At 34.0% G+C, this 57,671-nt stretch carries 52 protein-coding genes (2 of these 52 cut by a window edge); 46 read left to right on the top strand and 6 right to left on the bottom strand.

Annotated elements, in window-relative coordinates:
* From ACVBED_RS11575 to ACVBED_RS11545, 7 genes are all read left to right on the top strand, one after another.
* Window positions 1-27, top strand: the 3' portion of a protein-coding gene (locus ACVBED_RS11575; RefSeq protein WP_473095030.1) for an alpha/beta hydrolase. Its footprint begins 792 nt before the window's first position; only the last 27 of its 819 coding nucleotides appear in the window; its start codon lies off the left edge, out of view; it ends in the stop codon at window positions 25-27.
* A gap of 191 nt (window positions 28-218) precedes the next feature.
* Window positions 219-2,705, top strand: a complete 2,487-nt coding sequence (gene paaZ / locus ACVBED_RS11570) for a phenylacetic acid degradation bifunctional protein PaaZ (protein WP_473095029.1) — start codon at window positions 219-221, stop codon at window positions 2,703-2,705.
* 59 nt (window positions 2,706-2,764) lie between these two features.
* On the top strand, window positions 2,765-3,463 hold the full coding sequence (locus ACVBED_RS11565; RefSeq protein ID WP_473095028.1) for an SMUG2 DNA glycosylase family protein: 699 nt from the start codon (window positions 2,765-2,767) through the stop codon (window positions 3,461-3,463).
* A 4-nt stretch (window positions 3,464-3,467) separates the two neighbouring features.
* Window positions 3,468-4,238 (top strand): enoyl-CoA hydratase/isomerase family protein, encoded by a 771-nt coding sequence (locus ACVBED_RS11560; RefSeq protein ID WP_447120426.1) that lies wholly within the window; start codon window positions 3,468-3,470, stop codon window positions 4,236-4,238.
* Window positions 4,239-4,438: 200 nt separating this feature from the next.
* Window positions 4,439-4,960, top strand: a complete 522-nt coding sequence (locus ACVBED_RS11555; RefSeq protein ID WP_473095027.1) for a hypothetical protein — start codon at window positions 4,439-4,441, stop codon at window positions 4,958-4,960.
* A 63-nt stretch (window positions 4,961-5,023) separates the two neighbouring features.
* Window positions 5,024-5,536 (top strand): hypothetical protein, encoded by a 513-nt coding sequence (locus tag ACVBED_RS11550; RefSeq protein ID WP_447120424.1) that lies wholly within the window; start codon window positions 5,024-5,026, stop codon window positions 5,534-5,536.
* A 268-nt stretch (window positions 5,537-5,804) separates the two neighbouring features.
* Window positions 5,805-8,276 carry a hypothetical protein gene (locus ACVBED_RS11545; protein WP_473095026.1) on the top strand — a complete coding sequence of 824 codons (2,472 nt, stop codon included), beginning with the start codon at window positions 5,805-5,807 and terminating at the stop codon, window positions 8,274-8,276.
* Between the two features lie 70 nt (window positions 8,277-8,346).
* Here ACVBED_RS11545 and ACVBED_RS11540 read toward each other — a convergent pair whose 3' ends face one another.
* From ACVBED_RS11540 to ACVBED_RS11525, 4 genes are all read right to left on the bottom strand, one after another.
* A complete protein-coding gene (locus ACVBED_RS11540; RefSeq protein ID WP_447120420.1) occupies window positions 8,347-10,479 on the bottom strand; it encodes a S46 family peptidase in 2,133 nt (710 codons plus the stop codon).
* 233 nt (window positions 10,480-10,712) lie between these two features.
* Window positions 10,713-11,171, bottom strand: coding sequence for a GNAT family N-acetyltransferase (locus tag ACVBED_RS11535; protein WP_447120419.1), 459 nt, complete (start codon window positions 11,169-11,171; stop codon window positions 10,713-10,715).
* Window positions 11,168-11,788 (bottom strand): ribosome biogenesis GTP-binding protein YihA/YsxC, encoded by a 621-nt coding sequence (yihA, locus tag ACVBED_RS11530; RefSeq protein WP_447120418.1) that lies wholly within the window; start codon window positions 11,786-11,788, stop codon window positions 11,168-11,170. The genes ACVBED_RS11535 and yihA overlap by 4 nt, the downstream gene beginning before the upstream one ends.
* Window positions 11,789-11,822: 34 nt before the next feature.
* The gene (locus ACVBED_RS11525; protein ID WP_473095025.1) at window positions 11,823-12,581 is read right to left on the bottom strand and encodes an alpha/beta fold hydrolase; all 759 of its coding nucleotides are present in this window, start codon (window positions 12,579-12,581) and stop codon (window positions 11,823-11,825) included.
* 255 nt (window positions 12,582-12,836) lie between these two features.
* Between ACVBED_RS11525 and mraZ the strand changes: the two genes are divergently transcribed.
* From mraZ to ACVBED_RS11400, 25 genes are all read left to right on the top strand, one after another.
* Entirely contained in the window at window positions 12,837-13,307 is a 471-nt protein-coding gene (gene mraZ / locus ACVBED_RS11520; RefSeq protein ID WP_447120417.1) for a division/cell wall cluster transcriptional repressor MraZ, read from the top strand.
* The gene (rsmH, locus tag ACVBED_RS11515; RefSeq protein ID WP_447120416.1) at window positions 13,297-14,190 is read left to right on the top strand and encodes a 16S rRNA (cytosine(1402)-N(4))-methyltransferase RsmH; all 894 of its coding nucleotides are present in this window, start codon (window positions 13,297-13,299) and stop codon (window positions 14,188-14,190) included. Before mraZ ends, rsmH begins: the two co-directional genes overlap by 11 nt.
* A gap of 5 nt (window positions 14,191-14,195) precedes the next feature.
* Window positions 14,196-14,561: an FtsL-like putative cell division protein gene (locus tag ACVBED_RS11510; RefSeq protein WP_447120415.1), complete on the top strand. Its 366-nt coding sequence runs from the start codon at window positions 14,196-14,198 to the stop codon at window positions 14,559-14,561.
* Window positions 14,545-16,530: a penicillin-binding transpeptidase domain-containing protein gene (locus ACVBED_RS11505; protein ID WP_447120414.1), complete on the top strand. Its 1,986-nt coding sequence runs from the start codon at window positions 14,545-14,547 to the stop codon at window positions 16,528-16,530. Before ACVBED_RS11510 ends, ACVBED_RS11505 begins: the two co-directional genes overlap by 17 nt.
* A gap of 28 nt (window positions 16,531-16,558) precedes the next feature.
* Window positions 16,559-18,019 carry a UDP-N-acetylmuramoyl-L-alanyl-D-glutamate--2,6-diaminopimelate ligase gene (locus ACVBED_RS11500; RefSeq protein WP_473095024.1) on the top strand — a complete coding sequence of 487 codons (1,461 nt, stop codon included), beginning with the start codon at window positions 16,559-16,561 and terminating at the stop codon, window positions 18,017-18,019.
* 11 nt (window positions 18,020-18,030) lie between these two features.
* Complete coding sequence (mraY, locus tag ACVBED_RS11495) at window positions 18,031-19,272, top strand: phospho-N-acetylmuramoyl-pentapeptide-transferase (protein WP_447120413.1); 1,242 nt, start codon at window positions 18,031-18,033, stop codon at window positions 19,270-19,272.
* 19 nt (window positions 19,273-19,291) lie between these two features.
* Window positions 19,292-20,626 carry a UDP-N-acetylmuramoyl-L-alanine--D-glutamate ligase gene (murD, locus tag ACVBED_RS11490; protein ID WP_447120412.1) on the top strand — a complete coding sequence of 445 codons (1,335 nt, stop codon included), beginning with the start codon at window positions 19,292-19,294 and terminating at the stop codon, window positions 20,624-20,626.
* Between the two features lie 19 nt (window positions 20,627-20,645).
* Complete coding sequence (locus tag ACVBED_RS11485; RefSeq protein WP_447120411.1) at window positions 20,646-21,881, top strand: FtsW/RodA/SpoVE family cell cycle protein; 1,236 nt, start codon at window positions 20,646-20,648, stop codon at window positions 21,879-21,881.
* Between the two features lie 43 nt (window positions 21,882-21,924).
* Complete coding sequence (murG, locus tag ACVBED_RS11480) at window positions 21,925-23,034, top strand: undecaprenyldiphospho-muramoylpentapeptide beta-N-acetylglucosaminyltransferase (RefSeq protein ID WP_447120617.1); 1,110 nt, start codon at window positions 21,925-21,927, stop codon at window positions 23,032-23,034.
* Window positions 23,035-24,408: a UDP-N-acetylmuramate--L-alanine ligase gene (gene murC / locus ACVBED_RS11475; protein WP_447120410.1), complete on the top strand. Its 1,374-nt coding sequence runs from the start codon at window positions 23,035-23,037 to the stop codon at window positions 24,406-24,408. It begins immediately after the preceding gene.
* 75 nt (window positions 24,409-24,483) lie between these two features.
* Window positions 24,484-24,615, top strand: a complete 132-nt coding sequence (locus ACVBED_RS11470; protein ID WP_447120409.1) for a hypothetical protein — start codon at window positions 24,484-24,486, stop codon at window positions 24,613-24,615.
* A 113-nt stretch (window positions 24,616-24,728) separates the two neighbouring features.
* Window positions 24,729-25,727, top strand: a complete 999-nt coding sequence (locus ACVBED_RS11465) for a cell division protein FtsQ/DivIB (RefSeq protein ID WP_473095023.1) — start codon at window positions 24,729-24,731, stop codon at window positions 25,725-25,727.
* Window positions 25,728-25,746: 19 nt separating this feature from the next.
* Window positions 25,747-27,099 (top strand): cell division protein FtsA, encoded by a 1,353-nt coding sequence (ftsA, locus tag ACVBED_RS11460; protein ID WP_447120407.1) that lies wholly within the window; start codon window positions 25,747-25,749, stop codon window positions 27,097-27,099.
* Window positions 27,100-27,181: 82 nt separating this feature from the next.
* Window positions 27,182-29,029: a cell division protein FtsZ gene (gene ftsZ / locus ACVBED_RS11455; protein ID WP_447120406.1), complete on the top strand. Its 1,848-nt coding sequence runs from the start codon at window positions 27,182-27,184 to the stop codon at window positions 29,027-29,029.
* Window positions 29,030-29,034: 5 nt separating this feature from the next.
* A complete protein-coding gene (locus tag ACVBED_RS11450) occupies window positions 29,035-29,481 on the top strand; it encodes a GatB/YqeY domain-containing protein (RefSeq protein ID WP_447120405.1) in 447 nt (148 codons plus the stop codon).
* A gap of 163 nt (window positions 29,482-29,644) precedes the next feature.
* Window positions 29,645-31,810, top strand: coding sequence for a S9 family peptidase (locus ACVBED_RS11445; RefSeq protein WP_447120404.1), 2,166 nt, complete (start codon window positions 29,645-29,647; stop codon window positions 31,808-31,810).
* A gap of 229 nt (window positions 31,811-32,039) precedes the next feature.
* Window positions 32,040-32,735: a hypothetical protein gene (locus ACVBED_RS11440; RefSeq protein ID WP_447120403.1), complete on the top strand. Its 696-nt coding sequence runs from the start codon at window positions 32,040-32,042 to the stop codon at window positions 32,733-32,735.
* Between the two features lie 83 nt (window positions 32,736-32,818).
* On the top strand, window positions 32,819-34,075 hold the full coding sequence (locus tag ACVBED_RS11435) for a cation:proton antiporter (RefSeq protein ID WP_447120402.1): 1,257 nt from the start codon (window positions 32,819-32,821) through the stop codon (window positions 34,073-34,075).
* A gap of 94 nt (window positions 34,076-34,169) precedes the next feature.
* Window positions 34,170-34,580: a BrxA/BrxB family bacilliredoxin gene (locus tag ACVBED_RS11430; RefSeq protein WP_447120401.1), complete on the top strand. Its 411-nt coding sequence runs from the start codon at window positions 34,170-34,172 to the stop codon at window positions 34,578-34,580.
* Between the two features lie 85 nt (window positions 34,581-34,665).
* The gene (locus tag ACVBED_RS11425; RefSeq protein ID WP_473095022.1) at window positions 34,666-35,322 is read left to right on the top strand and encodes a DUF4271 domain-containing protein; all 657 of its coding nucleotides are present in this window, start codon (window positions 34,666-34,668) and stop codon (window positions 35,320-35,322) included.
* A gap of 19 nt (window positions 35,323-35,341) precedes the next feature.
* Window positions 35,342-36,082, top strand: coding sequence for a uroporphyrinogen-III synthase (locus ACVBED_RS11420; protein WP_447120399.1), 741 nt, complete (start codon window positions 35,342-35,344; stop codon window positions 36,080-36,082).
* Between the two features lie 117 nt (window positions 36,083-36,199).
* Window positions 36,200-38,242, top strand: coding sequence for a S9 family peptidase (locus ACVBED_RS11415; RefSeq protein ID WP_447120398.1), 2,043 nt, complete (start codon window positions 36,200-36,202; stop codon window positions 38,240-38,242).
* A gap of 20 nt (window positions 38,243-38,262) precedes the next feature.
* Window positions 38,263-38,607 (top strand): hypothetical protein, encoded by a 345-nt coding sequence (locus ACVBED_RS11410; protein ID WP_447120397.1) that lies wholly within the window; start codon window positions 38,263-38,265, stop codon window positions 38,605-38,607.
* 162 nt (window positions 38,608-38,769) lie between these two features.
* The gene (locus tag ACVBED_RS11405; RefSeq protein WP_447120396.1) at window positions 38,770-40,314 is read left to right on the top strand and encodes a sensor histidine kinase; all 1,545 of its coding nucleotides are present in this window, start codon (window positions 38,770-38,772) and stop codon (window positions 40,312-40,314) included.
* A gap of 35 nt (window positions 40,315-40,349) precedes the next feature.
* Window positions 40,350-41,039, top strand: coding sequence for a response regulator transcription factor (locus ACVBED_RS11400; protein WP_447120395.1), 690 nt, complete (start codon window positions 40,350-40,352; stop codon window positions 41,037-41,039).
* A gap of 153 nt (window positions 41,040-41,192) precedes the next feature.
* Here ACVBED_RS11400 and ACVBED_RS11395 read toward each other — a convergent pair whose 3' ends face one another.
* Window positions 41,193-41,726, bottom strand: coding sequence for an SPOR domain-containing protein (locus ACVBED_RS11395; protein ID WP_447120394.1), 534 nt, complete (start codon window positions 41,724-41,726; stop codon window positions 41,193-41,195).
* Window positions 41,727-41,909: 183 nt separating this feature from the next.
* Here ACVBED_RS11395 and ACVBED_RS11390 point away from each other — a divergent pair, with 183 nt between their 5' ends.
* From ACVBED_RS11390 to ypfJ, 14 genes are all read left to right on the top strand, one after another.
* Entirely contained in the window at window positions 41,910-43,283 is a 1,374-nt protein-coding gene (locus tag ACVBED_RS11390) for a c-type cytochrome (protein WP_447120393.1), read from the top strand.
* A 23-nt stretch (window positions 43,284-43,306) separates the two neighbouring features.
* A complete protein-coding gene (locus ACVBED_RS11385; RefSeq protein ID WP_447120392.1) occupies window positions 43,307-46,375 on the top strand; it encodes a TAT-variant-translocated molybdopterin oxidoreductase in 3,069 nt (1,022 codons plus the stop codon).
* Window positions 46,376-46,393: 18 nt separating this feature from the next.
* Window positions 46,394-47,791 (top strand): NrfD/PsrC family molybdoenzyme membrane anchor subunit, encoded by a 1,398-nt coding sequence (nrfD, locus tag ACVBED_RS11380; RefSeq protein ID WP_447120391.1) that lies wholly within the window; start codon window positions 46,394-46,396, stop codon window positions 47,789-47,791.
* Window positions 47,778-48,299, top strand: a complete 522-nt coding sequence (locus ACVBED_RS11375) for a DUF3341 domain-containing protein (protein WP_447120390.1) — start codon at window positions 47,778-47,780, stop codon at window positions 48,297-48,299. The genes nrfD and ACVBED_RS11375 overlap by 14 nt, the downstream gene beginning before the upstream one ends.
* A gap of 45 nt (window positions 48,300-48,344) precedes the next feature.
* A complete protein-coding gene (locus ACVBED_RS11370; RefSeq protein WP_447120389.1) occupies window positions 48,345-49,088 on the top strand; it encodes a c-type cytochrome in 744 nt (247 codons plus the stop codon).
* 11 nt (window positions 49,089-49,099) lie between these two features.
* The gene (locus ACVBED_RS11365) at window positions 49,100-50,431 is read left to right on the top strand and encodes a quinol:cytochrome C oxidoreductase (protein ID WP_447120388.1); all 1,332 of its coding nucleotides are present in this window, start codon (window positions 49,100-49,102) and stop codon (window positions 50,429-50,431) included.
* A gap of 108 nt (window positions 50,432-50,539) precedes the next feature.
* The gene (locus ACVBED_RS11360; protein ID WP_447120387.1) at window positions 50,540-51,718 is read left to right on the top strand and encodes a hypothetical protein; all 1,179 of its coding nucleotides are present in this window, start codon (window positions 50,540-50,542) and stop codon (window positions 51,716-51,718) included.
* Between the two features lie 5 nt (window positions 51,719-51,723).
* Window positions 51,724-52,260, top strand: coding sequence for an adenine phosphoribosyltransferase (locus tag ACVBED_RS11355; RefSeq protein WP_447120386.1), 537 nt, complete (start codon window positions 51,724-51,726; stop codon window positions 52,258-52,260).
* 245 nt (window positions 52,261-52,505) lie between these two features.
* Window positions 52,506-52,997: a peptide-methionine (S)-S-oxide reductase MsrA gene (msrA, locus tag ACVBED_RS11350; RefSeq protein ID WP_447120385.1), complete on the top strand. Its 492-nt coding sequence runs from the start codon at window positions 52,506-52,508 to the stop codon at window positions 52,995-52,997.
* A 128-nt stretch (window positions 52,998-53,125) separates the two neighbouring features.
* Window positions 53,126-53,839: a YfgM family protein gene (locus tag ACVBED_RS11345; protein WP_447120384.1), complete on the top strand. Its 714-nt coding sequence runs from the start codon at window positions 53,126-53,128 to the stop codon at window positions 53,837-53,839.
* A 2-nt stretch (window positions 53,840-53,841) separates the two neighbouring features.
* Window positions 53,842-54,357, top strand: a complete 516-nt coding sequence (ribH, locus tag ACVBED_RS11340; protein ID WP_447120383.1) for a 6,7-dimethyl-8-ribityllumazine synthase — start codon at window positions 53,842-53,844, stop codon at window positions 54,355-54,357.
* Window positions 54,358-54,442: 85 nt separating this feature from the next.
* Window positions 54,443-55,195, top strand: a complete 753-nt coding sequence (locus ACVBED_RS11335) for a glycosyltransferase (protein ID WP_447120382.1) — start codon at window positions 54,443-54,445, stop codon at window positions 55,193-55,195.
* Window positions 55,170-56,564: an ArnT family glycosyltransferase gene (locus ACVBED_RS11330; protein WP_447120381.1), complete on the top strand. Its 1,395-nt coding sequence runs from the start codon at window positions 55,170-55,172 to the stop codon at window positions 56,562-56,564. Before ACVBED_RS11335 ends, ACVBED_RS11330 begins: the two co-directional genes overlap by 26 nt.
* 103 nt (window positions 56,565-56,667) lie before the next feature.
* Window positions 56,668-57,522 (top strand): KPN_02809 family neutral zinc metallopeptidase, encoded by an 855-nt coding sequence (ypfJ, locus tag ACVBED_RS11325; protein WP_447120380.1) that lies wholly within the window; start codon window positions 56,668-56,670, stop codon window positions 57,520-57,522.
* 110 nt (window positions 57,523-57,632) lie between these two features.
* Here the strand turns inward: ypfJ and ACVBED_RS11320 are convergent, their stop codons facing one another.
* On the bottom strand, window positions 57,633-57,671 hold the end of the coding sequence (locus tag ACVBED_RS11320) for an ABC transporter ATP-binding protein (RefSeq protein WP_447120379.1). 1,800 nt of this gene lie beyond the right edge of the window; 39 of the gene's 1,839 nt are visible here — the last part of the coding sequence; its start codon lies off the right edge, out of view — the gene reads right to left on this strand; it ends in the stop codon at window positions 57,633-57,635.

Here is a 57,671-nt window from a genome sequence, read left to right as displayed (position 1 = left end):
ATTAAAGAGTTTATGGATAAAAACTAAAATCATTCTTTGGGCGCCTATTTCCGCCCTCCGTTCTCAATCTTTTTGTTCCGCTTTGCTACACAAAAAGGATTTCCACTCAGGTCGGGGCGCAAATTCTGTAAAAAATAAAAATTTCTGCCAATTTTCGTATCTTAACCACACGAAAAATCACGCGATTTTTCTCTATTTTAATGCTTATTAAATAAGATATGAAACTAAAAAACTATATCCACGGCGAGTGGATCGAAGGTAACTCTGAAGGCACAAAATTATATAATTCCGTCAGCGGCGAGCAAGTTGCAACTGCAGATACTTCTGGTTTGAATTTAGCAGATGCCTTAAATTACGGTAGAGATCTGGGTTATAAAAATTTGTCTTCAATGACATTTTATGACCGAGGACAAATGCTAAAAAATCTTGCACTTTATTTATTAGAACGGAAGAAAAAATACTACGATATTTCTTATAAAACTGGCGCAACTCACGCAGATTCTTGGGTTGACATTGAGGGCGGATTTGGGACTTTTTTCACTTATTCTGGACTTGCAAAAAAAATGTTGCCAAATACACCATTTTGGGTCGACGGCGACACACAGAAGCTTTCTGCAAACGGAACATTATTAGGAACACATATTCTTACGCCCAGTGAGGGGATTTCTGTGCAAATAAATGCCTATAATTTCCCAGTTTGGGGAATGCTTGAGAAACTATCTACTTCACTTTTAGCCGGCGTCCCAAGTTTAGTAAAACCTGCCACGCCAACAAGCTATCTCACACACACAGTTTTTGAAGATATGATTGAAAGTGGCATTTTACCGGAAGGCGCCGTTCAATTAATTTGTGGAAGTGCGGGAAATTTACTCGAAAATATGCAGGATGGAGATTCTGTTTTGTTTACAGGTTCTGCTTCTACTGGGAAAAAATTAAAGTCAATGAAATCTATTTCCGAGAACGCTGTGCGTTTTAATATGGAAGCAGATTCTTTAAACTGTTCTATTTTAGGTTTAGATGCAAAACCTGGAACGCCAGAATTTGATTTATTCATCAAAGAAGTTCGAAATGAAATGACCACGAAAGCTGGACAAAAATGTACCGCTATCCGCAGAATTATTGTCCCAGAAAATTTAATCGGTGAAGTGCAAAATGCTTTAATCAAATCTTTAGACCAGGTTAAAATTGGAAATCCGTTAAGTCGTGAAACCCGAATGGGCGCATTAGCTGGAAAAGAGCAATACAAAGAAGTTTTAGAAAAAATAGAAATATTAAAAAGTGAAACAGAACTAATTTATGATGGCAAACAAGATTTAATTGATGCTGATTATGAAAACGGTGCTTTTATGTCGCCTAAATTATTCCTTAATGATTCACCTTTCACCAAAAACATTTCACATAATGTTGAAGCTTTTGGACCGGTTTCTACTTTAATGCCTTATAAGGATGCGGATGAAGCCGCTGCTTTGGCGAAACGTGGAAAAGGAAGTTTGGTAGGCTCGATCATTTCTCACGATAATAATTTTATAGCAGAAACAGCCTGGAAAATGGCAACGATGCATGGAAGAATCTATGTGTTAAACCGTGATAATGCAAAAGAAAGTACAGGTCACGGTTCACCTTTGCCCACAATGATGCACGGTGGACCAGGAAGAGCGGGTGGCGGTGAAGAAATGGGTGGTTTAAATGGATTACACTTCTTTTTGCAAAAAACAGCGATTCAAGGTTCGCCCGATGTTTTAACGGCGATTACAAAAATTTATCAAACTGGCGCTGAAAAGAAATATTCTGACTTACATCCTTTTCAAAAATATTTTGAAGAAGTGGAAATCGGTGATGCTTTAGAAACCGCCGGAAGAACCGTTACGGAAGCTGATATTGTAAATTTTGCTAATGTTTCATGGGATCATTTTTATGCACACACTGATGCGACAAGTTTATCAGGAACTATTTTCGATAAAACCGTCGCTCACGGCTACTTCATATTATCTGCCGCGGCTGGTTTATTTGTTTCAGGTAAAAAAGGACCTGTGATTGCGAATTACGGTTTAGAAAATTGTAGTTTTTTCAAACCTGTTTATGCAGGTGACACAATAACCGTCTATTTGACGGCAAAAGAAAAAGTAAATAAGGGTGTAAAAGGCAGAAATGTTCCGAGCGGTGTTGTAAAGTGGCTGGTAGAAGTCATTAATCAGCGGGAAGAAGTAGTTTGTGTAGCGACTATTTTAACTTTGGTTGCAAAAAAATCCCCATTTGTTAAAATTAATTATAAAGATTTTGAAAAAAGGCTTAAAAACATAAATAAAGACACGCTTCCGAAATGGGGACAAATGCAGGCGCAAGAAATGCTTGAGCATTTGGAATCAACCATGAAATACAGCACCGGAGAATTGGAAACTTCGGAGTGTAAAACGGGAGAAGAACATTTAGAAATGTACCAAGATTCTCTTTATGGTTTTAGAAAGATGCCGAAAGACTTTCCTGCACCATTTTTAAAGGACGGAAAATTACCAGATTTGAAGCATAAAAATTTAGAGGAAGCCAAAACACATTTCATTGAATCGGTTAAAAATTATCAGATCTATTTTCGAGAACATCCGGAAGCAGAACATTTGCATTTTATTTTTGGAACTTTAAATAAGGAAATGATGGAGTTATTTCATCAAAAACATGTGACGCACCATTTCGAACAATTTGGCTTGTAGACCACCGATTTAAACAAATTATTTATGGAACTTTAGAAAAATCACAGGCTTATTAATTTATGACAAAAATAATCTGCGAAGAAGTAATTGCTTTTAATAAAAGTTTAAAATATTCTGGGGACTTGCCTGAAGGTTTTGCCGTACTAAATCCATTTTTTGATAATCCTGAAACTTTAGTGGTGATGGAGAAATTTTACAAAAAGTTTTACAATGATAATAATCAGCGGAAATTTATAATAGGAATTAATCCAAGTCGCCACGGGGCGGGAGTTACAGGTGTTCCTTTTACAGATACAAAGAGGCTAAAAAGTCACAGTGAAATTGAGATGGAATCTGCGCACACACATGAAATCTCTTCGGTTTATATACATTTGGTAATTGACGCATTTGGTGGGACCACAAAATTTTACAAGGAATTTTTTATTAATTCCCCATTTCCACTCGCTATTATTCACAAAAAAAAAGGAAATTGGGTGAACGCCAATTACTATGATGACAAAAAACTATTTGAAGCTGTAAAACCTTTCATGATAAAGAGTTTAAATAAATTTATTAATTTTGGTTTAGACACAAATGAGGTTTATATTTTAGGTAAAAAAAACGCTACTTTTTTAGATAAAATTAATAATGAAGAAAAAATGTTTGAAAAAATGACGGTTTTAGAACATCCGCGCTACATTCAGCAATACAAAAGCAAAGAGAAAGAAATATATATCGATAAATATCTGATCGCTTTAAATCAGATTAAAGAAAAATAAAAATATGACAGAAGAATTCGTAATTTCAGAAATAGAAAATAATATCTCGACCATCACTTTTGGGACGCCAAAAAGCAACGCTTTACCAGGAAAAATTTTAGAAAAATTGGCACAAACTATCTTAGATGAAGGTTCTAAAAAAGAAGTGAAAGCAATTTTACTTAGAAGCGCCGGTGAAAAATCATTTTGTGCGGGTGCAAGTTTCGACGAATTGTTAGCAATTGAAGATCTAGAAACTTCAAAAAAATTCTTTGGTGGATTTGCAAAAGTGTTGAATGCAATGAGAATTTGTACTAAAATTGTGATTGTGCGGGTTCAGGGAAAAACAACTGGCGGCGGCGTCGGGATAGCTTGTGCCGCCGATTATTGCTTTGGAACAAAACAATCTGCATTGGCATTAACAGAAATTAATTTAGGAATCGGACCATTCATAATTGGACCTTTTGTTGAAAGAAAAATTGGGATTGCGGCTTTTTCTGCCATGGCGTTAGATGCAGATTTCCGCAGTGCAGAATGGTGTTTAAATCAAAATATTTATAATTCTATTTCAAATTCAATCGAAGAAATGGATGAAGAAATTGATTTATTTTTAAAGAAATTAAGTGGTAGAAATTCTGAAGCATTGAGTTTAATAAAGAAAGTGTCCTGGGAAAACTATCATCATTTTGAAAAATTAATGCCTGAAAGAATTAAGATGAGTGCGACATTAATCCTGGAAGATTCAGCGAAGGAGAATATTGCGAAAATTAAAGAAAGACTCAGAAATATAAGTTAGAGATCATTTCAGTAACACTTATTAGATTTTTCTAACATTTAAAAATTTTCCTCTAATTTTTAATCTTAAATCTTGGATGAAGAGAAAAACTAATCTAATAAAAAGAAAATATAATTAATGAAATCAGCTATTCCTTTAGTGATAAATCTTGATTAAGTGCTACTTGGTTCATATTTTGTTTCAATATTAAAAATTATAACATGAAAAAACTAATATTATTAATTCCGTTATTATTAATTGGATGTAAAAAAGAGTCGACTTCTGCAAGTGTTGAATCTATAGATTCCGCTAGATCAGCATCTAAATCAATTCAAAAAAACACAACAATAAATCAAGATTCTCTTATTGCAAATTCTAAAGTTGTCGCGAAAGTTTTGGATGAGGGAGTTAATAGAAATGTTGATAAAAATGAGATTGTAAGAACAGCTGATGGAAGCATGTTGCCTTTTACAGTCGGAGATCAATTTACTACAGACAATCAAAAATTTATTCTGAAACTAAAGAATGTTTCTAGATCTAAGTTGAAAATTACCATTGAAACTGGAAAGCCAATGAACTTAAGAATTAATCAGATAAAAAAACCTGATGGTAGCTTTGACGGACCATTTGGACAAACTTTAATTCTAAACACTGCAAAAAAAGGTGAATACTGGATAATTTTAGGGAAAAATTTAATGGCGGACGGAAGTGGAAAAGGCCATTTCAGTTTAAAAATAGAGTAATTTTTTTTTGGTATAATTTATGAGTAATCGTTTCTAAATATAACATCACTAAACAAAAACATTATGAAAAATTTAATCTTAACTGGAATAATCGCCTCTACGACATTAGTAAGCTGCGGAACGGTTCAATCTCTTGTTCAAAATACCTTTCCTTACACAGCAAACGTTTTAGTTTCAACGGGCGTTCCTGCAAACCAGGAAGTTTCGTCTTCCACCACGGCCTCCAACGTACAAAGTTGGTTCGGCGGTAACAATAATGCACAAATTAAAGACGTAAGAATTTCGGAAGCGAAAGTGAACGTAATCTCTCCGTCCAATGGTTCGCTCTCAGATTTTAAATCTTTTAAAGTTTACGTCTCCTCTGACGGATCTTCAGAAAAACTTGTTGCGTCACGAGCAGATTTTAGTAATTCTGGTAACACCATGAATTTGGATGTTAATGATTCCGGTTATTTAGATAGTGTAGTAAAAAGCAATAATCTAAAAGTAAGAACGGTTTACGTATTGAAAAATTCTACCAGTTCTGACATGAATTTACGTATTTCCCTAAATTTCAACAGTGTTCCAGCCAACTAATCACTTTTTAAAATAAAACCCAAAAACCGTTGAATTTATATTGAGCGGTTTTTTTACCTTATATAATTCCCTAAAATCAATTTATAAACTCTAATTACAGTAATGGTAGATGAAAAATAGATACTTCCGTATTCTTAGTGTAATTTTTGGCAGTATTTTGCTCCTTTTAATTCTTCTGAATTTTGGTATTAATTACTGGTTAAAAAACAATTTACCTGATTATCTAAAAAATAATACAAGCTATAAAATTTCATATCAAAAACTAGATGTGGAATTACTTTCGGGTAACATTACTGCGAGCGGAATTTCGATCAATAATAAAAATCCTAATGATAATAACAGCTTGGGTATTCAGGGAACTATAGACTCTTTACAAATTGGACGTTTCGGTATTTTTGATGCGGTTTTTAATAAGTCCATAAATACTAAAAGTTTAGTTTTAACAAAACCAGTTCTGAATATCAGTTTGCCTTTAATAAAAAACAAAACTAAAAAAGAGCAAAATCCCGTTGAAGCAGAAAATGTAGAAATTAGAGATGGAAAGATTCAGGTTTTTAAACCAAATAAAAGGAAAATTCTTAGTGCAAATGCTTTAAATCTAAAACTGACTGGTTTAGAATTGTCTTTTGAAAAGAAAGAAAATGGCTTGCGTGTTGAGTTTGACACATATACAATCGAAGCTAATAAAGTATATTTCCGTCCGGATAATGTGTATTTGTTTTTAGCCGATAATATTAAAACTAAAGATGGAGTCTTAAATATTCGGAAATTTTCCTTAATACCGCTTTTGAGTTTTACACAATTCATGCACTATTTTCCAGAAAAGAGTAATTTGATTAATTTAAAAGGATCTGAAGCCTTACTTGAAGGTTTTAAGTTTAAAAATAAGAAAGTAGATTTAAAAAGTTTTCGCCTGGAGCAACCCAATTTTAAAATTTACACAACCGGCATAAGACCAAAGGTTGATGATAAAAAGGATTTCAATTTTGAAGTAAATTTAGGAAGTGTACTTGTAAATAATGCCCAAGTTGACGTTGAAAAGCGTGATCAAACAACACTTTTTACGGGCGAGAATTTGAATTTTAATGTGACAAAAATTTTACTGAATAGCAAAACGGCAAAAAATCCTTTGCCCTTTCAATATGATGCATTTAATCTGAACGGGAAAAATATCAACTATTTTTCCGAAAATGAACATTTGAAAGTTTCTATTCTTAAAATTGATCCAAAAAATATAGCATTAAACCTCATCAGCTTAAAATCTACCGTTAAATCTGCGGACCAAAATTATTTTGACATCCATACAAGATCCATTTTACTAAAAATGAAAAATTGGAAAATGGTTAATTCTAAATTAAAAATGGAAATTGATAATGTCTTGGTTGATGAAATTAAAGGAAAAATTGCGACTTCAAATATAAAAAGCGAAAAGAAAAACAAAATATCAATTTTAGATTTTCCTTTAAAAATTCATAAAATAAATTTAAAAAACTCTGATTTAGATTTTGAAACTAAAGGACAACCAATTGTCATGAAAGGTTTAAATTTAAATATCAATGAATTAGAATTGAAACAAGATGAAGCTAATCAGATTCTACTAAAAAGTGCTAATTATAATTTCACCGCGATTAATTTTAATTATCAACCAAGTCAATTTTATAAAATTTCTGCAAATGCGATAAAAATTTCTGAAAAAGGCGGACAAATTTCAAATTTCTCAATGGTGCCTTTGGTGAGCCGAGCGGAGTTTATAAAAATGATCCCTACAGAAAGGGATCTTTATGATATAAAAGTTCCTTCTATTACTTTTACAGGAAACTATGATCTGCTAAATAAAAATAAAGTCATCAATCTTTCAAACGTGACGCTAAATAATATGAATGCAAACATTTTCAAAAGTAAAATTCCGAAAGATGACAAAACAGTTAAACCGTTATATTCTAAAATGTTACGTTCAATTAAATTTCCTCTTCTCATCAATAATTTAGACGTGAAAAATTCTCTGTTAGTATACGAAGAAGATATTCCGACGAGCGACGGACCGGGAAAAATTTCATTCAAACCATTTAATTTAAATATAAAGAATATAAATTCCGGTAAGATGAAAGGTAAACCCACTCAAGTAGCGATTACCATTAATGCTGGTTTTATGGATGCTTCTCCTTTACACATTAATTGGGGATTTAATACGGTTGATTTACAGGATAAGTTTACAATTTCAGGCAATGTCTCAAACATGCAGGCTTCCCATCTAAATCCATTTATAGAACCTTATTTACATGTCACAGCCGCAGGAATGATCAAAAAACTAGAGTTTAATTTTAGCGGAAATTCGGTGGAAATAAACGGTAATATGAAAATGGATCATGACAATTTGAAAATTGCAATTTTAAAAAAAGATACTAACGAAAAGAAGAAATTTTTATCAACTATTGCAAATTTATTTATAAAAAATAGTTCGGACAAATTTCCTGCATCCGTAACGGTCGATCATGTAAAAAGAGATAATACAAGATCCTTCTTTAACCTTCTCTGGAAAGGCTTGGAGAATGGCTTAGGAAAAACTTTAATTGGAATTAATTATAAGGAAAACGCTGAAACGGTAAAGAATGTGGCATCAGATATTAAGGATGTGAAAAGTGCTGTAAAAAACGTGACAGAAAAACTAAAATCTAAGCCTGAGACGCCAAAGGAAGAGCCTAAAAAGAAAAAGGATTTTTTCGAAAGAATTTTCCATTAAAATTAAAAAAAATCGTCCCAACATTTTATGCCGGGACGATTTTTTTTATAAATGATTTTAGCTGAAAAAGTTATTTCACTAAAGACAATTCACTAATAATGTGTCCGGCTCCAGCATATTTATCAATCACCCAAAGCACATAACGAACATCGACATTAATCGTTTTTTGTAATTTTGGCTCAAATACGATATCGCCAGAAAGAGCTTCACTGTTTCCGTCAAATGCCAAACCAATTAACCTACCGTAACCGTCAATCACTGGCGAACCAGAATTCCCACCAGTAATATCATTATTTGTTAGAAAATTGATTGGCATGTAACCACCTTTGTCTTTATACATCCCAAAATCTTTCTTTTTGTATAAATCTAAAACTTTCTGTGGTAAATCAAATTCTTCATCACCTTTTTTATATTTTGCAATCATTCCGTCCATGGTTGTATAAAAATTTTCTTTTACACCTTTGTAGTTTCTATCTGCTCTTTCCGGCAAAGTGGCGACTTGACCGTAAGTTAACCTCATCGTAGAATTTGCATCTGGATAGAATTTTTTATTTGGACTTGCCATCATTAATCCTGCTAAATAAAGACGGTTATTCTTCTCGAAATTTTCATCAACTTTTATAAATCTCTCAGATGATAATTTATAGTCCGTGATGTATGCGTTTGCCATTTGAAATAAAGGATCGCCATCAATTTTTAAACGATCTGGGTTATTTAAAAATAACTTTGCTGATGCTTCATTTGCAAAAATTGATGCAGCAGCCATAAGAGATAAATTTTTAGCATCAGCTTTTAATATTGTTGGTGAGGCCACGTCTTTCGAAACTCTTTGCTGATAAAGATTGACCAAAGAATTTAGCATTTCACCTTCCACATTAGAATGGAAATTATCATAAAGTCCAGCTATAGCAGCTTCTATTTTAGGTTTCATCGCTATTTGTCCGGCTGCATCCTGATCGGCATAAGTTTTAAACAAACTTCCCAAAGAATAAGCTACAGAAATATATTTTGCATTTCTTTGCAATTGAGAAGAAAAATTACGTTCGACGTTTCTTTCTGAAATTTGTTTGTAATAGGCCTGAATATCTGCTAAAACACCCCCATAAACTTTTTCATTTTCTGGTAAAAGTGCCCATTTTTGGTAATCTGCTTCGGCTTGTTGCTTTTCTGCAACTGTTCCATTTTTTCCTACTGCATCAATCGTTCCTTGTCTATTTTTCCAATAATTGGCAACACTTGCATATTGAGATGCGTAATCTAATCTTGTTGCATCATCTTTATCCATATATTTTTTCATAACATCCATCGATAATTTTGAAGCTTCAACCCACGCCGGATAATCTTTATTTACCATTTGCTCAATTCCAAATGAAGTTAAATATCTGTTTGTTCTTCCTGGATAACCTAAAATCATCGCAAAATCACCAGGTTTGTAACCTTTAAGAGAAACTGGTAAAAAATGCTTTGGTTTTAAAGGTATGTTGCTCATAGAATATTCTGCTGGATTATTATTGGCATCCGCATAAACTCTAAAAATACTGAAATCTGCAGTATGGCGCGGCCATTCCCAGTTATCAGTATCACCGCCAAATTTTCCCAAAGACGCCGGTGGAGCCCCAACTAAACGAATATCTTTGTAATCCTGGTACACAAAATAGTAGAATTCATTGCCGTTGAAAAAATCTTTAACAATGACAGTATATTTACCGTTCTCAGAATTTTCTGTTTGGATTGCCTTATATTCTGCACTGATTGCAGCTTTTCTTACTTCTGGCGACATATCTGCATTTAATTTTGAATTGATGCGTTTTGAAACATCATCCATTCTTACCAAAAATCTCACGTAAAGATTTTTTGCATTAAATTCCTGATCGCGCTTCATTGCCCAGTATCCATTTTTAAGATAATTTTTTTCTGGTGTGGAAGCCGCCGCAATTGCATCAAAACCACAATGGTGATTTGTAAAGACCAAACCTTGAGAAGACACGATTTCACCTGTACAAAAACCCCCAAAACTTACGATAGCATCCTTTAAACTGGAATTATTTACAGAATAAATTTCATCTGGGGTAAGATGCAAACCTTCTTTTTGCATGTCAGTGCCGTTTAATCTTTTCACGAGCATCATAAGCCACATTCCTTCGTCCGCGCGCATTTGCAGAAAACTCAGGAGAAAGGTGCATAATAGAAATAACTTTTTCATTTTATAAAATTTTGTTGCGCTAATTTAATAAAATGCTTCTTAATAAAGATGAATAAACTAAAAAAGGTAGAAATAATTCTACCTTATAATTTTATCAAATTTATTTTCTTTTAGATCTGGGCAGCTTTATCCATCCTTCATTCCCAAAGCGAGGAATCATTTATGATAGGTCTCTCAAATCGGGCTGCAAGTATTTCGTAAAACTAGAATTATAAAGAATTTGGAGAAAACTCTTATTTATCGATTTCCAAAATCATTTCTGTGTGCGGAATATCATCTTCTAAATATTTTTTACCGGTATCAACGAAGCCGAAATCAGAATAAAATTTAATTAGATAATCTTGTGCAGAAATACGACATGATTTGGAACGAAGCTGATTAGATATAATTTGCAAACTAAAAGCAACTAAAGTTTTACCTAAACTTTCACCACGCACGGATTTTGCAGTCAAGACACGGCCAATGCTTGCTTCCGGATACTTTATATTTTCTTTAAAAATCCGAAGATAGGCGATAATCTCGCCATTTTTTTCGGCCCAAAGATGAATTGCTTTTTCATCATAATTATCAGCGTCTAAATAATAGCACTTCTGTTCAACCACGAAAACCTCCTGCCGAATATTTAAAATCTTATAAATCTCGTCAGCAAATAATTCCGAAAAACTTTTGACTTTCCAAACTATATCGGTCATGAGAATTTAATGTTATTTTTATTTAACATTTCATTTGTTGTTCGAATGAAATCTAAAATTAGATCACCGCCGAATTTTTTTTCTGCAGAAGTCACAAACATTTCAGGCACTTCTTCCCAGGTTTTTAAAAGCTCTTCTCTGTAAACTGCTACATTTCTATCTGCCGCGCCAGGTTTTAATTTATCTGCTTTTGTAAAAGCAATACTGAACGGAATGCCACTTTCGCCACACCATTCCATAAATTCCAAATCAATTTTTTGCGGTGCCAGCCGAGTGTCTATTAAGACAAATAAATTAACGAGGTTAGTTCTGTTTAGGATATAATTAGTGATAATCTTTTCAAAATCTTTTCGCATTGATTTTGAAACGCGCGCATATCCAAAACCAGGTAGATCTGTCAAAAGCCAATTTTCATTTACCAAGAAATGATTAATAAGTTGCGTTTTTCCAGGTGTCTGTGAGGTTTTTGCTAAATCCTTGTGATTCATCATTGCATTAATGAGCGACGATTTTCCCACATTAGAACGTCCGATAAAAGCGTATTCAGGAAGATTTGGTTCAGGACAATCTTGCCATCTGCTGCTGCTCTTTAAAAATTCTGCTGTTTTTATTACCATACTAAAAATGGAGGTTTTAGTTCCTCCATTGTTTTTATTTATTTTCTATCCATTTATAAAGAATCTCATTAAATTCTTCTGGTTTTTCCATCATTGCGGCGTGACCGCATTCATCAATCCAAAACAAATCTGAATTTGGTATAAATTTGTGCATATCAATCGCAACTTCTGGCGGAGTTACATTATCCTGTTTTCCCCAAATAATACAAACTGGACATTTAATATTGGGCAGATCATTCAACATATTATGTTTGATGGCACTTCTTGCAAGCATCACGGTCTTTATACCTTTCATACGATCATTTACCAAAGTGAAAACCTCATCAACTAACTGCTCTGTTGCGATATCTGGATTATAAAAAACTTCCTGTGTTTTTTTCTTAATGTAGGTTTTATCACTTTTTCTCGGGAAACTGTCGCCGAAAGTTCTTTCATATAAGCCTGAGCTTCCTGTTAAAACTAAATTTTTCACTAAATCGGGTCTTGTGGTGGTTAAAATTAATCCTACATGACCACCCATTGAGTTTCCAATAATGGTGACAGGCTCTCTTATTTCTTCATCAATAAACCTTGCTACAAATTTTGCAATGCTCGTCAAATTCGTATTTAAAACAGGTAAATCATATATCGGTAAAACAGGAACAAATACCTCAAACCCTTTTTTGGAAAAAAAATCTACCATATTGGTAAAATTACTTAGACCGCCCATTAATCCATGCAATAAGACCAAGGGCTGCCCTTCTCCTTCCTGAATGAAATCGAACTTTTTTTCTTTTTTAATTTTAAATATCATAAACGTCTTTCTGAGCGTGGCAAAAATACAAATTTAACATCAATTTATAATTATTTTTTGGCTTTGATGCTGCAATCGAATATTAGGTAAAAATATTAAAAATTTCCAAAAGTTTAGAAAAAATGTTTAGTAGTTAAAATGTTTTAAATCAAATATTTAAAGTAAAACCGCACTTTCCGTAATTATTTATCCACATTAAGTCAAAAAGTGGGAAAAAGTGGGAGAATATGGAAATATTTTATAAATTTGTCCCAAATGAATCAATTCATCGGAACATACGAATGTAAAATAGACGACAAAGGTCGCCTAAAAGTACCATCTTCTTTAGTGAAGCAAATGGGTACTTTCACCGATGGTACATTCATTGTTAAACGCTCTGTTTTTCAGGCTTGTTTGGAAGTTTATCCGCCGAATGCATGGGAAAAAGTAATGCTCAAAATAAATGGGCTAAATAGATTTATAAAGAAAAATGCCGACTTTATTCGCCTTTTTACAGCAGGTGTAAAGATGGTTGAATTTGATACGGCGGGAAGATTACAGATTTCCAAAGACCTCACTCTATTTGCAAATTTGACCAAAGAAATTGTAATTACAAGCGCAGGTGAGCTATTTGAAATTTGGGATAAAGAATCCTACGAAAAAGTAATTTACAGCAGTGATATTGATTTTGCGGCTTTGGCAGAAGAGGTAATGGGAACATTAAATTTAGACGAAAATGTATCATAATCCAGTTTTACTACACAAAAGTGTAGAAGATTTAATCACCAATCCAGATGGCATTTATATAGATGTGACGTTCGGTGGTGGTGGACATTCACGCGAAATTTTAAAAAAATTATCGCCGAAAGGCAGGCTTTTTAGTTTTGATCAAGATTTAGATGCGTTAAAAAACACGATTGACGATGAACGTTTTATCTTAATCAATCAAAATTTTAGATTTTTAGAAAATTCATTGTTGGCTTATGGGATTTCTTCCGTGGATGGGATTTTGGCAGATTTAGGCGTTTCTTCTCATCAGTTTGACGAAGCCACGCGTGGATTTTCTACCAGAAGTGATGCACCTCTGGACATGCGAATGAATGTAAAACAGCATTTGGATGCCAAAAAAATCGTTAATAAATATGAAGAAGAACAGCTTGCCGATATATTTTATCAATATGGTGAATTGCGAGATTCAAGGAAAATAGCACACGGAATTGTACAGCAAAGACTCATAAAACCCATAAAAACAACGCAAGAATTAAAAGATATTTTTCATTACATCCCGCCACCGAAAAAAAATAAATTCTTTGCGCAGGTTTTTCAGGCAATTCGGATAGAAGTAAATCAGGAATTAGAAGCATTAAAAGAAATGCTGGAGCAATCTTACAGAGTTTTGAAACCAGAAGGTAGATTGGTCGTTATTTCTTACCATTCGCTGGAAGATCGTTTGGTAAAGCGATTTTTAAAAAACGGCATGTTTGAAGGTGAACAACCGCGGGATATTTACGGCAATTTTTCGAAAACATTTACCTTATTACAAACAAAAGCGACTATTCCTACGGATACCGAAATTGACGATAATTCCCGGGCACGAAGTGCAAAACTGCGTACTGGCATAAAAAATTAGGAAAATTGGTAAAAAAACCAACATACAAATCTCAAAAGAAGCTCACTTTTATAGACATTATAAAAGGTAATTTCCTCAACCGCGATGAAGTAAAAATTCATTACAAATATTTTCTATTGATTTTTGTCCTTATGATGATTATGATTTACACCAATCATTTGGTAAGCACCAAAATTGAACAAGTAAATGCCTTAAAGGAGCAAACTGAAGAATACAAATCAAGAAATGCTTTCGCACAAAGTAAATTGATAAAAGTAAAATTAGAATCGGAATTGGGAAAAGAGATGGTTCAGGATTCTTTATTAACGCTCGAAAATCATCCACATAAATTACTTATAAAATTAGACCGACCAGATGCAAAAGCAAAATGAATATGACATAAAACGAAAAAAAGCATTGCGATGGGGCTACCTTTTCGCACTTGTTGCATTGGTAGTGTTTGTTGTTTTTATTGCGAGAATTGCAATTTTACAAAACACGAATGTTGAAGAAATTCAGGATGATTATATCAATAAAAACTACCGCGAGGCCACACTTCCAGCCGCTCGTGGAAATCTTTACGCGTCAGACGGTTCTATTTTAGCGACAACAGTTATGCGATACGATATTTTTTTAGATTTTAGAACCATGCGCGATACGATTTATAAGAATAATATTTCTGCTTTATCAGATTCCCTTAGCGCCATGTTTGGCAAACCAAGAAATTATTTTAGAGCAAAATTTGACGAGCAGAAAAAAGCAAAAAATCAATACTATCAACTGATTAAAGGTTTAGATTTCGACGAATATGACCGGCTTCGTAACTTTCCTATCTTTAATAAAGGCAAAAATAAAGGTGGTTTTATTGTAGACAGAAATTTTAAAAGAGAACTTGCGACTACAGAAATTGGTGCGGGGACAATCGGCATGGATAATGGCAAATATTCTTCTGGTTTAGAAGGTGCTTTTTCTAAATATTTGACTGGAACTGATGGTAAAAGACTAGAGCAAAGAATTAATTCAAGCCAATGGAAACCAATTGATTACTGGAAAGTTCAGGAGCCAGTTGATGGACAAGATGTTTACACCACTTTAGATTTAAGAATTCAGGATATTGCACATTCTGCGTTAGAGAAACAACTTATTAAATTTAATGCAGATCACGGTTGCGTCGTGGTAATGGAAGTAAAAACCGGCAAAGTAAAAGCAATGGTAAATCTTCGGCGCACTGAACCGGGAATTTATGCCGATGCCTATAATTATATTATCAAAGATGCTACAGAACCGGGCTCTACATTTAAAACTGTTTCCCTTTTAGCCGCGATGGACGATGGTTTAATTGATGAAAACACAAGAGTTCAAACTTCAACTTCTTGGACTTATGAAGGACAAAAAATTACCGACCACGGAAGCGGAAATTACGATGTGAGCGATGTTTTAGCACATTCAAGTAACGTTGGTGCCGCAAAACTAATTACTGGTGCTTATCGTGATAAACCTGAAGTTTTTTTAGATCATTTAAGAAAATGGAAAATGTTTGATAAAATGGACATCGAACTTCCAGGAATCGTTACGCCAATCATTGTAACACCAGAAAATAAACGCTGGAACAAAGCGACTTTGGCTTCTTTGGCATATGGTTATTCTTCAAGATTTAGTTTGCTGCAAATGGCCACTTTTTATAATGGAATTGCAAATAAGGGAGTTATGCTAAAACCGCTTTTTATTGATAAAATAATTAAAGATGGACAAGAATTATTTGCTGCAAAACCAGAAATAATGGTAAAGAAAATGGCGTCTGACAAAGCAATTGCGGAAATGACATTTGCGCTTACAAAAGCTGTAGAAAAAGGAACTGCAAAAAGTATTTATACGCCCAATTTAAGAATCGCGGGGAAAACAGGAACCGCAAGATTTGAATATTGGAAACCAGGCCCTTTTAAATACCAAGCCTCTTTTATGGGGTTTTATCCGTCCGATAATCCTAAATACACGTGCGTTGTTATGGTGAATCAACCAGATACATCAATTGGCTTTTTTGGTGCTGCAGTTTCGGCGCCAGTTTTTAAAGAAATTGCCGGGAAAACTTTTCTTAAAACGCCTTTAAATATTGAAAAAGATTTATTGACTGACAAAAAAGTTGATTTCAGTAAAATGGTTCATAATCCCGTTAAAGTTATAATTGATTCCAATAAAATGCCGAATGTGACGGGGTTAATCGGTAAAAATATTATTCCGCAACTTGAGAATTTAGGATACAGTGTCAATTTTAAAGGTGTAGGAAAAATTAAAGAACAGTTTCCTTTGGAAGGTAGCGCGCTAAAAAAGAATCAGAGAATATATCTGAGTTTACAGAATTAAAAAAAACGAAAAAGAACGAAATTATCATATGCAACTAAAAGATCTTTTAAACAAAATCCCAACGTTAGAAATTCACGGAGATATAAACCGTGAAGTTTCGGAAATTGTTTTTGACAGCCGAAAAGCCGTCAAAGATTCTCTTTATGTTGCTTTAAAAGGAACTGTTTCTCACGGTCATGATTTTATAAATTCTGCGGTTGAAAAAGGAAGCTCAGTTATTGTTTGTGAAGATTTTCCTTCAACTATCTTAGAGAACAGCACTTACGTTAAAGTGCTAAATACATCTAAAACTTTAGGCAAATTAGCCTCAAATTTTTACAGAAATCCTTCCGAAAAATTGAAATTAATTGGCATTACAGGAACAAACGGAAAAACTTCCGTCGCGACTTTATTATTTGATGTCTTTAAAATTTTAGGATACTCTTCAGCATTAATTTCTACGGTAGAATATAGAATTGGCGAAGAAATTATTCCATCAACTCATACAACGCCAGATGTTTTAACCATAAATAAAATTTTAGCAAAAGCCTTGGAAACTGGCTGTGAATATGCTTTTATGGAAGTTTCTTCTCACGGAATCCATCAGGACAGAATTGAAGGTTTACATTTTAAAATTGCAGGTTTCACCAATATTACGCACGATCATTTAGATTATCACCATACTTTTTTGGAATATTTAAATACCAAGAAAAGATTTTTCGATGAATTATCTTCTTCCGCGGTTGCAATTACAAATATGGACGACAAAAACGGAAATGTGATGTTGCAAAATACATTAGCGAAGAAAAAATCTTACGCCATGAAAACGATGGCAGATTTCCACGGAAAATTATTGGAAGCGGACTTCAATGGTATGTTGATGAACTTCAACAACAAAGAAATTTGGACTACGATTACTGGGAAGTTTAATGTTTATAATTTGTTATTAGTTTTTGCAATTGCTTCAGAATGTGGTTTTGAAGAGAGTGAAATTTTGACCGCAATTTCTCAACTTAAAAGAGTGAAGGGAAGATTTGAAACCATAAAATCACCGAGCGGAATTTTCTTTATTGTAGATTACGCGCACACGCCTGATGCTTTGGAAAACATTTTAGACAGCATCAACGAAATCCGCACGAAAAACGAAAGACTGATTTGTGTTTTCGGTTGCGGTGGCAATAGAGATAAAACTAAAAGACCAGAAATGGGCGCAGTTGCCGCAGCAAAATCAACCTTAGCAATTATTACTTCTGACAATCCAAGAACGGAAAATCCGCAGGAAATCATTAAAGAAATTGAAGCCGGCGTAAAACCCGAAAATTATAATAAGTTTTTGAGCATTCCAGACCGAAAAGATGCGATTAAATCTGCCATAAAATTTGCAGAGCCAAAAGATATCATTTTAGTTGCCGGAAAAGGACACGAAAATTATCAGGAAATAAATGGCGTGAAATATCACTTTGATGACAAAGAAATTATTGCAGAATTGCTACAAGTAATGGGTAAATAAAACAAAGAACTATGCTGTACTATCTCTACGAATATCTCACCAACCATGGAATTTACATTCCAGGTCTAAATCTTTTAAGATATATCTCTTTTAGAGCGGCATTTTCCGTGCTTTTATCTTTACTAATTGCTATGGTTTATGGTAAAAAAATCATCAACTATTTGCGAAAAAAACAAATGGGCGAAATGGTTCGAGACTTAGGCCTTGACGGACAAAAACAAAAAGAAGGCACGCCAACAATGGGCGGACTAATTATCATTATTGCGACCTTAATTCCCGTGTTTCTATTTACCAGAATATTTAATATTTATATTGTTTTGCTTATCGTATCAGTTATCTGGATGGGCGTCATTGGCTTTATAGATGATTATCTAAAAAAAGTAAAGAAAAATAAAGATGGTTTAAGCGGAAAATTTAAAGTAATTGGCCAAGTTGGATTAGGATTAATAATTGGTATTACCATGTATTTCCATCCAGACATTACGGTTAAAAGAAAATATGCCGATACGATGATTATTAATAGAAATAACGTAGAACAAAATTTTCAAAAAGCTGAGAAAGCCATCGTTTCCACGGTTCCATTTACTAAAAATAACGAATTTGATTATAGCGGATTACTATTTTGGATGTCACCACAAGACGCCGCAAAATGGTCTTGGTTGGTTTTTATTCCGATTGTGATTTTCATCGTCACAGCAGTTTCAAATGGCGCAAATATTACAGATGGAATTGATGGTCTTGCTTCGGGAACAAGCGTCGTCATACTGCTTACTTTGGCATTTTTCGCCTACGTTTCCGGTAATATTATTTTCGCGGATTATCTCAACATTATGTTTCTGCCAAATATGGGGGAAACCACCATTTTTGCACTCGCTCTTGTTGGTGCAGTCATCGGTTTTTTTTGGTACAATACTTATCCCGCGCAAGTTTTCATGGGTGATACGGGAAGTTTAATGCTCGGAGGGGTCATTGCAGTTTTAGCGATTATTTTAAGAAAAGAACTGTTAATTCCAATTCTCTGCGGTATATTTTTAATTGAAAATATATCAGTGATACTTCAAGTCACGGTATTTAAATACAGAAAGAAAAAATTTGGTTTAGAATACGCGCAAAATAACAGATTATTTAAAATGTCGCCCCTTCACCACCATTATCAAAAAGAAGGTTATCATGAAAGTAAAATAGTTAATCGGATGATAATCATTGGTGTTATGCTCGCAATTATATGTTTAATCACGTTGAAAGTTAGATAATATTTTGGAAGATAAAAAAATGAAAATTGTAGTTCTGGGCGGCGGCGAAAGTGGTTTCGGTGCAGCTTTGCTCGCAAAAGCTCAAGGTTTGGAAGTCTTTCTTTCAGACAAGGGTGAGATTTTGGAAAACTACAAACAATTATTAATTGATAATGATATTGATTTTGAAGAAGGTAAACATTCTGAGGATAAAATTTTAGCTGCAGATTGGATTATAAAAAGTCCTGGAATTCCTAAAAAAGCGGAAATCATTTCAAAAATCAAGGCAAAAAATATAAGGTTGTCTTCTGAAATCGAATTTGCTTCCGCATTTACAAATGCAAAAATTATCGCAATCACTGGAAGTAACGGAAAAACGACGACGACTTCTTTAATTTATCACATTTTAAAAGAGGCTAAACTTAATGTAGGTTTAGGTGGTAATATCGGGACAAGTTTCGCCAAACAAGTATCAGAAGAAAATTTCGACTATTATGTTTTAGAAGTGAGCAGTTTTCAGTTAGATGATGTTCAAAACTTCAGACCGTACATTTCTTTGCTTTTAAATTTAAGCCCTGATCATCTGGATCAATATAATTATAATTACGAAGAATATGCTTTGGCTAAATTTAAAATAGCCGAAAACCAAGAAAATGATAATTATTTCATCTACAATAAAGATGATGAAATGAGCCAGAAGTTGCTTAAACAATTGGATTTAAAAGTAAATAAAATCGCGTTCTCATTAAAGGAAAAATTAGAGGAAGGTGGTTTTATTGAATACGGAAATATTATAGTACAACTGACGGAATCTTTTTCAATGAGAATTGAAGACCTGTCCTTAGTTGGAAATCACAATATTGCAAACAGTTTGGCGGCTTCCATTGCCAGTAAAATTTTGCATATCAGCAATGAAAATATCCGAAATTCTTTGATGACTTTTCAGGCAGTGGAACATCGGCTAGAAAATGTGGCAGAAATTGATGGCGTTACTTTTATTAATGACAGCAAAGCAACCAACGTAAACGCCGCATATTATGCTTTAGAAAGTATGACGAAGCCTACAGTTTGGATTTTGGGCGGCACCGACAAAGGCAATGATTACACAGAAGTTGAAGATTTAGTTAAAAGAAAAGTAAAAGCGATTGTCTGCTTAGGTATTGACAATCATAAAATCATCGATTTTTTTAAAGATAAAAAAGAACTTATTTACAGTACTTCAAGTATGGAAGAAGCTCTAAAAGTCTCGAGATCTCTCGCAGAATATGGCGATGCAGTTTTATTGTCACCATGTTGCGCAAGTTTTGATTTATTTAAAAATTATGAAGACCGTGGCAACCAATTTAAACAAGAAGTTTTAAAAAACCACAATTAAAAAATCATCTAAAATATAAATGGAAAACAAAACTACAGAAAACAAAATCGAATATCTTAAAGGCGACAAAGTCCTTTGGATAGTCATTATTGTGATTTCTGTGCTCTCAATTTTCCCCGTTTATTCTGCAAGTTCTAATTTACAGTATATTGTAAATAACGGAACCACGACCAGCCATGTCATTAAACACATGGTGTTTGTGGTTGTCGGTTTGTTTATTATGCGCGGCGTTGGAACCATCAAATATGAACATATTGGAAAATTAAGCAGTTTGCTTTTAGGTGTCACAATCATACTATTGATTTTGACAATTTTTACAGGACAAACCATTGATGGTGCGTCTGCTTCACGCTGGTTAAAAATCCCTGGAACACCAATTTCTTTTCAGCCCTCGTCGTTTGCATATTTAACGCTAATCATTTATCTCTGCAGATATTTAACCAAAAAAATAACTAGAGAAAGATTACCAATAGAAAATGTCCTTTACATTTTTGGACCAGTTTTAATCGTTTTTGGTTTGGTTGCGAAAGATAACGGCTCTACAGCTTTAATGATTTTATTGGTTTCTATTGCAGTCCTAATAATCGGACAACTTAATTGGAAATACATCACCGGATTTATTTCTACTGCAATTGTTGCAGTAATTTTATTTATTACTATTGCCCTAAACACTAATTTAATGGGCGGAAACCGTGTTCATACTTGGATGAGCCGCGTTGAAACATTTACAAGTTCTAAAAAATCTGCTGACATTGACGATGAGGCTTTAAAGGCAAAAAATTATCAGGTGATGCAAGCCAAAGCCGCCATAGTTCACGGCGGAATAACAGGAATGGGACCGGGAAAAAGCGCACTAAAAACAACTTTGCCGCAATCCGTTTCTGATTTTATATTTGCAATTGTTGTTGAAGAATATGGTTTAATTGGCGCCATTTTTTTAATCTCACTTTATCTCATTATGTTCATCAGAATCGTAATAATTGCCAGTAAAATGCCTGCGTTTTTCGGGTCATTGCTCGTGCTTTCTATCGGCGTAATGATTTTTGTACAAGTTGCGGTGAATATTGCCGTTGCCGTCAATTTAATTCCTGTTACTGGTCAACCTCTGGCTTTAATCAGTTATGGTGGAACTTCAATGTTAGTGACTTATTTTCAGTTGGGGATTATTTTAAATGTGAGTTCTAGAATACAGATTTACGACGAGGAAGGAATGGGCAAAAAACAGAATATTGAAGAAATAAATGATATTGCTTAAATAAAAACATTTTAAAAAAGTGGCTAAAAAATTTAAAATTCTAATGAGTGGTGGCGGAACCGGCGGACATATTTTCCCGGCAATTGCTATTGCGCAGGAAATCCAAAAAAGATTTCCCGACTCAGAATTTTTATTTATTGGGGCTCAAAATAAAATGGAAATGGAAAAAGTGCCGCAAGCCGGATTTAAAATTGAAGGTTTAAATATTGCTGGATTTGACCGTGGAAATAAAATAAAAAACATTTCACTGCCTTATAAAGTTATTGTGAGTTTACTTAGCGTAAAAAAAATCATTAAAGAATTTAAACCCGATTTTGCCATCGGGACAGGTGGTTTTGCGAGCGCGCCCGCCTTATATATAGCGTCAAAGTTAGGTGTAGAAACTTTTATACAGGAACAAAACTCACTGCCCGGAAAAAGCAATCAGTTTTTGGCAAAAAATGCAAAAGCAGTTTTTACCGCGTATCCAAAGATGGAAAAATTCTTTCCGAAAAGTCAAACTTTTTATCTTGGAAATCCAATGCGTGAAAGCATTGTTAGAAATTTGATTGATAATAAATTAGCAAAAGAGAAATTAGGTCTAAATCCAGATACTTTAACCATACTTTCTGTAGGCGGATCTTTGGGTTCACGAACTTTAAATAATGGTTGGAAAGACAACTTAGTAAATTTAAAAGAGACTGGTTATCAGTTGATCTGGCAAACTGGAAAAACTGAATTTGACGAGATTCAAGAATCAAGAATCAAGAATCAAGATGAGAAAAACAAAAAATCAACATCCGATAATCAGGTCATTATAAAAGAATTTATTTCAGATATGGCTTTGTATTATTCCGCTGCCGATGTTATTGTTTCCCGCGCCGGCGCAATTGCGATTTCTGAATTGGCAATTGCTAAGAAACCACTTCTTTTAGTGCCACTTCCAACCGCAGCTGAAGATCATCAAACTAAAAACGCTTTGATATTAGTTGAAAAAAATGCCGCAAGAATGGTAAAGGATTCAGAAATGAAAGACAAGTTTTGGCCAACTTTAATGGAAATCTGTGAAGATGAAAATCTTCGCAAAATGATGAGTGAAAACTTAAAAGATCTTGCAAAACCGAATGCAACTGAAGAAATAGTAACCGAAATTTTTAAAATAATAAATAATTAAATGAATCATTTCAGTTCTTATCAGAATTTTTATTTCGTGGGCATCGGCGGCATTGGCATGAGTGCACTTGCAAGATATTTCCATTCTATCGGTGGAAAAGTTTTGGGTTATGATAAAACTGAGACAAAATTGACATCTGCCCTAATTTCTGAAGGAATCAAAATCAATTTTGAAGACAAAGTAACTGATGATCTTTTAAAATTAACCAAAGAAAATACGCTCGTCATTTATACACCAGCGATTAAAAAATTAGAATTATTAGATTTCTTCACAGAGTTAAATTTTACAATTTACAAACGCGCACGTGTCTTAGGAATGATTACCGATCATACGGAATGCATCGCAATTGCCGGAACCCACGGGAAAACGACCACTTCTTCATTAGTCGCACATCTTTGCAAAGAAGCTAATTTACCGTTTTCAGGATTTCTCGGCGGAATTGCAGAAAATTTTAAATCTAATTTTATCTTTAATGGGAATGAAATTTCAGTGGTTGAAGCGGACGAATATGACCGTTCTTTCATGAATTTAAAGCCAGATTGGGCGGTTATTACTTCGATAGACGCAGACCATTTGGATATTTATGGTGATAAAGAAACCATTGAAAAAAGTTTCAGGGATTTTGCTGCGTTAGTCACTACTGACAATCAGCTATTTGTTCGCAAAGGAATTGAAATTGGACGCGGTGCAAGATCTTATGCGGTCAATGAAGTAGCTGATTTTTATTCTGATAATCTTAGAATGATAGACGATTTAATTTATTTCGATTTTCATACTGAAAATGAATCTGTTAAGAATTTTGTTTGGGAAATTCCAGGTATTCATAATGTAGAAAATGCAACTTCCGCAATTGCAATTTTACATGAAAAAGGCGTTGATTTTGAAACCATTAAAAAAGGAATTAGAAGTTTTAAAGGCATAAAACGCAGATATACAAAGTTTTTCTTTGAAAATGGCAAAAACTATATTGATGATTACGCACACCACCCAACTGAATTAGACGCAGTAATTGGAAGTATTAAAACGTTTTATCCCGATCGAAAATTATTGGTTGTTTTTCAGCCACACTTATTTAGCAGAACCCGTGATTTTGCAGATGGTTTTGCTAAAAGTTTGGAAGCTGCAGATGAATTGATTCTTTTGGATATTTATCCCGCGAGAGAATTACAGGAAAATTTCGAAGGCGTAAATTCAAAATGGTTATTAGCTAAAATAAATTTAAAACCGAAGGAAGTTTCAACTTTAGAAGAAGCTTTTAACAAAATTAAAACAAAAGAGTTTGATATATTATTAACCGTTGGCGCCGGAAACATTGACACATTAAGCGACCCAATAATTAATTGGCTTACTGAAACGCAGATTGCACAGAGATAAATTTTATTAGATGAATAAAGAGGCTTGCATAGGTGTTTCACGAAGCAGAGAAAATTATAATATAAAATATAGTAAATGTTTGAAACTGAAATCTCAGGAATCATTATTGATGCAGGTTTAAAAGTGCATAAAAAATTAGGATTATTGTTAAATTTTAATTCAACATTATTTAAAGACGAAATTAAAAGAATCGTAAACGATTTATAAAAAATTAAAAAACACTTTAACTCTTCTAATCGAAGCGTCTCTGCGAAACTAAATATTTTTAAAGAAATAAGAAAACTCTTGCGAACTCTGCGTTCAAAAAAGAAAAAGAATAAATGAAAAACAAGTTTAGAATATTGAAAATCTTTCTCACAGTTGTCATCTTCGGATTTCTGCTGAGTTTCTCTTTGACCCGTTTTAGCAAAGCGCCCTTAGAGAAGATTTCAGTTAAAATGAACTCTACTTCGCCGGTTTATTTTGTGGATGAAAAAGAAGTAAAAGATTTAGTAAAAAAAGAAAATCCAGGATTTACAATTGGTAATCTGAATATTCCACTTTTAGAAAAAAAACTCAATCAATTGCCTGCAGTTGATAGTGCAAATGTTTATTTGAATTTAAATGGGAATTTAAATTTGGACATTAAACAAAGAGTACCCATTTTTAGAATTATCAATGGTGAAAAAGATTTTTATGTGGATGAGAAAGGTGTAGAATTTCCATTGTCTAAAAACTACTCGCATCCATGTATGTTGGTCACGGGTGAGGTAAAAAAGACAGAATATTTGAAATTAGGTGATTTAATTTCTAAAATTAATAGCGATGATTTTAGTAAAAAATTCTTCATTGGGGTTTCAAAAAATAAAGACAGTTACAGACTACTCACAAGTGAAGGTTTCTACAGTGTTGAATTGGGGGATTTAAATAAAATTGATTTTAAAGTAAAAGGATTTAAAGCATTTGTTACAAAATTTTTAGTTGATCAGGATCCAGAGAAGTATAGTCAGATTTCTTTAAAATACGACAATCAAATAGTGACAACGCTTAATCCTCATTTTAAAGGAAACGATAGCATTCTAAAGGCCAATTATCAAGACTTTGCAAAAATCCCCGTCATAGTGGAAAAATGGTCTTTAGTTTCAAAGAAAAAAACAGTTTTAAGATCCGCAGAAAAGCCTAAAATAAAGAAAGCAGAAAAGCACAAACAAAAAACGAAGGTCTCTACTTCTATTAAAAAAGAGAAAGCTAAAGCTTCTTTACCAGTAAAGAAAATGAAGGTATTTACAAAGAAAAACGAAGGGACAAAGACGACCAAAACAAAAATTAAAATAGAATAAAATCAAATTAATATTATAAATGGAAAATAACGAATATTCAGTAGGGCTTGACATTGGGACTACAAAAATCGTGACCATTGTCGGACGAAGAAATGTGCACGGAAAAATCGAAATTCTGGGTGTCGGAAAAGCAAAAAGTCTCGGCGTGCATAAAGGAATTGTGAACAATATTTCGCAAACCATCAGTTCTATTAAATCTGCTGTGGAACAAGCACAAAACAGCGCTGGTGTAAAAATCCATAAAGTAACCGTGGGAATTGCGGGCAAGCACATCCGTTCTTTGCAGCATTCCGACTATATTATGCGGGAACATCCAGAAGAATATATTACAGAAGATGATATTGAGAAATTAAAAGATCAGGTAAAAAAATTGGTAATGCTTCCTGGTGAAGAAATTATTCATGTTTTACCGCAAGATTATAAAGTGGATTCTGAAGGTGAAATTCAAGAACCTGTCGGAATGCATGGCAAAAGATTAGAAGCAAATTTTCACGTAGTCGTTGGGCAAATGGGATCTATCCGAAATATCGCAAGATGCGTTCGTGAAGCAGGCTTGGAAATGGAAGCCTTGACTTTAGAACCCTTGGCTTCGTCTGAAGCGGTTTTAACAAAGGAAGAAAAAGAAGCCGGCGTTGCCATCGTTGATATTGGCGGTGGAACAACTGATATTGCAATATTTAAAGATAATATTATCCGCCACACTTGCGTAATTCCTTACGGCGGTGGTATCATTACCGATGATATTAAAGAAGGTTGCTCTATTATAGAAAAGCATGCAGAACAGTTAAAAGTAAAATTCGGTTCGGCTGTTCCTGAATTAGAAAAAGACAGTACGTTTGTAACAATTCCCGGTTTACACGGGAGGAATGACAAAGAAATTTCCCTTAAAACTTTGGCACAAATCGTGAATGCGAGAGTAGAAGAAATTTTGGAAATGGTAAATACTGAATTAAAAGCGTACGGCGCTTTTGAACAAAAGAAAAAATTAATTGCCGGAATTGTTCTAACTGGCGGCGGCTCAAACTTGCGTCACTTAAGACAATTAGCAAACTACACAACAGGTTTAGACAGCAGAATTGGTTTTGCAAATGAATATGTGGCGAATGATAAAAACCAACAATTAAAAGGCCCAGAATACGCTACTTCAATTGGTTTACTAATGGAAAGTTTAAAAATTTGGGATAAAAAACCCTATGAAGTTGAACTTCAGAAACAGGTAGAAGCTAAAATAGTTGCGACAGAAAACAAAATTGAACCACAAATTTCAGAAGAAGTTCGCACAGAACAGCGTATAATTGAGAAAAAAGCACGTCCTACTTTTGGGGAAGCCATTTTAAATAAGGTGAAAAAATTCTTTGAAGAAGTAGAATAGAAAGAGTTGATGTGGATAAGTGGTGCGAAATCATTTAACATTCATCAAATAAAAATAATATCTTTAAAAAATCAATTATAATATGGAACACACAAACAATAGCACTGGATTTTCATTTGATTTACCCAAAGGAAATTCTTCAATCATAAAAGTAATCGGCGTCGGCGGCGGTGGAAATAATGCGTTGAGACACATGTACGAACGCGGAATTCACGGTGTAGATTTCATCATCTGCAATACTGATTCTCAAACTTTAGATAATAATCCTGTTGCGAATAAAGTGCAATTGGGGCTTGCTATAACTGAAGGTTTAGGCGCAGGTGCAGATCCAGAAGTTGGTGAAAAAGCCGCGATTGAAAGTATTGACGAAATAAAAGCCGCGCTTGGGCAAGGCACAAAAATGGTTTTCATCACTGCCGGAATGGGCGGTGGAACGGGAACTGGTGCAGCCCCCGTTATTGCTAAAGTGGCCAAAGAAATGGGTATTTTAACCATTGGAATCGTTACTGTTCCGTTTAGTTTTGAAGGAAAAAGACGTTTAGATCAAGCCGATATCGGTTTAGAAAAACTACGTAATAATGTAGACTCTTTAATTGTCATTAACAATGATAAACTGCGCCAGCAATATGGAAATCTTGGTTTTAAATCAGGTTTTTCCAAAGCGGATGAAGTTTTAACCAACGCTGCAAAAGGAATGGCAGAAGTAATTACAGGCTATTTTGATGTCAATATCGATTTTCGTGACGCTAAATCTGTGCTTCAAAATAGTGGAACGGCATTAATGTCAACAGGTGTTGCATCTGGTGAAAACAAAGCCGAAGATGCTGTGAAAAAAGCCCTAGATTCCCCACTATTAAATGACAATAAAATCACAGGTGCTAAAAACGTCCTTCTTTTGATCCGAAGTGGTTCTGAAGAAGCAACTATGGATGAAATCGGAATTATTAATGATTATATTCAAAAAGAAGCGGGCGATACTGCAGATATTATTTTCGGTGTCGGAACTGATGAAGAGTTAGGTGATGCAATTTCTGTATTGGTTATTGCCACTGGGTTTGCGAAAGAATATGCAAAACATTCGGGCGTTACAGAAACTGTAAAATATTCTTTGGACGGCAGAAGTTCCAGCAAAAATCAAAATATTAATGCCAATGAAAATGATTTTTCTAGTGGATTTCCTTTAGATAAAAAAATTATGAGCTTGGATGATGATGAAGGTTTTACACCTCAAACACCAGAAAATAAATTTCAAAAAAAAATCGCTGAGTCGGTAAAAGCAACTACTTTAAGTGAAGTAGTCGAAAAACCAGTTGAAATGTGGGAAAAAGAAGATCAAAGTATGGAAAACCAATACAATCTTTTTTCATTTGATGATGAAGTTTCAGAGGAAGACCTTGAGGCGGAATCTCTTACTTTTGAAGTGGAACAACCAATAAAAAAAGAAATAAAATCTGATGCTGTAGAATTTAATTTTATGCTTAATGAAACTGTCGTTGAAGATTATACCATGCATGAACCCATTGCAGAAAAGTTTATCCCAGAGGAAAAACCAGTTGAAAATAAAGTCGATACTTTTAAAACTGAAACTTTAGTTGAAGAAGAAAAAACACCAGAAATTTCAACAGAAACTGAACTTGAAAAAGAAGAACCAAAATCCAGTTCTTTTGGTGAAAGTCAGTTTACTTTTGTTGACGTTCCATCTGATAAAGTGAAGGTGAACGATCGCAGAAATAAATTAAACGAATTCAATTCGCGCTACCAAACAGTTGATAATCAATTACAATTTGAAACAGTTCCGGCTTTTAGACGTAAAAACATTGTTTTAGATCATCAAAATCATTCTGAGCAAAATATCCAAACTTATCTTAAAGATGACAATGGCAGAATGGAAGTTCGGGAAAATAGATTTTTGAATAAAGACGTAGATTAAATATTATGAGTTTAGAAATTACAATTAGTGACGCCATAAAAGATGCCATGCGCGCCAAAGACAAGGTGGCTTTAGATGCGTTACGTGCAGTGAAATCTCAAATTTTATTATTAAAAACTGAAGCAAAAGGTGCCGAAGTTTCTGATGAACAAGTGGTAACTATTTTGCAAAAAATGGTAAAACAACGAAAAGATTCTTATGACCAATTTATGGCGCAAAACCGCACAGATTTGGCAGAAGTGGAAACCGCTCAAAGTAAAATTATTGAGCAATATTTACCTCAACAATTAAGTCCTGAAGAACTGGAGGCAGAAATTAAAAAAATCATTACTGAAACTGGCGCAGAAAGTATTAAAGATTTGGGAAAAGTGATTGGAATTGCAAGTAAATCTTTAGCAGGAAAATCTGACGGGAAAAGTATTTCTTTGATGGTTAAGCAATTACTTTCCTAATATTTAAAATAATTTTGTGAGTTTTTGATTCACAACACATTTAAAATCTATGAATCAATTTTCATAGATTTTTTATTTTAATTCCCATTTTACAGGCGTATTTGAAAACATTTACTAACTTTAGTGCTCTTAAAATTTTAAACGTAATCGAACAATTTTAACTATGAAAAATACTTTTAAGCAAAAATTTTTACTTTTAATAATCATTGGCTTTAGCCAATTTTCTTTTGCCCAATGGGGAAAGGGAACCTACTGGTCCTTAGATGGGAATAATATAATGGAGGTTGAAAATGGCGAAATCGTTTCTAAAAACGCCACGGATGAATCCAAATCTACAACTGTAATTTCCAAAGAAATGTTGACCCCAAAAGGAAAATCACCTTTAGATCTGGTTCGTTTTGCTTTTTCAGAAGACAATCAAAAAGTCTTGATCGCTACAAATACAAAAAAAGTTTGGCGTTACGATACACGCGGCGATTCTTGGGTTTATGACATTAAAACAAAAACTTTAAAGCAGATCGGGAAAGACAAACCGGAATCTTCTTTGATGTTTGCTAAATTTTCACCAGATGGAAAAAAAGTGGCTTACGTAAGTGAACACAATATTTATGTGGAAGATTTAGCAAGCGGTGAAACTAAAGCCTTAACAAATGACGGCACTTTACGCTTAATTAACGGGACTTTTGACTGGGTTTATGAAGAAGAATTAGATTGTAGAGACGGCTTCAGATGGTCACCGGACAGTAAGTCTATCGCTTATTGGCAAATTGACGCGCAAAAAATTAAAAATTATTTGATGCTCAATACAACGGATGAATTATATCCTTTCACCGTTCCTGTAGAATATCCTGTAGTTGGTGAAGATCCAAGTTCTTGTAAAATTGGCGTCGTAGATTTAGCAACTGCCAAAACGACCTGGATGAATGTTCCCGGAGATGCCGTTCAACATTATATCCCAAGAATGGAATGGGCCAATAATTCTTCACAATTGATTTTACAACAATTAAACAGAAGACAGAATGAAAGCAAAGTAATGTTAGTTAACGTTGCAGAAAATTCTGCGAAAGCAATTTATTCTGAAACCGACAAAGCGTGGATAGACGCAAAAGAAGAAGCAACTGGCTGGAACTGGATCGATGGTGGTAAAAAATTTATTTGGCTTAGTCAAAAAGATGGCTGGAGACACATTTATGCGATTGGTTTAGACGGAAAAGAAACATTATTAACGCCTGGAAATTACGATGTTATTGAATTAAACAGCGTAGATGAAAAATCTAAAACCGTTTATTTCATGGCTTCCCCAGATAATGCCACCCAAACTTATTTGTACGAAGTGCCTTTAAATGGTGGAAAAGCAACACGGTTAACCCCTTCAAATGAAAGTGGTTCACATAATTATGATATTTCACCAAATGGAAAATTAGCCTTTCATAACTATTCTAATGCAAATATGTTTCCTTTGAAAGACGTTGTTTCTTTGCCAAATCATAAACTTTTAAGTGGCGGCGAAATTAATCCAAGAGCTGCAAGTATTAAAATACCGAAAGTAGAATTCTTTAAAGTAAAAACTTCTGAGGGAATTGAAATGGACGGATGGATGGTAAAACCTACCAACTTTGATCCTGCAAAAAAATATCCTGTTGTATTTTACGTTTATGGTGAGCCGGCGTCGCAAACTGTAGTTGATCGTTTCGGCACGGGTTTTAATAGACTTTATAACGGAAGTATGGCAGATGACGGCTACATTTATATTTCTGTAGATGGTCGCGGTTCACCTTCGCCAAAAGGCAGAGAATGGAGAAAATCAATTTATCACAGCATTGGAAATATCAATATTAAAGATCAGGCTTTGGCGGCGAAAGAAATTATTAAATGGCCTTATGTTGACGCAAACCGCGTTGCAGTCTGGGGTTGGAGCGGCGGCGGTTCTTCCACTTTAAATTTAATGATGCAATATCCTGAGATTTATAAAACAGGAATTTCCATTGCAGCAGTAGATAACCAATTGAATTACGACAATATTTACCAAGAACGTTACATGGGATTATTGCCAGAAGACAAGCATTATTTTGTAGATAATTCACCTTTGGCGCATGCTAAAAACTTACAGGGAAATTTATTGTTAATCCACGGAACTGGCGATGATAACGTGCATTATAACAACGCAGAGCAAATGATCAATCAGCTAATTAAATATGATAAAACCTTTCAATTAATGATTTACCCAAACAGAACGCATGCAATTTCTGAAGGTGAAGGAACGGGCGCACATTTGTCTTCAACTTACACGAAGTTTTTAAAAGAAAATCTTCCAGCGGGCGGAAAATAATATTTGGGGGTTTTTTTGGGCAGACATTTGACTATGTCGAAAGCAATTTCTAATTGTTTTTATGGCAGCTTTTCCGCCTTCCGTTCCCAATCTTTTTGTCATTGCGATCGAAGTGAAGCAATCCGTTGAACATTTATTTATTCGCAATAGCAAAAAGGATTTCCACTCAAGTCGGGCTGCAATTTTTGCGTAAAAGAAGTTTCTCAATAAAAAATGAATTTTAAATCAAATGAGAAAATTTTTGATAATCCTTTTATTTTTATTTTTTAAAATCGGAATCAGTCAGCAACCAAATAACGGCATTGATTTCTCATCGGATAGAGGAAAAATTTACTATGAATCGCTTCATAATCAATTAACTTTTTTTGCACTCGAAAATATACAAAAGACGAAGGGTCAAGATGTAATTAGATTTTGGAACACAACCAATTGTATTGAAATTAGAAAGTCAGGAAATGATTTACAAGGCAAAGTAATATTCGCAATCCAAAATACAGAAAAGAACAACGAATTTCTTCGTGAAAATATTAATTTAGACCAAAATCAGATCAATTCAATTTTGAATCTAATGAAATATTATAAAATTTCAGGCATAGCAACTTACGAACAAATTGTAGGCTGGACTTCTGGTTTTGATGGGGATTTATTTCAAATCGAATCAAATATTAATAATAATTATCAATTAAAAACCTATTGGACACCAAGTATTCAGCAGGCTGTTCCTGAAGCAAAGATTATTGATAAATTTATCTACGGAATTGATAAAATTATAAAAATAGATAGTTTGTTTCAAGATTTTATTAAAGAAAATAAATTCGTCTGTTACAGATATTACGGAACTGCTTACTCTGTGTGTAGTATATTAACTAAAAAACAGAAAAGAATAAATAAAAGATTAAAAAGAAGACAAATTAATAATCAATAAGTTATTTGAATAACTAAAAATTTCAACCCCAAAACCCAAAAGTTTTGGGGTTGAAATTTCCGTACTTTTGCAAAAATTCTTGAATGGAAATTTATAATTATTTTACGATCATTATTATTTTAGCCGCTGCTTTTGGCTATTTTAATATTCGTTTTTTGAAACTTCCGAGAACGATTGGTGTTATGATCATCGCACTTTTAACTTCTTTGGGAATTGTCTTAGCCGCCTCTTATTTCCCGGATCTATTCGTGCAGACAAAAAAAATGATTTTGTCGGTTGATTTTTATACAATCTTAATGAAGATCATGTTGAGTTTTCTGCTTTTTGCCGGTTCCATACACATTAAACTAACAGACATTAAATCTGAAAGAGTTCCAATCATTGCTTTTTCAACAATTGGCGTTTTAATTTCCACAGTTGTCGTCGGAGGTTTGATGTACTATTTACTTCTGGCTTTTAATCTAAATGTCCCTTTTATAAATTGTTTACTTTTTGGTGCATTAATTTCGCCAACAGATCCAATTGCGGTTTTGGGAATATTAAAATCAGCAAATATTCCAAAATCTTTAGAAACAAAAATCTCTGGTGAAAGTTTATTTAATGATGGTGTCGCAGTAGTTATTTTCGTTTCCATTTATGAAGTCTCCCAAGTCGGTTTAGCCAATATGGGGATTTCAGATATTGCTCTTTTATTTTTAAAAGAAGCCGGCGGCGGGATGCTTTTAGGAACCATTTTAGGAAGTTTAGGCACTTATGTTTTAAAAACAATTGATGATTATTCTGTAGAAGTAATGGTGACTTTGGCCATGGTAATGGGCGGTTATCTCATGGCATCTTTTTTACATGTGAGCGGGCCCTTGGCAATGGTTGTTGCCGGAATTTTTATCGGAAACCGAGGTAGAAATGTTGGAATGAGTAGTACAACAGAAGAATATATTGACAAGTTTTGGGAAATGCTGGATGAGATTTTAAATGCTGTTTTATTCCTGTTAATTGGTCTTGAATTATTGGTTATCAACTTTGAAAACATCTATATTTTAATAGGTGTTATTGCCATTTTTGTGGTTTTGTTTGCAAGATTTGTATCCGTTGGCATTCCTTTTCTACTTTTAAAGAAACGGGTTAAATTTGAAAAAAATTCGTTTCCTATTTTAGTGTGGGGCGGGATTCGAGGTGGGATTTCTGTGGCTTTAGCTTTAGCACTTCCACGTCATAGTTCCGGCGATATGTTTGTGGCAATTACTTATATTATTGTATTGTTTTCAATAATTATCCAAGGGTTAACAATAGGAAACTTGGCTAAAAGACTGACATTAAAATCCGCCAAAAAGGCGCAATAGATTTTTGGTATTATTTTAATAGATTTTAAAAGGAATTATTTAAATTTAAAATAATTAATTTTGCACTAAGATTTTAACTTAAAAATATAAAATTATGTATCCAGAAGATTTAGTAATGCCAATGAAGGCAGAGCTTACAGATAAAGGTTTTGAAGATTTAACGACTGCCGAAAAAGTAGATACCGCCGTAAAACAAAGTGGAACGACACTTTTGGTAATCAACTCTGTTTGCGGTTGTGCAGCAGGTGCAGCAAGACCAGGTGTTGTTTTTTCATTAACAGGTGATAAAAAGCCAGATCATTTAGCTACCACTTTTGCAGGTTTTGATGTTGATGCCGTGAATGAAGCAAGAAGACTTTTAGCACCGTTTCCACCAAGTTCACCTTGTGTGGCGCTTTTTAAAGATGGCGAATTGGTTCATATGTTAGAAAGACACCACATTGAAGGAAATCCAGCGGGCGCAATTGCAGCAAATTTGCAAGCGGCTTATGATGAATATTGCTAAAATTTATTTTATCTAAAAATAAAAAATTCCGCACTGTGAAGTGCGGAATTTTTTTTGGGTGTCAATCAATACCAAATATGTATTTTTGCAAAAAAAATTCTTGGTAAGAATTGTAGAACATCATAATTGGGTCATTTTTATAATTTTAGGAAGTATTCTTACACTTTCGTTGATGCTTATTTCATTGCAGCGAGAAGCTTCTTTGAAAGAATTTTTGCTTCAAAAAATAGAAGATGCGAGCAATACTTATATTAGCTGGATTATTGTATCTGTAGTTTACGTTGCACTTCTTTCAACTTTATTTTCGCAATACATCCCGATTATTCCAAAATTTATTAGTGGAATATCATTATTTGGTTTTCAGCTAAATAAATTTGGTTTCACATTTTTATCCATTTCAACTTTTTACACTTTAAAAATAATTTTGAGTTATTTCTATTATTATGGCGTTCGGCGACAAGAAAAATGGCCGCAATTTTATTTTGTTGCCACAAAGTTTTATTTCGTTTTATCCATATTATTAATTTTAAGCTGTCTTCAGATTTATTATTTTCCTTTTGAAAGAGTGGAAACATTTCAAACATACGCTACTTTATTTGTAATTATTTTTGTTTTTAAAATTATTTTTTATCTTTTTCACAATTATAGAATACTCCCTAAAAACTGGTATTATAAATTTTTGTATATTTGCACCCTTCAAATAATGCCAATCTTGGTACTTTTGAAATTTTTATTTGATTAACTAAGGATAAAAGTATTTAATGAAAATAAAATCTATATTGGTTTCGCAACCTGCGCCAAATGAATCTTCACCTTACACGGAGATTGCTCGGAAAGCAAAAATAAAAATAGACTTCAGACCTTTTATACATGTGGCGTCAGTAGATGCAAAAGAACTGAGAACTCAAAAAATTGACCTTTCAAATTATAACGGTATTATTTTTACCAGCAAAAATGCGATTGATCATTACTTCAGAATTGCTGAGGAGATGCGTTTTTCAGTGCCAGATTCTATGCGTTACATTTGTCAGTCTGAGGCAATTGCTAATTATTTACAAAAGCACATTATCTATCGCAAAAGAAAAATAAGTTACGGGGAGAAAAATTTTGCTGATCTTTTACCTTTATTTAAGAAGTATCCCACAGAGAAATATCTTTTACCTGCTTCCGATCTCATTAATGAAGAAATGGTAAAAACGCTTGAAACTTCAAATATTGACTGGACCCGCGCTACAATGTATCGTACGGTCTGCAGTGATCTGACTGACGTTTCAATCACTGATTATGATATGTTGGTGTTTTTCAGTCCACAAGGTATAAAATCTTTAATAGAGAATTTTCCGGGCTATGAGCAAAATGAAACTGTAATAGCAGTCTTCGGAACAACTACACAAGCGGCTGCGGAACAAATTGGTTTAAAAATTGATGTAATGGCACCAAACAAAGAAACGCCGTCAATGACTATGGCTATTGAAAAATACATCAGAGAATCTTACAAGTAAATTTAAAAGAAATATTTTAAAACCATCTTTTCCATTGACGGATTAGATGGTTTTTAGTTTAAAAGATTACAAAATTAGATCATTTCTAATTTTTAATATTAAATATCTAACATTAAAATGCAGGCGCCAAAAGCAAAAAAAATAAATAAAACTTTAGAAATTCACCAGGATAAAAGAGAGGATCCTTGGTTTTGGCTGAATGATAAAGAAAACCCGGAAGTGATAAAATATCTGGAAGATGAAAATCTTTATACCGATGAAATAATGCGTGATACGGAAGATTTTCAGAATCTTTTATATGAAGAAATGAAAGCACGATATAAGAAAGATGATGAATCTCTTCCTTATTTTTTCAATGAATACTGGTATATGGTGCGGTACGAAGACGGAAAAGAACATCCTATTTTTTGCCGAAAATATTTAAGTTTAGAAAATCCTGAAAGTATTATTTTGGACGTTAATATTTTAGCGGAAGGCAAAGAGTTTTTTGATGTTGGAAGCGTTTCTGTAAGTCCAAATAATAGACTTGGCACCTTTTCAACTGATGAAAACGGCCGGTTGATCTTCGATATTAAATTTTTAGATATTTTCACCGGCGAAATTTTAGAAGACTGTATTCCAAATACAACTGGTAAAGCAGTTTGGGCAAATGACAACCAACACATTTTCTATATTAGAAAAGATAAAAGTTTACGCGCTTACAAAGTTTACCGCCATAAATTAGGAACTTCTCACAAAAAAGATGTTTTAATTTTTCACGAAAAAGACGATACTTTTGACGTTAATGTTTTTAAAACCAAATCTTTAGAATACATCTTCATCGCCTCATCAAGTTCGACTTCTGATGAACATCTTTTTATTCCTTCGAACAATGTTTTCTCAGATTGGAAAATAATTCAGCCTAGAACTGAAGATTTAGAATATGCGGTGGAACATTACAAAGATTTATTTTACATCATCACCAACGCAGATAATGCTACTAATTTTAAATTAGTTACCACGCCAGTTGCTAATCCAGCACTGGAAAATTGGACAGATTTAATTCCGCATCGGAAAGAAATTTTACTTGAAGGTTTTGAAATTTTTAAAAATTTCTTGGTTTTAGAGGAAAGAAAAGAAGGTTTATTGCAAATACGGATTTTCAATTATTTATCTAAAGAAGATTATTATTTAGAATTTACAGACCCAACTTATTCCGCTTTTATTGGTTTAAATATAGAATTTGACACTGAAAAACTGCGCTATATTTACACTTCACTTACGCAACCCAGTACGACAATCGAATTTGATATGGCAATGAAAACATCATTGATCTTAAAACGGCAGGAAGTCTTAGGCGGTCAATTTTTACAGGAAAATTATATTTCAGAACGAATTTGGGCAGATGCAAGAGACGGAAAAAAAGTGCCGATTTCTTTAGTTTATCACAAAAACACTTTAAAATCTGCAAAAACGCCTTTACTTTTATATGGATATGGAAGTTATGGCCACACGGTTGATGCGAGTTTTTCCAACGTAAGATTATCAATTTTAGACCGTGGATTTATTTTTGCGATCGCGCACATTCGCGGGGGAGAATATCTCGGAAGACATTGGTATGACGAAGGAAAAATGCTAAAAAAGAAAAATACATTCTATGATTTTATTGACGCCGCAAAATATTTAATTCAAGAAAATTATACTTCAGAACAACATCTTTATGCGATGGGCGGAAGTGCTGGCGGACTTTTAGTAGGCGCCGCAATTAATTTTAATCCAGAATTATTTAATGGTATTATTGCGCAAGTTCCTTTCGTAGATGTCGTTACAACAATGTTGGATGAAGAAATTCCTTTGACAACCGGGGAATATGATGAATGGGGAAATCCAAACGAAGGCAACTATTACCATTATATGAAATCTTATTCGCCGTATGATAATGTAGAAGCGAAAGGTTATCCTAATATTTTAATTACAACTGGTATAAATGACGGACAGGTTCAATATTGGGAACCGGCAAAATGGGTGGCAAAACTTCGGGATCTAAAAACGGACGATAATATTTTAATTTTTAAAACCGATATGGATTCTGGTCACGGCGGCGCTTCCGGCAGATTTGAAAGTTTAAAAGAAGATGCGTTGGAATATGCGTTTCTTTGCAAACTAGAAGAAAAATTATAGATTTTAGATTAAAATTTTAAATGATGACAGAAAAAGAGATTTGGCAAAAAATAGAAGAATTTTTTGTGGAACATTTTGATACGGAAAAAAATCCTACAATAGAAACCATGTTATTTCTAATTGGCGTGCAGGAATTAGGCAGCGGGAAACAAAAATTTTCAAAGGATGATAAATTAAATCTTTTGCATATCGCAGTTTGCCGTCTTCTTGAGCCATTTGGCTATTATAAATTTACAAATTATGATGCGGAAGGATGGCCTCAATTTGAAACCTTGGATAATCTGCCAGAATTAAGACCTAATGAGCAAAGTATTTTGATGAAAAAAGCAATTCTTCAATACTTCAAAGATGAAGAACTAATTTAAAAAACACTTTTATAATATTTTATAACTCTTAAGGACTCTATTTTCACAATGTTTTGTTAAAAAACTAAATTTTAACAAACTTTATATAATATTATCGCTTATTTATTGTTTTTATATTCTTAAAAGAAGTAATTTTAACACTTCAATCTGAATATACAAAAAATGAATAATAAGTTCATTCCTATTATCTCGGTCTTCATGACCATATCGCTCGTTGTTTTCACCGCGCTTCAATTTTATTGGCTGAAGGGTTATTATGGCGCACTGGAGCAAGAATTTTCCAACAAAGTTTACAGCGCACTTGAATCTTCTACAGCAAAAATCACTTCTCTTGAGGTGAATAAGTATATGAATGAGGACTATAAAAATTTCGGCAAAACCATCAGTGCTGGAAAAGATCAGCCGTCATTAACCACCATTTCGCAAGTAGAAGATTCTGCAAGTAGAAGATCCATTACTTACTCTAGAAGTATTTTAGAAAAACAAAATATTCCAATTTCAAAGCGGGGAGACAGTCTGAAAGTCACCACTTTACATACTGATGAAAATCTCATACGAATAAAGAAAAACCCCAACGTACAGGAACCCCTAACCGCAGAGCTAAGCCGATCTCTGGAAAATGGCGAATATAATGTGAAAGAATTTGTTAAATTAAACGGCGCCAATTTACCCATTTCTAAGCGCGTGGATAACACAGTCTTAGATTCTGTCCTTATTAAAGAGCTGAAAATGCGCGGCATCAATACTCCCGTAGGTTATGCGATCTATGATAAAAATGCGAAACCAACGAAAATTTTAAATGCACTTTACAAAAAAGATGATAAGGACATTTACAAATATCCATTATTTACGGACAGTAAAGACCGCACTTTATTTTCACTAAGTATAATGTTTCCAAGAAAAGATTACTCACTAGCACGTAATAATTTGCCAATGCTTTTAGGAACTTTTATGTCATTATTGACAATTTTAGGGATTTATATAATTTCCATTAATTATATGATGCGTCAAAAGAAAATAGCAGAAGTGAAAACGGATTTTATCAATAATATGTCGCACGAATTTAAAACGCCTTTGGCTACTATTTCTGTTGCTACTGATTCTTTGGCAAATGATAAAATTGCTACCAATCCTGAGAAAGTAAAGTACTATTCCGCTCTAATTAAGCAGGAAAATCTACGCATGAAGAATCAAGTGGAAAATGTTCTTAACATGTCTAAACTTGAGCGTAATGAAATGGAATTATTTTTAAGAGAAACAGATGTTCGTGCATTGATCAATAGAATGGCCGATTCTTTTAAATTAATAGTTGAAAAACGTGAGGGCGTGATCACTAAGGATTTTGAGGCTACAAAACATATCTTTAAAATAGACGAATTTCACATGTCAAATGCGCTGATCAATCTTTTTGATAATGCCAATAAATATTCCCCAGAAGCGCCAGAAATTAATATTAAAACTAAAAATGAAGGCAATTGGTACGTTATAGAGATTAAAGATCGTGGAATGGGAATGGAAACCCATAATAAATTAAAGATTTTTGAGAAATTCTTTAGGGAAGAAACTGGAAATATTCATAACGTTAAAGGCCAAGGATTGGGACTTTCGTACGTAAAAAAGATAGTTGAATTACACAAAGGACAGATCATCGTAGAATCTACAAAAGACAAAGGAAGTACCTTCACCATTAAATTACCGATGGTTTAGGAAATAAATTTTAACCAAATAAAAATATATAAATTATGAGCAACAGAATACTTTTAGTAGAAGACGACCAAAGTTTTGGTGCGGTTTTAAAAGATTATTTAAGCATTAACGATTTTGAAGTAACGCTTGCTACTGACGGCGAAATGGGCTTAAAAGAATTTACTGAAAATGAGTTTGACATATGCATTTTTGATGTGATGATGCCTAAAAAAGACGGTTTTTCTTTAGCAGAAGACGTGAAAAAAATTGACAAAAACATACCAATTATTTTTCTTACTGCAAGAAATATGCGTGAAGACATCTTAAAAGGATATCAGTTAGGCGCTGATGATTATATCACCAAACCTTTTGATACTGAGCTTTTGCTTTATAAAATAAAAGCCATTTTGCAAAGAAGCGCTACTTTAGAAGATGAAGGTCAAGAGCAATTTAAAATAAGTAATATCTATTTTGATTCTATGCTTCGCCAATTAAAAGTTGGTGATGAAGAATATAAATTATCCCCAAAAGAAAATGAACTTTTAAAATTACTTTGTCTTCACAGGAATGATTTTATGCCAAGAGATTTAGCTTTAAGAAAAATCTGGAAAAAAGAAAATTATTTCACAGCAAGAAGTATGGATGTTTACATTGCAAAACTTCGGAAATTGTTGAAGGGCGATCCGGGCATGGAAATCATTAATGTTCATGGCGAAGGTTTCAGACTTTTAGTCAAAAATCAATAAGAGAAATTTAGTTTCTTTAAAACCGCCTCAAATAATTTGAGGCGGTTTTTTTGCCAGACAGTTTTATTCAAAATGCGTCACTCTAGAAGTTTTACAAAAAATCCGAAGAGATATTTCTTCGGATTTTTTTTTATTGTAAAATTTTGGTCGTATTTATTTTGCTTCTACACAAAATATTTGATAAGAAACCAATCTTGCTTCTTTAAAAACTTTTTTCACACTTCTGAAATCATCTTCTGCACTGTCTCTATTGAAATAACTTCCTGCCATAATTTTATAATTTGGTCTTAAAGAAGCATCTTTAATCACCTTTAGCATCGGGAATCTAGTTCGAAAATAAAGTTGAACTTGGTTGGCTTCCTCATTACTTTTTACTGTGTTGACTAAAATCTTGACACCTAAAATCCTCGGGTTTTTTCTGCAAACCTCTGCTGTTGAAATATTTCTTTCGGAGATGTTAATTTTTGGAGGTATGAGAGTAGAGGAATTTGAATTGTCTGAATCGGAAACTTTACCGTTTATATTGCATTTATCTTCGGCAGCCTGCAACATATCGCTAATTTTCTGATCCATTGAGATCTTTACAGTGTTGCCAGAAATAGTATCTGTTTTTACAACTTGCTGACCAGTAATTACAATCGATCCAAAAAATCCAAAAAATAGGATAATCTGCTTAAAATTTTTCATTAACAATTCTTTTCGCAAATTTAAACAATTTAAAAATATACACACCATTGCTATTTAGAATAATTATAAATTAAGGTAATATGCAATAAAACATACGCAGTTCCTCATAATTTTCTGTTAAAATAGTATTTTTGTACCGTTAAATATACAATTAAATATATTTATTAAATCAAGATAATTTAAATGATTAGTTGGAGAAAGCATTTTAAAACTGTGCTGATAGCTGTAGGATTATTGCTATCAACAAGTGCTTCTGTTCATGCCCAAACGGGAGACCCAAGCAATGGCGAAAAAATTTTTAAAGCAAACTGTACTGCTTGTCACGCATTAGATAAACAGGTGGTAGGTCCGGCTTTAGGAGGAATCGTCGCAAAAGTAAAGGCAGACGCAAATTTAGGTCCAGATTGGTTACACAAATGGATCAAGGATAACAAAACACTCAGAGCATCCGGTGATAAGTATGCAAATGAGATTTTTATAAAATTTAATAAAGTAGAAATGCCACAATTTCCAAGTCTTACGGACAAGGATATTGACGATATTTTGGCTTACACTACTAATCCACCAGCAGCGCCTGCAGCAGATGCAGCCAAAGACGGTGGCGCGGCAACAGACATTAATTCTGTAGTAGCTTTGCAGACAGCTAAAAATAACGAAGCTGCTTCTAAAGTTATAATTTCTAGTTTGGTAGTTATCGCAGGTTTATTAATTTGGTTACTTTTAAAACTGAAACAGCTAGTAAATCTTCAGAAATCGCAGGAACTCTCTGAACATGATTCGGCAAAAGCTTTATCCTTTGGTGAAATGTATGAGAAATACAGATTTATAGCCACCGGTGTTCTAAGCGTTTTAGCAATTTTTGCAGCTTATGGGGTTTGGAACTGGCTCATGTGGATTGGTGTATATAAAGGTTACAAACCAGAACAGCCAATTTACTTTTCTCACAGAATTCACGCTGGTATAAATAAAATTGACTGCCAACTTTGCCACTCAAGCGCAAAATATGGGCAAGTTTCAGGAATACCTTCATTAAATGTTTGTATGAACTGTCACAAAATGATTCCAGAATATAAAGGAAAATACCTTGAAACAGGAAAAGACAGAGAATTCTACAGTGGAGAAATACAAAAAATGTTTGACCATGTTGGCTGGGATAAAGATAAAATGGCGTATACCGGAAAAACAAGTCCGGTACAATGGACGAGAATTCATAACATGCCAAAATTTGTTTATTTTAATCACGCACAACACGTCGTGGCTGGGGAACATGCAATTATTGACGGCTTCAATAAACTACACCCTAATGATAAAATCGATGTTGTCTGTAAAGCTTGTCACGGTAAAATAGACACGATGAATGTGGTACAAATGGCGAACGATTTCACGATGGGCTGGTGTATCAATTGTCACAGATCAACCGAGATAGATATGAAGAACGGATATAATAAAGCCTATTTTAACAATCTTCATGAGAAACTTAAAAAACAATTTGGCACTGGTGCGAAAATCACTGTAGCAGCAATTGGAGGTTTAGAGTGTGGTAAATGTCATTATTAATTAATAAATAATTAGAAGTATAAATGGCTTCAAATAAAATACAATTCAGAAGTATTCACGAACTAAAAGACCAGACGCTTAATGCGAAACTGGCGGCAAAAGAATTTCAGGATGAAATTCCGGTTGATAAATTCCTAGGTAATGCTGAGAAAATGAACCAACCCGGAACTTCAAGAAGAGATTTCTTAAAGCTTCTCGGTTTTTCAACGGCGGCTGTAACGCTTGCTGCCTGTGAAGCTCCAGTTATTAAGAGCATTCCTTATGTCGTGAAACCTCATAATATTATCCCAGGAATTCCTAACTTTTTTGCAACTTCTTACTTTAATGGCTCAGATTTCGCAAGTGTTCTTGTAAAAACCAGAGAAGGCCGACCAATTAAAATTGAACCGAATGATTTAGCAGGGGATCTGGGAAAAACTTCAGCAAGAGCGCAAGCTTCAGTGCTTTCCTTGTACGATAACGATAAAATTAAGCAACCAAAACTAGACGGAAAAGATGACACTTTTGACAGTGTTGATGATTACGTTTTAAAGGGTTTAGCACAATCACAAAATTCAGGAAAGAAAATAGTAGTTTTATCTCACTCTTTTCCAAGTCCAACTTTTAAAAAATTATTCGGCGATTTTAAAGCTAAATATCCTACGGCAGAACTTGTGACTTACGATGCACTGCCAAGTGCAGCGGCTTTGGATGCTTCTCAAGAAGTTTTCGGGCAACGCGCTTTGCCTGTTTATGATTTAACTAAATCGGAATTGGTTGTGTCTTTTCACGCAGATTTTTTAGGGGATTATTTAGGTGCAAATCTTCAAAGCTCATATTCAAAGGCGAGAAAACCTGGTCCAAACATGCTTAGACATATTCAAGTTGAGTCTAATTTATCTTTGACTGGTGCAAATTCTGATAGCAGAATCAAACTAAAACCAAGTGATGTAAATAAAACTTTAGTTGAAGTTTACAATGGTTTGAATGGTGGTACATCAAATAAACAAGCAGCGGCAATCGTAAAAGAATTGCAGGCGAAAGGTTCTAAAGCTGTAGTATTTGCTGACGGTTCTAAAGCGGCAATCGTTTTATCTTATTTAATAAATCAAAAATTATCGTCAGATGCATTTAGTGGAAAAGCTAATGTGCTGAAAGAATTTGACGGGGCAAGATATACTGAGTTTTTAGGTTGGATGAACAGTGGGCAAGTTGGAATTTTAATTGCAAACAACGTAAATCCTGTATATTCATCTTTTAAACCTCAAAGTGAAGCATTCAAGAAATCAGTTGCGAAAGTACCGTTCGTAGTTTCTTTTTCTGAGAAGAAAGATGAAATGTACCAATTAGCAAAAGCGGTAATTCCTGTAGCACATTGGTTAGAATCTTGGGGCGACATTATGCCAAGAACGGGTGATTACTCTTTAATGCAGCCAACAATACAAAAAGTTTATAAACCCCGCCAATTAGAAGAATCTCTTTTAGTTTGGATCAACGGAAAATATAGCCCGAAAAATAATTACTACGATTATTTAAAAGCAAACGCAACTCCAATGCTTGGTTCAATTTCGTTTAATAAAGCTTTATATGGTGGATTTAATGAAATTGCTGGAGGTTCAGGTTTAGCTTATTCTGGAGGAAATGCTGCGCAGGCAGTCTCCGAATTGAGCAATTTCAAACCTTCCAAATTTGAATTAGTATTATATACCAATGCCGCAATAGGTGATGGTGCACAAGCAAACAACCCTTGGTTGCAGGAACTTCCTGATGGTATCTCTCGTTTATCTTGGGATAATTACTTAACGATTTCTCCAAAAGACGCTAAAGATCTGGGTTTAGAAAATGAACTTAATGGAAGAATGCAACTGGACGGTTCTCTAGTAGATTTAACCGCTAATGGTATTAAATTAGAAAATGTTCCGGTATTTATTCAACCTGGACAAGCAGATGGTTCTTTTGGTTTAGCCTTAGGTTACGGGAAAAAATTCTCCGGAAAAGCTGCTGAAACGGGCATAAATGCTTACCCTATATTTGATGGTTCTAACCTTGCAATTTCAAATGTAAGTTTAGCGAAGAAAGATGAAATGTATGAATTTGCAGGAATGCAACTTCAGAATACATTAATGGGCAGATACGAGATCGCAAAAGAAGTTCCTTTAGAAACATTTTTAAATGTAAAATTTAATGATACTTCCAAAGATTCAGAAGGAACTATAAAAGGTTGGAACGTACCTTTAGAAATCCATACCATAAATGAAGCTTTACCAATTGGTAAAATCGACCTTTGGGATGCATTTGATGATACAGATGGCCCGCACTTTAATTTGTCTGTAGATCTAAATTCTTGCACAGGCTGTGGCGCATGTATTATTGCATGTCAGGCCGAAAATAACATTCCTGTTGTTGGAAAAGCCGAAGTAAGAATGTCGCGTGATATGTTCTGGATAAGAATAGACCGTTACTACACTGCAAAAGAAAAAATTGAAACAAAAGAAGCTGTCGATAGAGGTTTAGATGTTCCTCATCTTTATGATATTTTAATTCAGCCAAATGATAGCCCAGATGTCATATTCCAACCTGTAATGTGCCAACACTGTAACCACGCGCCGTGTGAATCGGTTTGTCCGGTTGCTGCGACGTCTCATGGTAAGGAAGGTCAAAATATGATGGCCTATAACAGATGTATTGGTACAAGATATTGTGCAAATAACTGTCCTTATAAAGTTAGAAGATTCAATTGGTTTACTTATAATCTTAATGACAAATTTGATTATAACATGAACAATGATTTAGGCAGAATGGTTCTAAATCCAGATATTGTAGTGAGAACAAGAGGTGTGATGGAAAAATGTTCATTATGTATCCAACAGACTCAAACTGTAATTTTACAAGCTAAAAAAGCAAATAGAGTTGTATCTGATGGTCAATTTCATACTGCTTGCGAAAGCGCTTGTCCTTCAGGTGTATTTACGTTTGGCGATATGAATGACAAGTCTTCGAAAGTAAGATCTCTTTTTAATGAAGATAGAAAATATGTGCTTTTGGAAGAAGTGGGAACAAAACCTAATGTGTTTTACCACGCCAAAATTAGAAACAGAAAGGAAAACGTTTAAAAAATAAATAGGTAAAAAATGTCAGGACATTACGAAGCTCCGATAAGGGAACCTTTAATTATTGGTCACAAAACTTATCACGATATTTCAAACGATATCGCCCGACCTATAGAAGAAAGAGCAGGAAAACTATGGTGGGTCTCCATCTACGTTGCTTTAATTCTTTTTATATATGGTTTCGGCTGTATTGCATATACTATTGGAACAGGAATCGGTGCGTGGGGATTGAACAGGACAATCAACTGGGGTTGGGATATTACCAATTTCGTTTGGTGGGTAGGTATTGGTCACGCTGGAACTTTAATTTCAGCCGTACTTTTATTATTTAGACAACGATGGAGAATGTCTGTAAATAGATCTGCAGAAGCGATGACCATTTTTGCGGTAGTTCAGGCAGCAATCTTCCCAGTAATTCACATGGGTAGAGTTTGGGTAGGATATTGGGTTTTTCCTTTACCAAATCAATTTGGTTCTGTTTGGCCAAACTTTAACTCGCCTTTACTTTGGGATGTATTTGCAATTTCGACTTATTTTTCTGTATCAACTGTATTTTGGTTTATGGGATTAATTCCCGATTTTGCAATGATCAGAGACCGTGCGAAAACACCGTGGACAAAGAAAATTTATACATTCCTATCTTTTGGATGGGGCGGTAAAGCGAAACACTGGCAAAGATTTGAAGAATTATCTTTAGTTCTTGCAGGTTTAGCAACACCACTTGTATTTTCTGTACACACCACGGTATCATTTGACTTTGCTACGTCAGTAATTAAAGGATGGCACTCAACAATTTATCCACCGTACTTCGTTGCAGGAGCAATTTTCTCCGGATTCGCAATGGTACAGACTTTATTACTTGTTGCAAGAAAAGTATGTCATCTAGAAGAATATATTACAATATATCATATTGAAATTATGAATATTGTAATTATCTTAACAGGTGGAATGGTGACTGTTGCTTATGCTACAGAATATTTCATCGGATGGTACTCTGGTTCACGGTATGAAGATTTTACTTATCTTTCTCCAGGTGCAGCAACAGGTCCTTACTGGTGGGCATTTTGGGCATTAATTACTTGTAACTTAATTATTCCTGCATCTTTTTGGTTTAAAAAAGTACGGACAAATATTACAGCAACTTTCATTATCGCATTAATTATTAATATTGGAATGTGGTTTGAAAGATTTGATATCATTGTAATTAACTTATCCAGAGATTATTTACCTTCTTCATGGACGATGTTTAAACCTACAATTATTGACGTTGGAGTATACTTAGGGACGATAGGGTTTTTCTCTACATTATTCCTACTCTACGCAAGAACTTTCCCTGTAATTGCACAGGCTGAATTGAAAACGATTCTGAAAATATCAGGTAAAACTTATAAAGCAAAAGAAGGAGATGAGCACCATTAAAAAAATATTTGGCCTTTATGGCGACGATGATGATTTGATGAATGGCGTAAAGGCTTTCAATGCAAAAGGTATTGCAATTGCGGAAGTATATACACCATTCCCTGTTCATGGTTTAGACGTAGCACTAGGTTTGAAAAAAACAAGAATATCTGACGCTGCATATATTTATGCAGTTTATGGTTTAACTCTTGGGAGTGTTCTTACGTGGTACGTGATGAATTTTGACTGGCCACAAGATATTGGTGGTAAACCGTCTTTCTCCTGGTTTACAAATATGCCGGCTTTTGTAGTTCCGATGTTTGAATTAATGGTTTTTTGTGCTGCACATATGATGTCGATCACATTTCTAATCAGAAATAAGATGTATCCATTTTGTCCACCGCAAAATCCTGATCCAAGAACAACCGATGATAAATTTATGATAGAATTTCTTTCTGACGATGTGGAGTCTATCAAACAACTTCTGGTAGAGACTGGTGTAGAAGAAATTACGATAAAAGATGCTTAATTTAATGACTCTATAAACATTAATTAAGTAAAAAATAAATTTCAAATGAAAAATAGTTTTTTAAAAATAATAAGCACAATAACGTTAGGTAGTATTTTACTTACTTCCTGCGGCCCAAAAGAAAATCCGCCTTTGGTTTATTTTCCGGATATGTACTTTCCTGTCGTTTATGATGCACTTGGAAAAGCTACTATAGCGTACTCTGATCACCAAAACGAAATCCCTTTATTTGTAAAAAGTGACGGAGCAACGGGTTTGAGACCAATTTTCGGAACGGTAGCTCAAGATGTAGACCATATTGTGGAAGCAAATAATGATGCCGACCAAACGCCAGACGAATATAATAATGGATACGACGAGGCCAAAACATTAACAGTTTCACCTTTAAATTCAATAAACAAAGCAAAAGATCTTGCGCGTGGTAAAATATTATTTGAACATACTTGTTCCGCGTGTCATGGTGTAAATGGAGATGGAATGGGACCAATAGTTTTAAGCGGTGCTTACGCAGGTGTTCCTAAATATGCAGACAGAGATATCACAGTAGGATCAATTCACTATGTAATGATGCATGGTAGAAATGCTATGGGATCCTATGCAGGAATGCTAAGTATTGGAGACAGATGGCGAATAGCAATGTATGTGATGAATGCATTCAAATCTACACCAACGCCAAAGCCAGCAATGGCACAAGCAACCCCCGCACCAATGGCAGCATCCGCACCAATGGCAACTTCAACAGGAACAACAGTATCTACACCAGCAACGACAGGAACTACTAAAAAATAAAAGAATTAAAAATGTATAGTTTTTCACCAAAATTAAGATTATATTCAATTATACTTATCGTTTTAGGATTAGTAGCTTTCGGAATTGGGTATTTTATGAATCACGGAATCGATCAGGTTCGGGTAGAACATATGATGGAAACTGTGCATGCAGGCGGCCATAATGCACCAAGTAATTCCAGCGAGATGGTTGGTCCACAAGATCACGCCGCTCATATGGAGCACGCCACAATGCAAATTCATAATCAACCCTTGGCAGCAATTCACTTAATTGCAATATTTGCTTTTGCATTAAGTTGTTGCGCATTATTCTTTTATTCCATTCAAACTGCAGCTCATGCAGGATGGTCTATCATTATTTTGAGAGTGATGGAAGCAATCGCTTCTTACATTCCTTATGGTGGAGTAATTATATTAATTTTAGTTGGTTTGAATATTTCCCATGTTGGACATATTTTTCATTGGATGGATCCTTCATTAACTGATCCAAAATCACCAAATTTCGATTCTATTTTATATGAAAAACATAAATTTTTAAATATTCCATGGTACGTTGTTAGATCATTAATATATGTTTGCGGTGCATCATTTTTTGCCTGGAAATTAAAATCAATGTCTAAAAAAGTAGATGAATTAAAAACCAGAGAAGTTTACCAGTCTTACTATAAATGGAACGTAGCATATATTGTATTTTTTGGTTTCGCTTCTGCAGCTTGGGCTTGGGATTGGTTAATGTCAATTGATCCACACTGGTACTCTACAATGTATATTTGGTACGCAATGGTAAGTTGCTGGGCAAGTGCAATTGCAGTAATAATTTTAATATGTGTTTATTTAAAGAAAAAAGGTGCGCTTCCTCAATTTAATGATAATCACCTGCATGATTTAGGAGTATTTCTATTTGCTTTAAGTATGCTTTGGACGTACACTTGGTTCGCGCAATTTATGCTTTATTGGTACGCAAACATCCCGGAGGAAGTAAATTACTTTTTTGGAAGATTTGAATATTACAAAGTTCCATTTTTTACCAGTTTAATTTTATGCTTCTTAGTTCCATTACTAGTTATGGTAAGCAGTAGTATAAAAAGAAACTACAAAGTGATGGCAACCATGGCCGTAGTTGTAATAGTTGGTCACTGGATGGATTTCTTTAATATGGTAATGCCTGGATCAGTTGGTCCATTTTGGAAAACACCAGAAGTATTTCTTTTAGTTTTTGGCGCGATGTTCTTCGTTGTAGGATTATTTATTTTTGTTGTAATGACTAGATTATCCAAAGAGAAACTAATTCCCGTTGGAAATCCATATTTACATGAATCTGAAATTTATGAATACCCTTTCTAAAATTCCTCTCAAAATATATAAATCCCGACTTAGGTTGGGATTTTTTTTTGAAATAAATATATTTACACTCAAATGTTTATTTTACTAAATTTGTACAAATCATAGTTTATGAAAAAGTATTTCTTTCTTTTTTTCGCATTCAGTCTACTTTTGTTTACCTCTTGTAAGAAAACGAAAATAGATTCCACGAATCTAAAAACTTTCCAAAGCAGTGTTAATGATCTGGAATCAGGTTTAAATACGATCAAGCAGATAAAATTTAATGAGGCTTTATACATTTTAAAAACTTTTGGTGTAGAAGGAAATGACGACATCTCCAAACTAAAGGCTTTATCAAAACTTCTTGAAGGTAAAAAAGTGCCGCAGATTTTAACAATGGCTGATGAAATAGCAAAAAAAAATAATGTAGAGTGGACCAGCATTTCTCCACCATCGTTAGGTGAAATGAATATTTTTGGTTCTGTAAACGCCGCAGAAAAAGATCCTAATGAAATTGATGCCACCTCACTTTCAATCACTGCAACGCCAATAGCAATCGATAGTATTTTAGGACCAAAAGCGTTACAGGTTGTTCCCCGTTTATTGGATAATTCGGGCGCATCCATTTCTTTCTCAGGCGCTGCACTAGAAACCGTAATGGAAGTTTCCAGCAATGGAACAAGACTATTAACTGCTAAAAACTTAATGCAAAATAATAATTTTAGAGGATTCACTTTAAGATTTGCTTCACTGCCGAAGGACAAAATTACTGATGGGAAAATTGAGATTAAAATAACCGTTAAAAGTTCTAAAAAAACTTATCAAATGATTAAATCCAGCGTTCTTGTCAATAGCAAAATTTTGCTGGAACAGACAGTTATTGCAACAGACTCTACTAAAGCGGCACCACTAAATTCGGCGATAATTGACGCTAATGGAGTTCCAATTACGACAAGCACGATTCCTCCTGTCACGGTTACTAATCCAAAATCAACGGTTTTAAAATTTTTAAATAGTCTTGGTTCTCAAAATTTAAAAGGAGCGTATGAAGTTTCAGAAAATCCATCTTGGGGCAATTATGATAACTTTTCAAATCCAAATTCTGGCTTTGGTGCGGTAAAAAATTTAAATGTGAATTCTGTCACAACGAGTAATTCCACAGATAAAAATGCCGCAGTAAATGCCAATTATAACGTAACCGATAAAAACGGCAATACTGTTTCTTTAGATGTAACTTATGGCTTGCAAAATAAGAATGGAACCTGGAAAATTTCTAGTTATAAAATTAATTCGTCACAAAAAAAATAAAAAATTTGGCCTCATCAGATCTTATTTCAAAATTAAAATCCACGATCACCAATATTCCTGATTTTCCTTCAAAAGGAATTCAGTTTAAAGACATTTCGCCTATTTTTTTAGATCATACTCTTTATGAAGAAGTCATTAAAGATTTAGCTAATTTCAGTCGAGGTAGAATTGATGCAGTTTGCGGGATAGAAAGTCGCGGCTATCTTTTTGGGATTGCCATTGCGGCTGCTTTAGAAGTTCCTTTTATTCTCATTAGAAAACAGGGGAAATTACCGCCACCATTTATCGGTGAAAAATACGATCTGGAATACGGTTCCGCAGAAATTGAAATGAAAACGGATCAACTAAAACCTGGCACCAGAGTATTAATTCACGATGATCTTTTAGCAACTGGTGGCACAACCCAAGCCGCTGGAAATTTAGTTAGAAAATTAGATGGAAAAGTATCGCAGTTTAGTTTCCTTATTAATCTTGAAGCCTTAAAAGGTGAGAAAAAACTGGAAAGTTTTAATGCTGAGATTTATTCTGTCTTGAGTTATTAATTTATATATAGAACCGCTAAAGAATAATCTATAGTTGAAAAAGCAGAATTTAATATTAAAATTCGCAAAAAAACGCTAGAATTACGCATTATTGAGAATCTAAACGCAAGGTTTATAATAAATATTAAAAACCAGAAACAAGCGTGTTGTAAACTACTATTTATCATTAAAATTTTAGATCAGTTTAATAAATAAAGTATTTTATTTGATTATTTTTGTAATGTATTTTAACTTAATAAATAAAAATGGAAAATATTAAAAAAGCATATATCGCGGGCGGTTGTTTTTGGGGAATGGAAGATCTTTTTAGAATCAGAACTGGCATAAAAGACACAGAAGTCGGTTATATCGGCGGTTCAAATGATAATCCAACTTATAGAAATCATCCAGGTCATGCGGAAGGGATTGAAATTACTTATGACGCAAATGAAACTTCTTTCAAAAAGATCTTAGATTATTTCTTTAGAATTCACAATCCAACTACTATTGATCAGCAAGGCAATGACAAGGGTTCAAGTTACAGATCTACTATATTTTTTCAGAACGACGAAGAAAAAGAAATTGCAAAAGAAGTAATTAAAATCGTTGATGATTCAAATAAATGGAATGGCAAAGCAGTAACGACATTGGAACCTTACTCCACCTTTTGGCAGGCTGAACCTGAACATCAGGATTATTTAGTAAAACAACCAAATGGCTATACTTGCCATTTCGAAAGATTTGACAGTTTTTTGTAAGATCTGCCTAATATTTCTAAATTATTCGCCCGGCCAATGCGTCTAAAATTCTTAAAATTAAAATTTTAAGCAAGTATTTTGTAAATCGTTTAGAAACAATTAAATTTGCAGTTCTATTCAAAAAAATTATGGCAGATAAACAAACTGGTAAAATACCCAATCATACTAAAGAAGGAAAAGAAACGGTTGAGTTTTTTAAAGATTTAGATAAAGATGCATTCAACACGGAACGTTTCATAGAGCGTTACGCGAAACAATTAAGCATTATTTTTGGTGTTTTAGTTGTAGGCGTTTTAGTCTTCTTTGCGTACCAACAATTTATTCAAGGGCCAAAAAATGAAGAGGCAACAAAAAGTTATTTAAGCGCTCAAAAAAACCTTTCTGAAGGTAAAGAAGATATTGCATTGGGTGGAAAATCTGCAGCAAATCCTGGTTTTGTCGGAACTTATAATAACTATTCTTCTACTGCAGCGGGTAAATTATCTGCTTATAACGCGGGTCTATTAGAATTTAAAAAAGGAAATTATCAAAAAGCATATGATCTTTTAGATAATTTCAGCTCTGGAAATAAAGTTTTAGTGGCGCTAAAATATGGTGCGATGGCAGATTGCCAAATTAACCTCAACAAAAGTGACGATGCGCTTTCTCTTTTAGATAAAGCAACATCCGCATCTGATGATCCTTACACCAGTTATTACTTTACAAAAAAAGCTGGACTTATCGCTTTGTCACTTAAAAAAAACAGTGAAGCGAAAAAATATTTTTCTGTAATTAATGAAAAATATAAAGATTACGACAACGGCATGTCTGATGCCTACATTGAAATGACCAAGTATTATTAAAAATGGCGACAGTAAATCTTTCAGATTATAAGTCTTTAAATATTTCTAATGCCGGTGAATACAACATCGGCATTGTATTTTCTGAGTGGAATGATTTCGCAACTTTCAGTTTGCGGGATGCTGCTTTAGAAATTTTAGAGAAAGAAGGCGTAAAAAAAGAGAACATAAAATTATTTCCTGTTCCTGGCGCTTTTGAACTAAATTTTGCCGCAATGCAACTTTGTAAAAAAGGTAGTTTTGATGCTGTAATAGCAATCGGTTGCGTCATCCGTGGTGAAACTCCGCATTTCGATTTCATTTGTGACGCTGTTGCGCAAGGTATTAAAGATTGTAATGTTTTCACAGAAGTTCCTGCAATTTTTTGTGTACTTACCGATAATACTAAAGAACAGTCCATCGCCAGAAGTGGTGGCGATCTTGGGAACAAGGGTGTTGAAGCTGCTGCAACCGCGCTGCAAATGATTAATTTCAAAAGAAAATTAGATCACAAAACTTCTAATATTGGTTTTGGAAAATAATAAATTAACCTAAATTTCCTGAAATGTATTTAGATAAGATCAAAGTATTTTTAGATTTAGGGATTTTCTATAATTCACCATCACCATGCAAAACGTAATCATCATCCCCTGCTATAATGAGGGAAACAGACTGCCACTAAAAAGCTATACAAATTTTCTAAGAAATATTGAAAACTGTTCTCTTGTCTTTGCAAATGATGGTTCCACGGATCATACTGAAGCAGTCTTAAAAACTATTAAAAACGAATTTCCTGCTAAAGTTGAAATTATAAATCTGCCAAAAAACGTTGGTAAAGCGCAGACAATTCAGATTGCTACACTTCAATGTTTGAAAGAATATCCTGCGGCAAAAAAAATTGGTTACCTTGATGCAGACCTTGCTACGTCGCTTGAAGAATGGCTTTTAATTTCTGAAAATATAAATGAAAATATTATTTTCGCTTTTGGCTCCAGAATTTCTAAGATCGATACAAACATCAACAGGAAAAATTACCGCCATTACTTAGGAAGATTTATTGCTACTGCCATTTCAACCTTGTTAAAATTGCACGTTTATGATTCACAGTGTGGTTGTAAAGTATTTCGAAGAGATGTCGCAGAAAAAGTATTTCAGGAACCTTTTATCTCAAAATGGCTTTTTGATGTAGAACTATTTTTCAGATTAAAAAATATTTTTAGTGGTGAAAGAATGAAAAGCATCTGCCGAGAAATTCCTTTGCAAGAATGGCAGGATGTAGAAGAATCAAAAGTGCACTTTACTTATTTCTTTCGGCTTTGGTATGATTTATTTTTAATAAACAAGAAATATAATAATGCAGCAAAAAAAATTACTAGATAATCCCAGGTTTTACTACGTTTCCTTTGCAATTATTATCATTGCGAGATTAGTACTAAATTCAGTAATTCCTTTAATGGATAAAACTGAGGCCCGATATGCAGAAATCGCCAGAATTATGGCGGAGACTGGCAATTGGGTGACACCACAAATTGATTACGGAGTTCCATTTTGGGCAAAACCGCCTTTATCGACTTGGCTTTCGGCAATCTCTATTAAAATTTTAGGTGTTAATGAATTTGCGGTGCGTTTTCCTTCTTTTATTATTTCCATTTTACTTTTACTTTTAATAAAACCTATCGCAAAACGGTTAAAAATAAGTCTAATTGTCCCCGCATTTATTTTATTTACAATTCCAGAATTTCTATTGCACGTTGGTGTCGTTTCTACGGATATGACTTTGTTGCTTTCTCTCACATGCATTATGATTGCTTTTTGGGAAGGGTTTAATAATGGTAAAACTTATTGGAAGTATCTTTTCTTTGCCGCCGTCGGTGTCGGTTTATTGGCGAAAGGTCCTATTGTAATTGTTCTTACCGGACCTCCAATTTTTTTGTGGGCTTTATGGTTTAAAAATTTAAAGAAAATATTTTCTACATTTCCATGGATAACTGGAATTTTGATTGTCCTAATTATCGCAGTTCCCTGGTATTATTTAGCGGAGGAACGCACTCCTGGATTTATAGATTACTTTATTATTGGTGAGCATTACAAAAGATTTTTTGACTCCAGCTGGAAAGGTGATAAATACGGTTTTCCAAAAATGCAACCTTTGGGGATTATCTGGGTTTTTCTTCTCGGCTTGTCAGTTCCCTGGATAATTTTCTTTTTCAATAAAGTAGTAACATTACGAAAAACACTTTTTAAAGATCCTTGGCTCACTTACCTTGTCTTTTGGATTATTTGGACACCACTCTTTTTTACAACTTCTAAAAGTTTAATTCACACGTATGTGCTTCCTACTTCTATTCCACTTGCTTTATTTGTAGCCACTTTTTGGAACGAAATAAAAAACAAAAAAACCTATTTTTATACAGCGTTGATTCTTCCTGCGCTTTCAATAATTCTAATTATTCTCTCTTTTATCCCCGGTGTTTTTCAAAAATTCACCAATACTGATAAATATATTTTAGCAAATAACAATGCTTCAACTTTGTATTATCTTGGTGATAAAACATATTCAAGTCAATTTTACAGCAAGGGGAAAGTCAAAACAATCACTGAAGTCGATTTAGCTAAAAAGTTTTTAGACAAAGAAAAATTTGATCTAATAATAAGCAAAGAAGACAGCAATATGGTGAAAAAATATAAATATTTTACTAAAATCGGGGAAGGAAAAAAAAGCTTTATCTATACAAATAATTCTCAATAAAAAGTTTATTTCAATATTTCAATTCTTTTCTAACACAAAAAATTTCAATTTAAGTTTGTGAATTTCTTGTGTTTTTAAATTCTAAATTTTATATAATAAAATCATGAGATGGACAAACGACAGCAGCGACAATGTAGATGACAGACGCGGTACCGGAGGTGGTGGAGTGGCTGTGGGTGGCGGAATTGGAACGTTAATAATCGCCGCAATTGTATATTTCCTTGGCGGAGATCCGTCTGCAGTTTTAAATTCAGGAATGTCTCAACAATCTGCACAAACGGAGCAAAGAGATTTGACGCCAGACGAATTGAAAACACGTCAGTTTGTAAAAATGGTAACCGGCGAAACAGAACAAACCTGGACAGCAGAATTTCAAAAACTCGGAATGACGTACAGAAAACCCCATGTTGTAATGTTTGAAGACACTACAAATTCTGGATGTGGAACGGCGCAAGCTGCGATGGGTCCGTTTTATTGTCCCACAGATGAAACCGTTTATATGGACATGAGCTTCTTCAAGGAACTTCAGCAGAAATTTGGTGCAAAAGTCACTGAATTTACAATTGCTTACGTCATGGCTCACGAGATTGGGCATCACGTTCAAACGCTTTTAGGTAAAACTCAAAAAGTAGATAAACTAAGAAACAGCGGCCAGTATTCAGAAGCAGATTTAAATCGAGTTTCCGTAGCGACTGAACTTCAGGCAGATTTCTATGCTGGCGTTTGGTCAAAATTAACAGATCAAAGAGAACATATTTTGGAACCAGGCGATATACAAAGTGCGATGGATGCAGCAGCAGCGGTTGGTGATGATAACATCCAGCGAAGAAGCACGGGAACTGTTAATCAAGAAGCCTTTACGCATGGAAGTTCTGCACAAAGGCAGGAATGGTTTATGAAGGGTTACAATACTGGTGACATAATGCAGGGAGATACTTTTAATCAACTTTTGAAATAAAAAATTGGGTGTTTAATTAACAGCCAATTTTTTTTATAAATGCAGGATAAAGCAAGTAAACACAATTAATTTTCACAATCCGCTTTCACTACTCAATATATCTTTGCGCACTATTTAAAATTCTGTAGTTCCACTAATTTATAATACAC

The organism is Halpernia sp. GG3 (assembly GCF_052976925.2).
Note: the sequence above shows the minus strand (reverse complement) of the source record. Positions and strands in the feature narration are given on the sequence as shown.

What these genes read in the sequence shown, in the direction of transcription:
- paaZ (WP_473095029.1), top strand. Translation starts at nt 219, where the DNA reads ATGAAACTAAAAAACTATATCCACGGCGAGTGGATCGAAGGTAACTCT.
- ACVBED_RS11565 (WP_473095028.1), top strand. Translation starts at nt 2,765, where the DNA reads ATGACAAAAATAATCTGCGAAGAAGTAATTGCTTTTAATAAAAGTTTA.
- ACVBED_RS11560 (WP_447120426.1), top strand. Translation starts at nt 3,468, where the DNA reads ATGACAGAAGAATTCGTAATTTCAGAAATAGAAAATAATATCTCGACC.
- ACVBED_RS11555 (WP_473095027.1), top strand. Translation starts at nt 4,439, where the DNA reads ATGAAAAAACTAATATTATTAATTCCGTTATTATTAATTGGATGTAAA.
- ACVBED_RS11550 (WP_447120424.1), top strand. Translation starts at nt 5,024, where the DNA reads ATGAAAAATTTAATCTTAACTGGAATAATCGCCTCTACGACATTAGTA.
- ACVBED_RS11540 (WP_447120420.1), bottom strand. Translation starts at nt 10,479, where the DNA reads ATGAAAAAGTTATTTCTATTATGCACCTTTCTCCTGAGTTTTCTGCAA.
- ACVBED_RS11535 (WP_447120419.1), bottom strand. Translation starts at nt 11,171, where the DNA reads ATGACCGATATAGTTTGGAAAGTCAAAAGTTTTTCGGAATTATTTGCT.
- yihA (WP_447120418.1), bottom strand. Translation starts at nt 11,788, where the DNA reads ATGGTAATAAAAACAGCAGAATTTTTAAAGAGCAGCAGCAGATGGCAA.
- ACVBED_RS11525 (WP_473095025.1), bottom strand. Translation starts at nt 12,581, where the DNA reads ATGATATTTAAAATTAAAAAAGAAAAAAAGTTCGATTTCATTCAGGAA.
- mraZ (WP_447120417.1), top strand. Translation starts at nt 12,837, where the DNA reads ATGAATCAATTCATCGGAACATACGAATGTAAAATAGACGACAAAGGT.
- rsmH (WP_447120416.1), top strand. Translation starts at nt 13,297, where the DNA reads ATGTATCATAATCCAGTTTTACTACACAAAAGTGTAGAAGATTTAATC.
- ACVBED_RS11505 (WP_447120414.1), top strand. Translation starts at nt 14,545, where the DNA reads ATGCAAAAGCAAAATGAATATGACATAAAACGAAAAAAAGCATTGCGA.
- ACVBED_RS11500 (WP_473095024.1), top strand. Translation starts at nt 16,559, where the DNA reads ATGCAACTAAAAGATCTTTTAAACAAAATCCCAACGTTAGAAATTCAC.
- mraY (WP_447120413.1), top strand. Translation starts at nt 18,031, where the DNA reads ATGCTGTACTATCTCTACGAATATCTCACCAACCATGGAATTTACATT.
- murD (WP_447120412.1), top strand. Translation starts at nt 19,292, where the DNA reads ATGAAAATTGTAGTTCTGGGCGGCGGCGAAAGTGGTTTCGGTGCAGCT.
- ACVBED_RS11485 (WP_447120411.1), top strand. Translation starts at nt 20,646, where the DNA reads ATGGAAAACAAAACTACAGAAAACAAAATCGAATATCTTAAAGGCGAC.
- murG (WP_447120617.1), top strand. Translation starts at nt 21,925, where the DNA reads ATGAGTGGTGGCGGAACCGGCGGACATATTTTCCCGGCAATTGCTATT.
- murC (WP_447120410.1), top strand. Translation starts at nt 23,035, where the DNA reads ATGAATCATTTCAGTTCTTATCAGAATTTTTATTTCGTGGGCATCGGC.
- ACVBED_RS11470 (WP_447120409.1), top strand. Translation starts at nt 24,484, where the DNA reads ATGTTTGAAACTGAAATCTCAGGAATCATTATTGATGCAGGTTTAAAA.
- ACVBED_RS11465 (WP_473095023.1), top strand. Translation starts at nt 24,729, where the DNA reads ATGAAAAACAAGTTTAGAATATTGAAAATCTTTCTCACAGTTGTCATC.
- ftsA (WP_447120407.1), top strand. Translation starts at nt 25,747, where the DNA reads ATGGAAAATAACGAATATTCAGTAGGGCTTGACATTGGGACTACAAAA.
- ftsZ (WP_447120406.1), top strand. Translation starts at nt 27,182, where the DNA reads ATGGAACACACAAACAATAGCACTGGATTTTCATTTGATTTACCCAAA.
- ACVBED_RS11450 (WP_447120405.1), top strand. Translation starts at nt 29,035, where the DNA reads ATGAGTTTAGAAATTACAATTAGTGACGCCATAAAAGATGCCATGCGC.
- ACVBED_RS11445 (WP_447120404.1), top strand. Translation starts at nt 29,645, where the DNA reads ATGAAAAATACTTTTAAGCAAAAATTTTTACTTTTAATAATCATTGGC.
- ACVBED_RS11440 (WP_447120403.1), top strand. Translation starts at nt 32,040, where the DNA reads ATGAGAAAATTTTTGATAATCCTTTTATTTTTATTTTTTAAAATCGGA.
- ACVBED_RS11435 (WP_447120402.1), top strand. Translation starts at nt 32,819, where the DNA reads ATGGAAATTTATAATTATTTTACGATCATTATTATTTTAGCCGCTGCT.
- ACVBED_RS11430 (WP_447120401.1), top strand. Translation starts at nt 34,170, where the DNA reads ATGTATCCAGAAGATTTAGTAATGCCAATGAAGGCAGAGCTTACAGAT.
- ACVBED_RS11420 (WP_447120399.1), top strand. Translation starts at nt 35,342, where the DNA reads ATGAAAATAAAATCTATATTGGTTTCGCAACCTGCGCCAAATGAATCT.
- ACVBED_RS11415 (WP_447120398.1), top strand. Translation starts at nt 36,200, where the DNA reads ATGCAGGCGCCAAAAGCAAAAAAAATAAATAAAACTTTAGAAATTCAC.
- ACVBED_RS11410 (WP_447120397.1), top strand. Translation starts at nt 38,263, where the DNA reads ATGATGACAGAAAAAGAGATTTGGCAAAAAATAGAAGAATTTTTTGTG.
- ACVBED_RS11405 (WP_447120396.1), top strand. Translation starts at nt 38,770, where the DNA reads ATGAATAATAAGTTCATTCCTATTATCTCGGTCTTCATGACCATATCG.
- ACVBED_RS11400 (WP_447120395.1), top strand. Translation starts at nt 40,350, where the DNA reads ATGAGCAACAGAATACTTTTAGTAGAAGACGACCAAAGTTTTGGTGCG.
- ACVBED_RS11395 (WP_447120394.1), bottom strand. Translation starts at nt 41,726, where the DNA reads ATGAAAAATTTTAAGCAGATTATCCTATTTTTTGGATTTTTTGGATCG.
- ACVBED_RS11390 (WP_447120393.1), top strand. Translation starts at nt 41,910, where the DNA reads ATGATTAGTTGGAGAAAGCATTTTAAAACTGTGCTGATAGCTGTAGGA.
- ACVBED_RS11385 (WP_447120392.1), top strand. Translation starts at nt 43,307, where the DNA reads ATGGCTTCAAATAAAATACAATTCAGAAGTATTCACGAACTAAAAGAC.
- nrfD (WP_447120391.1), top strand. Translation starts at nt 46,394, where the DNA reads ATGTCAGGACATTACGAAGCTCCGATAAGGGAACCTTTAATTATTGGT.
- ACVBED_RS11375 (WP_447120390.1), top strand. Translation starts at nt 47,778, where the DNA reads ATGAGCACCATTAAAAAAATATTTGGCCTTTATGGCGACGATGATGAT.
- ACVBED_RS11370 (WP_447120389.1), top strand. Translation starts at nt 48,345, where the DNA reads ATGAAAAATAGTTTTTTAAAAATAATAAGCACAATAACGTTAGGTAGT.
- ACVBED_RS11365 (WP_447120388.1), top strand. Translation starts at nt 49,100, where the DNA reads ATGTATAGTTTTTCACCAAAATTAAGATTATATTCAATTATACTTATC.
- ACVBED_RS11360 (WP_447120387.1), top strand. Translation starts at nt 50,540, where the DNA reads ATGAAAAAGTATTTCTTTCTTTTTTTCGCATTCAGTCTACTTTTGTTT.
- msrA (WP_447120385.1), top strand. Translation starts at nt 52,506, where the DNA reads ATGGAAAATATTAAAAAAGCATATATCGCGGGCGGTTGTTTTTGGGGA.
- ACVBED_RS11345 (WP_447120384.1), top strand. Translation starts at nt 53,126, where the DNA reads ATGGCAGATAAACAAACTGGTAAAATACCCAATCATACTAAAGAAGGA.
- ribH (WP_447120383.1), top strand. Translation starts at nt 53,842, where the DNA reads ATGGCGACAGTAAATCTTTCAGATTATAAGTCTTTAAATATTTCTAAT.
- ACVBED_RS11335 (WP_447120382.1), top strand. Translation starts at nt 54,443, where the DNA reads ATGCAAAACGTAATCATCATCCCCTGCTATAATGAGGGAAACAGACTG.
- ACVBED_RS11330 (WP_447120381.1), top strand. Translation starts at nt 55,170, where the DNA reads ATGCAGCAAAAAAAATTACTAGATAATCCCAGGTTTTACTACGTTTCC.
- ypfJ (WP_447120380.1), top strand. Translation starts at nt 56,668, where the DNA reads ATGAGATGGACAAACGACAGCAGCGACAATGTAGATGACAGACGCGGT.